The sequence below is a fragment of the Paenibacillus sp. GM2 genome (assembly GCF_900069005.2).
Taxonomy (GTDB): Bacteria; Bacillota; Bacilli; order Paenibacillales; family Paenibacillaceae; genus Fontibacillus.
Window position 1 is genome coordinate 957,463 of the sequence record NZ_LN831279.1, and the last position, 57,671, is coordinate 1,015,133.

At 48.9% G+C, this 57,671-nt stretch carries 48 protein-coding genes and 1 pseudogene (1 of these 49 running past the window's edge); 30 read left to right on the forward strand and 19 right to left on the reverse strand.

The window, feature by feature from the left end; all coding sequences use genetic code 11:
• The first annotated feature begins 14 nt into the window (after positions 1–14).
• Positions 15–6,938 carry an S-layer homology domain-containing protein gene (locus BN1360_RS14185; protein ID WP_229521008.1) on the forward strand — a complete coding sequence of 2,308 codons (6,924 nt, stop codon included), beginning with the start codon at positions 15–17 and terminating at the stop codon, positions 6,936–6,938.
• 158 nt (positions 6,939–7,096) lie between these two features.
• Here the strand turns inward: BN1360_RS14185 and BN1360_RS14190 are convergent, their stop codons facing one another.
• From BN1360_RS14190 to BN1360_RS14220, 7 genes are all read right to left on the reverse strand, one after another.
• Complete coding sequence (locus BN1360_RS14190; RefSeq protein WP_068780513.1) at positions 7,097–7,906, reverse strand: class B sortase; 810 nt, start codon at positions 7,904–7,906, stop codon at positions 7,097–7,099.
• A gap of 34 nt (positions 7,907–7,940) precedes the next feature.
• Complete coding sequence (locus BN1360_RS14195) at positions 7,941–9,770, reverse strand: LPXTG cell wall anchor domain-containing protein (protein WP_068780514.1); 1,830 nt, start codon at positions 9,768–9,770, stop codon at positions 7,941–7,943.
• A gap of 159 nt (positions 9,771–9,929) precedes the next feature.
• Positions 9,930–11,282 (reverse strand): sensor histidine kinase, encoded by a 1,353-nt coding sequence (locus tag BN1360_RS14200; protein WP_229521009.1) that lies wholly within the window; start codon positions 11,280–11,282, stop codon positions 9,930–9,932.
• Positions 11,272–12,009 carry a LytR/AlgR family response regulator transcription factor gene (locus BN1360_RS14205; RefSeq protein WP_068780687.1) on the reverse strand — a complete coding sequence of 246 codons (738 nt, stop codon included), beginning with the start codon at positions 12,007–12,009 and terminating at the stop codon, positions 11,272–11,274. The genes BN1360_RS14200 and BN1360_RS14205 overlap by 11 nt, the downstream gene beginning before the upstream one ends.
• A 331-nt stretch (positions 12,010–12,340) precedes the next feature.
• Positions 12,341–13,009: an IbrB-like domain-containing protein gene (locus tag BN1360_RS14210; protein WP_082790070.1), complete on the reverse strand. Its 669-nt coding sequence runs from the start codon at positions 13,007–13,009 to the stop codon at positions 12,341–12,343.
• Positions 12,978–13,436, reverse strand: coding sequence for a GNAT family N-acetyltransferase (locus BN1360_RS14215; protein WP_068780515.1), 459 nt, complete (start codon positions 13,434–13,436; stop codon positions 12,978–12,980). Before BN1360_RS14215 ends, BN1360_RS14210 begins: the two co-directional genes overlap by 32 nt.
• Positions 13,414–14,739, reverse strand: a complete 1,326-nt coding sequence (locus tag BN1360_RS14220) for a DUF3440 domain-containing protein (protein ID WP_229521010.1) — start codon at positions 14,737–14,739, stop codon at positions 13,414–13,416. Before BN1360_RS14220 ends, BN1360_RS14215 begins: the two co-directional genes overlap by 23 nt.
• A 326-nt stretch (positions 14,740–15,065) precedes the next feature.
• On the opposite strand from BN1360_RS14220, the gene BN1360_RS14225 reads away from it, so the two are divergent.
• Together BN1360_RS14225 and BN1360_RS14230 are read left to right on the forward strand one after the other, a co-directional pair.
• Positions 15,066–17,198, forward strand: coding sequence for an EAL domain-containing protein (locus BN1360_RS14225; RefSeq protein WP_068780516.1), 2,133 nt, complete (start codon positions 15,066–15,068; stop codon positions 17,196–17,198).
• Positions 17,199–17,390: 192 nt separating this feature from the next.
• The gene (locus BN1360_RS14230; RefSeq protein WP_068780517.1) at positions 17,391–17,720 is read left to right on the forward strand and encodes a hypothetical protein; all 330 of its coding nucleotides are present in this window, start codon (positions 17,391–17,393) and stop codon (positions 17,718–17,720) included.
• 37 nt (positions 17,721–17,757) lie between these two features.
• On the opposite strand, the gene BN1360_RS14235 is transcribed toward BN1360_RS14230, so the two are convergent.
• Complete coding sequence (locus BN1360_RS14235) at positions 17,758–18,186, reverse strand: hypothetical protein (protein WP_068780518.1); 429 nt, start codon at positions 18,184–18,186, stop codon at positions 17,758–17,760.
• 203 nt (positions 18,187–18,389) lie between these two features.
• On the opposite strand from BN1360_RS14235, the gene BN1360_RS14240 reads away from it, so the two are divergent.
• The 5 genes from BN1360_RS14240 (at position 18,390) to BN1360_RS14260 (ending at position 24,359) form a co-directional block, all read left to right on the forward strand.
• Positions 18,390–19,880, forward strand: a complete 1,491-nt coding sequence (locus BN1360_RS14240) for a spore germination protein (protein WP_324254269.1) — start codon at positions 18,390–18,392, stop codon at positions 19,878–19,880.
• 38 nt (positions 19,881–19,918) lie between these two features.
• Positions 19,919–21,103, forward strand: a complete 1,185-nt coding sequence (locus BN1360_RS14245; RefSeq protein ID WP_068780519.1) for a Ger(x)C family spore germination protein — start codon at positions 19,919–19,921, stop codon at positions 21,101–21,103.
• Positions 21,100–21,321: a hypothetical protein gene (locus tag BN1360_RS14250; protein ID WP_068780520.1), complete on the forward strand. Its 222-nt coding sequence runs from the start codon at positions 21,100–21,102 to the stop codon at positions 21,319–21,321. The genes BN1360_RS14245 and BN1360_RS14250 overlap by 4 nt, the downstream gene beginning before the upstream one ends.
• A gap of 43 nt (positions 21,322–21,364) precedes the next feature.
• Entirely contained in the window at positions 21,365–22,462 is a 1,098-nt protein-coding gene (locus BN1360_RS14255; protein ID WP_068780521.1) for a GerAB/ArcD/ProY family transporter, read from the forward strand.
• A gap of 166 nt (positions 22,463–22,628) precedes the next feature.
• A complete protein-coding gene (locus tag BN1360_RS14260; RefSeq protein ID WP_068780522.1) occupies positions 22,629–24,359 on the forward strand; it encodes an SGNH/GDSL hydrolase family protein in 1,731 nt (576 codons plus the stop codon).
• Positions 24,360–24,524: 165 nt separating this feature from the next.
• On the opposite strand, the gene BN1360_RS14265 is transcribed toward BN1360_RS14260, so the two are convergent.
• Positions 24,525–25,013 carry a DoxX family protein gene (locus tag BN1360_RS14265; protein ID WP_068780523.1) on the reverse strand — a complete coding sequence of 163 codons (489 nt, stop codon included), beginning with the start codon at positions 25,011–25,013 and terminating at the stop codon, positions 24,525–24,527.
• Between the two features lie 72 nt (positions 25,014–25,085).
• Entirely contained in the window at positions 25,086–25,544 is a 459-nt protein-coding gene (locus BN1360_RS14270) for a MarR family winged helix-turn-helix transcriptional regulator (protein ID WP_195714266.1), read from the reverse strand.
• A 192-nt stretch (positions 25,545–25,736) separates the two neighbouring features.
• On the opposite strand from BN1360_RS14270, the gene BN1360_RS14275 reads away from it, so the two are divergent.
• The 4 genes from BN1360_RS14275 to BN1360_RS14290 all read left to right on the forward strand — a co-directional run bounded on the left by BN1360_RS14275 (position 25,737) and on the right by BN1360_RS14290 (position 28,130).
• Positions 25,737–26,288, forward strand: coding sequence for a CDP-alcohol phosphatidyltransferase family protein (locus BN1360_RS14275; protein WP_068780525.1), 552 nt, complete (start codon positions 25,737–25,739; stop codon positions 26,286–26,288).
• Between the two features lie 371 nt (positions 26,289–26,659).
• Positions 26,660–27,235 carry a TetR/AcrR family transcriptional regulator gene (locus BN1360_RS14280; RefSeq protein WP_068780691.1) on the forward strand — a complete coding sequence of 192 codons (576 nt, stop codon included), beginning with the start codon at positions 26,660–26,662 and terminating at the stop codon, positions 27,233–27,235.
• 56 nt (positions 27,236–27,291) lie between these two features.
• A complete protein-coding gene (locus BN1360_RS14285; protein WP_068780526.1) occupies positions 27,292–27,732 on the forward strand; it encodes an SRPBCC family protein in 441 nt (146 codons plus the stop codon).
• Between the two features lie 17 nt (positions 27,733–27,749).
• Positions 27,750–28,130 (forward strand): VOC family protein, encoded by a 381-nt coding sequence (locus tag BN1360_RS14290; RefSeq protein WP_068780527.1) that lies wholly within the window; start codon positions 27,750–27,752, stop codon positions 28,128–28,130.
• A 189-nt stretch (positions 28,131–28,319) separates the two neighbouring features.
• Here BN1360_RS14290 and BN1360_RS25975 read toward each other — a convergent pair.
• The 3 genes and pseudogenes from BN1360_RS25975 to BN1360_RS14300 form a co-directional block, all read right to left on the reverse strand.
• A pseudogene (locus BN1360_RS25975) lies at positions 28,320–28,530 on the reverse strand (winged helix-turn-helix transcriptional regulator); the annotation flags it as partial.
• 477 nt (positions 28,531–29,007) lie between these two features.
• Positions 29,008–30,408 (reverse strand): MFS transporter, encoded by a 1,401-nt coding sequence (locus BN1360_RS14295; RefSeq protein ID WP_068780528.1) that lies wholly within the window; start codon positions 30,406–30,408, stop codon positions 29,008–29,010.
• A 79-nt stretch (positions 30,409–30,487) separates the two neighbouring features.
• The gene (locus tag BN1360_RS14300; RefSeq protein WP_068780529.1) at positions 30,488–30,949 is read right to left on the reverse strand and encodes a MarR family winged helix-turn-helix transcriptional regulator; all 462 of its coding nucleotides are present in this window, start codon (positions 30,947–30,949) and stop codon (positions 30,488–30,490) included.
• 529 nt (positions 30,950–31,478) lie between these two features.
• Here BN1360_RS14300 and nrdI point away from each other — a divergent pair.
• The 18 genes from nrdI to BN1360_RS14390 all read left to right on the forward strand — a co-directional run bounded on the left by nrdI (position 31,479) and on the right by BN1360_RS14390 (position 51,137).
• The gene (nrdI, locus tag BN1360_RS14305; RefSeq protein ID WP_068780530.1) at positions 31,479–31,838 is read left to right on the forward strand and encodes a class Ib ribonucleoside-diphosphate reductase assembly flavoprotein NrdI; all 360 of its coding nucleotides are present in this window, start codon (positions 31,479–31,481) and stop codon (positions 31,836–31,838) included.
• The gene (gene nrdE / locus BN1360_RS14310; RefSeq protein ID WP_068780531.1) at positions 31,825–33,909 is read left to right on the forward strand and encodes a class 1b ribonucleoside-diphosphate reductase subunit alpha; all 2,085 of its coding nucleotides are present in this window, start codon (positions 31,825–31,827) and stop codon (positions 33,907–33,909) included. Before nrdI ends, nrdE begins: the two co-directional genes overlap by 14 nt.
• 29 nt (positions 33,910–33,938) lie before the next feature.
• The gene (gene nrdF / locus BN1360_RS14315) at positions 33,939–34,898 is read left to right on the forward strand and encodes a class 1b ribonucleoside-diphosphate reductase subunit beta (protein ID WP_068780532.1); all 960 of its coding nucleotides are present in this window, start codon (positions 33,939–33,941) and stop codon (positions 34,896–34,898) included.
• Positions 34,899–35,054: 156 nt separating this feature from the next.
• Entirely contained in the window at positions 35,055–35,204 is a 150-nt protein-coding gene (rpmG, locus tag BN1360_RS14320; protein ID WP_082790071.1) for a 50S ribosomal protein L33, read from the forward strand.
• 20 nt (positions 35,205–35,224) lie between these two features.
• Positions 35,225–36,433 (forward strand): GTP-binding protein, encoded by a 1,209-nt coding sequence (locus tag BN1360_RS14325; protein WP_068780533.1) that lies wholly within the window; start codon positions 35,225–35,227, stop codon positions 36,431–36,433.
• A gap of 94 nt (positions 36,434–36,527) precedes the next feature.
• The gene (locus BN1360_RS14330) at positions 36,528–37,232 is read left to right on the forward strand and encodes a metal ABC transporter ATP-binding protein (protein ID WP_068780534.1); all 705 of its coding nucleotides are present in this window, start codon (positions 36,528–36,530) and stop codon (positions 37,230–37,232) included.
• Complete coding sequence (locus BN1360_RS14335; RefSeq protein ID WP_068780535.1) at positions 37,178–38,053, forward strand: metal ABC transporter permease; 876 nt, start codon at positions 37,178–37,180, stop codon at positions 38,051–38,053. Before BN1360_RS14330 ends, BN1360_RS14335 begins: the two co-directional genes overlap by 55 nt.
• Positions 38,034–39,158, forward strand: a complete 1,125-nt coding sequence (locus BN1360_RS14340; RefSeq protein WP_068780536.1) for a metal ABC transporter substrate-binding protein — start codon at positions 38,034–38,036, stop codon at positions 39,156–39,158. The genes BN1360_RS14335 and BN1360_RS14340 overlap by 20 nt, the downstream gene beginning before the upstream one ends.
• A 46-nt stretch (positions 39,159–39,204) precedes the next feature.
• Positions 39,205–39,648: a Fur family transcriptional regulator gene (locus BN1360_RS14345; protein ID WP_068780537.1), complete on the forward strand. Its 444-nt coding sequence runs from the start codon at positions 39,205–39,207 to the stop codon at positions 39,646–39,648.
• On the forward strand, positions 39,641–39,910 hold the full coding sequence (gene rpsN / locus BN1360_RS14350) for a 30S ribosomal protein S14 (protein WP_068780538.1): 270 nt from the start codon (positions 39,641–39,643) through the stop codon (positions 39,908–39,910). Before BN1360_RS14345 ends, rpsN begins: the two co-directional genes overlap by 8 nt.
• A gap of 227 nt (positions 39,911–40,137) precedes the next feature.
• On the forward strand, positions 40,138–40,731 hold the full coding sequence (locus tag BN1360_RS14355) for an MptD family putative ECF transporter S component (protein ID WP_068780540.1): 594 nt from the start codon (positions 40,138–40,140) through the stop codon (positions 40,729–40,731).
• Positions 40,732–40,756: 25 nt separating this feature from the next.
• Positions 40,757–42,598, forward strand: a complete 1,842-nt coding sequence (locus BN1360_RS14360; protein WP_068780541.1) for an ABC transporter ATP-binding protein — start codon at positions 40,757–40,759, stop codon at positions 42,596–42,598.
• Positions 42,591–44,330 (forward strand): ABC transporter ATP-binding protein, encoded by a 1,740-nt coding sequence (locus BN1360_RS14365; RefSeq protein ID WP_068780542.1) that lies wholly within the window; start codon positions 42,591–42,593, stop codon positions 44,328–44,330. The genes BN1360_RS14360 and BN1360_RS14365 overlap by 8 nt, the downstream gene beginning before the upstream one ends.
• Positions 44,327–45,010: an energy-coupling factor transporter transmembrane component T gene (locus BN1360_RS14370; RefSeq protein ID WP_229521011.1), complete on the forward strand. Its 684-nt coding sequence runs from the start codon at positions 44,327–44,329 to the stop codon at positions 45,008–45,010. The genes BN1360_RS14365 and BN1360_RS14370 overlap by 4 nt, the downstream gene beginning before the upstream one ends.
• Before the next feature lie 12 nt (positions 45,011–45,022).
• The gene (locus BN1360_RS14375; protein WP_068780544.1) at positions 45,023–46,519 is read left to right on the forward strand and encodes an ABC transporter ATP-binding protein; all 1,497 of its coding nucleotides are present in this window, start codon (positions 45,023–45,025) and stop codon (positions 46,517–46,519) included.
• A 2-nt stretch (positions 46,520–46,521) separates the two neighbouring features.
• Complete coding sequence (locus BN1360_RS14380) at positions 46,522–47,523, forward strand: AraC family transcriptional regulator (RefSeq protein ID WP_068780545.1); 1,002 nt, start codon at positions 46,522–46,524, stop codon at positions 47,521–47,523.
• A 139-nt stretch (positions 47,524–47,662) separates the two neighbouring features.
• Entirely contained in the window at positions 47,663–49,399 is a 1,737-nt protein-coding gene (locus BN1360_RS14385; protein ID WP_229521128.1) for an ABC transporter ATP-binding protein, read from the forward strand.
• Positions 49,392–51,137 carry an ABC transporter ATP-binding protein gene (locus BN1360_RS14390; protein WP_068780547.1) on the forward strand — a complete coding sequence of 582 codons (1,746 nt, stop codon included), beginning with the start codon at positions 49,392–49,394 and terminating at the stop codon, positions 51,135–51,137. Before BN1360_RS14385 ends, BN1360_RS14390 begins: the two co-directional genes overlap by 8 nt.
• A gap of 123 nt (positions 51,138–51,260) precedes the next feature.
• Here BN1360_RS14390 and BN1360_RS14395 read toward each other — a convergent pair whose 3' ends face one another.
• The 6 genes from BN1360_RS14395 to BN1360_RS14420 form a co-directional block, all read right to left on the reverse strand.
• Positions 51,261–52,268 carry a CobW family GTP-binding protein gene (locus BN1360_RS14395; RefSeq protein WP_068780548.1) on the reverse strand — a complete coding sequence of 336 codons (1,008 nt, stop codon included), beginning with the start codon at positions 52,266–52,268 and terminating at the stop codon, positions 51,261–51,263.
• Between the two features lie 31 nt (positions 52,269–52,299).
• The gene (locus BN1360_RS14400; protein WP_068780549.1) at positions 52,300–53,313 is read right to left on the reverse strand and encodes a TIGR03943 family putative permease subunit; all 1,014 of its coding nucleotides are present in this window, start codon (positions 53,311–53,313) and stop codon (positions 52,300–52,302) included.
• A gap of 19 nt (positions 53,314–53,332) precedes the next feature.
• Positions 53,333–54,256, reverse strand: coding sequence for a permease (locus BN1360_RS14405; RefSeq protein ID WP_068780550.1), 924 nt, complete (start codon positions 54,254–54,256; stop codon positions 53,333–53,335).
• 257 nt (positions 54,257–54,513) lie between these two features.
• The gene (locus BN1360_RS14410) at positions 54,514–55,626 is read right to left on the reverse strand and encodes a GerAB/ArcD/ProY family transporter (protein ID WP_068780551.1); all 1,113 of its coding nucleotides are present in this window, start codon (positions 55,624–55,626) and stop codon (positions 54,514–54,516) included.
• 18 nt (positions 55,627–55,644) lie between these two features.
• Positions 55,645–56,799, reverse strand: coding sequence for a Ger(x)C family spore germination protein (locus BN1360_RS14415; protein WP_068780552.1), 1,155 nt, complete (start codon positions 56,797–56,799; stop codon positions 55,645–55,647).
• Positions 56,796–57,671: the 3' portion of a spore germination protein gene (locus BN1360_RS14420; protein WP_068780553.1), read on the reverse strand. 570 nt of this gene lie beyond the right edge of the window; the window shows 876 of its 1,446 coding nt (coding positions 571–1,446); the start codon falls outside the window, past its right edge — the gene reads right to left on this strand; the stop codon is at positions 56,796–56,798. The genes BN1360_RS14415 and BN1360_RS14420 overlap by 4 nt, the downstream gene beginning before the upstream one ends.

The following is a 57,671-nucleotide window of genomic DNA, read 5'->3' on the forward strand; positions in this document are numbered from 1 at the left end:
GCAATAACAGCGCTGTGGGCAGCATTACCATTAACGGCGGGTCTGTCAAGGCGCTTGACAGCAAGTCGGCGACCAGTGTGTTCCCTAGCCCAAGCAACAGCGCGGGATATGGAGTCTATCTCAATACGCTGACGATTCCGAACCATATTAACGAATATGTGGCTGCAGGAAGCTTGAACGGTGTTGATTTCGCGGGTGAGCCTAATGCGCAGGCAGGTATCTATGGCATTCACGATGTGAAGACTCTGCCTAATGATATCAAGACGAACGGCGTATTGTATTTCTATCTGCCGACTTCCGGGGAAGTGGATGAAGAGATTCTCGTAACGCCAGCAAGCATTACTTATGGTACTTATGGAGCCAGTTATGTCCGGGGGAATCATGACAGTAACGCACAGACCTTGGCGGAGACGCTCAAACTCGAAATTCTATCTCCTGAAACTGGAGGCACACCGCAAAAAGAACTCTCAGGCGCGATGTACACGGGTGCAATTACCTGGCATGACGTGACGAATGGCGGAGTGCTTAAAGGTAAATTTGCAGGAGAAACTGTCTATAAAGCATCGGTCGAGTTGAGGGCTATCAATAGCTACAGCTGGCCACCTACTTATGTCATGGTAGATGGTGGATCTGTATCCAATACGAAGGTGAATGGCACTGGTGTTGGCAATACCTTGACTTTTGATGTAGAGTTTCCTGCTACAGCGGCTGGTGAAGTCGAAGACGATCCAGAATCTGTGCCGGATCCGGGCCCTGCACCGGGATCTAATATATCTATATCCGTGGTAGTAAGTATCTGGAACGAGTTGAATAGAGCTATTGAATCGGCTATTCAAGAGAGAATCAATCTCGGAGCTTCCTCGATTACTATCGATCTGAGTCAATTACGTCCTACAGACGAGGTAACCACAGTCTCGATACCTAAGGATGAGACGGTTACCATAAAAGGGGTAGCAGGCAAGACGTTTGATAAGGTAGCTTTCCGGTTTGAGGGAAATAACAAGATTACGATTGAAAATCTGCAGGTCAAATCGGATGACCAGCACAAAAGTACTTATGATGCCAGACAAGGCCCGGCACCTTTGTATTTTGTATCCGGTGATAATGCCCTTGTTTTCAAAGGGGAAAATATTATCACAAGTGGACATACGACACTAGGACAGCAAGGCTATGGTGCAGCGATAGGCATATCGTTTGGCAGCAATTTGACGATTTCAGGCGCGGCGGATGATGCCAACGCAAGCTTGACCGCGAATGGCGGTGTGAGCGGCGCCGGTATCGGCGGCGGGGAATCGAACACAGTCGGAAATATTGCTATCAATAGCGGTCGGATCATTGCCAATGGCGGTCGTTTTGCTCCAGGCATCGGCGCCGGAGGATCCAACGGGATCATGAGCGGTATTACGATTAATGGCGGGGTTATTACTGCCAATGGCGGCAGCAGTCTTCTTGGAAGCGGTGGTGGAGCGGGCATTGGCCTTAGCGCATCAGATGCTACTTCAGACTTACACGGCCAAATTGATCGTATTACGATCAACGGCGGTACTGTAGAAGCGGTCGGTGGTCCTGCAGCAGCAGGTATTGGCACTGGCCCGGGTTCTTCCGGGACAATTGGCAGTATCAAAATCAATGGCGGGACTATAACTGCAACTGGCGGTAATCGCGACGGTATTCTTTTATCCGGCGGTGGAGCTGGGATCGGTATCGGCAGAAACGACAGCGGAAGCATTGGCAATATCAGCATTGCTGGCGGCCAGATCGTTGCGACCGGCGGTCAAGGCTCCGCAGGCATTGGCGGAGGTCCTTGGGCGAAAAATGCAGTAGACAGCATTTTAATTTCCGGTGGTACTATCACCGCTAAAGGCGGTTCCGACGGTAATGGTATCGGCAAAGGCAGCGACGGTGTTGTCGGCGAGATTACTATAGATGGCGGTTCAGTTCAGGCTACCAACAGTAACTCGGTAACCAGCGTCTCTCCAAGGCCTGTCAACAGTGCGGGTCAAGCGGTTTACCTTAATACCCTTACTGTTCTTCGACACAGTGATCAATATGTGGCGGCAGCCAGTATTAATGGAGTGGATTGTGCAGATCTTCCGGACGCACAATCAGGTGTTTATGGTATTAAAGATGTGAGAATGCTGCCGAATGACAGCAAGGTGAACGGCAATCTGTTTTTCTACTTGCCACCTTCTGGCGAGATAGAAGAAGAGGTTCTCGTAACGCCATCCAGCAATAATTATGGGGCATATGGTGCCCGTTATATTCGCAGAAGTCATGACGAGAATGCGCAGACACTAGCGGAGACAATTAAGGTTAACATCGTCGCTCCGAAAACGGGAGAAGCTCCTCAAACGGCGGTTTCGGATGTTAAGTTTACAGGTACAATCACCTGGTACAACAAGACAAATGGCGGCGAGGATTTTGCTGGCAGCACGTTTGCTGGAAATACGAAGTATTCGGCAACAGTAAAACTGAAATCATTGAATACTTATAGTTGGCCAACAACGATGTATATTTCAGTGAATGGTACAGTATCCAATATGAAAGTAACGGGTACGGGTGCCGGCAATACCCTGACTTTTGACGTTGAGTTCCCTGCTACGGAATTTATCACTTTAGGGGATCAGAGCATCGTCATGAAGGCTCCAGTCATCGGAGAGACACCTCAAGCTGAGGTAGCTGACGGAGACGGATTTACAGGGACTAGTCTAACTTGGTATGACGAAACAAACGGAGGAGTTCACAACGGCGTGTTTGCTTCAGGAACGGTTTACCGAGCAGCTGTTGTATTGACCTCCGGGGGTAACTACAAATGGCCATTGATCGTACCTAGTATTACGGTAGATGGCGGAGTAGTAACCAACATCACAGTTGATGAGCTTGGTAGAGAATTAACTTTTGATGTTGTTTTCCCAATGACACCAACCGTGACCGCACCGGATGGTTCTACCATCACGGATAATGGAGATGGCACAGTAACTGTAGAACTGCCAAGTGGTTCGACAGTAACCGTACCGTCTGGTTCGAACGTAACGGATAACGAAGACGGCACAGTCACTGTGGAGGTCCCAAGCGGCCCAACAGTAACCGTCCCGGAAGGCTCAACCGTAACGGATAACGAGGATGGCACAGTCACTGTAGAGGTTCCGAGTGGCCCGACAGTAACGGTCCCAGGTGGCTCAACCGTAACGGATAATGAGGACGGAACAGTAACCATAGAACTGCCAAGCGGTTCGACGGTAACCGTCCCGGATGGTTCGGTCGTAACGGATAACGGGGATGGCACAGTAACCATAGAACTGCCAAGTGGTTCAACGGTAACTGTACCGAATGGCTCGGTTGTAACAGATAACGGAGATGGAACAGTAACTGTAGAACTGCCAAGCGGTTCGACAGTAACGATACCGTCTGGTTCAATCGTAACAGATGGCGAGGACGGCATGGTAATTGTAGAACTGCCAAGCGGGGAAACAGTGACCGTACCATCCGGCTCCATTGTAAATGAAGATGGAACTATCGTTGGTGAACAACCGGGTGAACAGCCAGGTGAGCAACCGGGCGAACAGCCAGGTGAACAACCAGGAGAGCAGCCGGGAGAGCAACCAGGAGAACAACCAAGTGGTCCGAGCGTAACTGTCCCGGACGGCTCAGTTGTAACAGATAACGAAGATGGGACAGTAACCGTAGAACTTCCAAGTGGTTCAACGGTGACGGTACCAAATGGCTCGATTGTTATAGATAACGGAGATGGAACAGTAACTGTAGAGCTGCCAAGCGGTTCAACAGTAACGGTACCATCAGGTTCGATCGTAACAGATGGCGAGGACGGCATGGTAATTGTAGAACTGCCAAACGGGGAAACAGTGACCGTACCATCCGGCTCCATTGTAAATGAAGATGGAACTATCGTTGGTGAGCAACCGGGCGAGCAGCCAGGTGAACAACCAGGAGAGCAGCCGGGAGAGCAACCAGGAGAACAACCAAGTGGTCCGAGCGTAACTGTCCCGGACGGCTCAGTTGTAACAGATAACGAAGATGGGACAGTAACCGTAGAACTTCCAAGTGGTTCAACGGTGACGGTACCAAATGGCTCGATTGTTATAGATAACGGAGATGGAACAGTAACTGTAGAACTGCCAAGCGGTTCAACAGTAACGGTACCATCAGGTTCGATCGTAACAGATGGCGAGGACGGCATGGTAATTGTAGAACTGCCAAGCGGGGAAACAGTGACCGTACCATCCGGCTCCATTGTAAATGAAGATGGAACTATCGTTGGTGAGCAACCAGGCGAACAGCCAGGTGAACAACCAGGTGAACAACCGGGTGAACAGCCAGGTGAGCAACCGGGCGAACAGCCAGGTGAACAACCAGGAGAGCAGCCGGGAGAGCAACCAGGAGAACAACCAAGTGGTCCGAGCGTAACTGTCCCGGACGGCTCAGTTGTAACAGATAACGAAGACGGCACAGTAACCGTAGAGGTCCCGAGTGGCCCAACAGTAACTGTCCCGGACGGCTCTACCGTAACGGACAATGAGGATGGAACAGTCACTGTAGAGGTTCCAAGTGGCCCGACAGTAACAGTTCCAGGTGGCTCAACTGTAACGGATAACGAAGATGGAACAGTCACTGTAGAGGTTCCAAGTGGCCCGACAGTAACGGTCCCAGGTGGTTCAACCGTAACGGATAATGAGGATGGCACAGTCACTGTAGAGGTTCCGAGTGGCCCGACAGTAACTGTCCCGGACGGCTCTACCGTAACGGACAATGAGGATGGCACAGTAACCGTAGAACTGCCAAGCGGTTCGACGGTAACCGTCCCGGATGGTTCGGTCGTAACGGATAACGGGGATGGAACAGTAACCGTAGAGATCCCGAGTGGCCCAACAGTAACAGTTCCAGGTGGCTCAACTGTAACGGATAACGGAGATGGAACAGTAACCGTAGAACTTCCAAGTGGTTCAACGGTAACCGTACCAAATGGCTCGGTTGTTGTAGATAACGGAGATGGAACAGTAACTGTAGAACTGCCAAGCGGTTCAACAGTAACGGTACCATCAGGTTCGATCGTAACAGATGGCGAGGACGGCATGGTAATTGTAGAACTGCCAAGCGGGGAAACAGTGACCGTACCATCCGGCTCCATTGTAAATGAAGATGGAACTATCGTTAGTGAGCAACCGGGCGAACAGCCAGGTGAACAACCGGGTGAACAGCCAGGTGAGCAACCGGGAGAACAACCGGGAGAACAGCCAGGTGAGCAACCGGGCGAACAACCGGGAGAACAACCAGGCGAACAACCGGGAGAACAGCCAGGTGAGCAACCAGGCGAACAACCGGGAGAGCAACCGGGCGAACAGCCAGGCGAACAACCAGGCGAACAGCCAGGTGAGCAACCGGGCGAACAGCCAGGTGAACAACCAGGAGAGCAGCCGGGCGAGCAACCAGGAGAACAACCAAGTGGTCCGAGCGTAACTGTCCCGGACGGCTCAGTTGTAACAGATAACGAAGATGGGACAGTAACCGTAGAACTTCCAAGTGGTTCAACGGTGACGGTACCAAATGGCTCGATTGTTATAGATAACGGAGATGGAACAGTAACTGTAGAGCTGCCAAGCGGTTCAACAGTAACGGTACCATCAGGTTCGATCGTAACAGATGGCGAGGACGGCATGGTAATTGTAGAACTGCCAAACGGGGAAACAGTGACCGTACCATCCGGCTCCATCGTAAATGAAGATGGAACTATCGTTAGTGAACAACCGGGAGAACAGCCAGGCGAACAACCGGGCGAACAGCCAGGTGAACAACCAGGAGAGCAGCCGGGAGAGCAACCAGGCGAACAACCAAGTGGTCCGAGCGTAACTGTCCCGGACGGCTCAGTTGTAACAGATAACGAAGATGGGACAGTAACCGTAGAACTGCCAAGTGGTTCAACGGTAACCGTACCAAATGGCTCGGTTGTTGTAGATAACGGAGATGGAACAGTAACTGTAGAACTGCCAAGCGGTTCAACAGTAACGGTACCATCAGGTTCGATCGTAACAGATGGCGAGGACGGCATGATAATTGTAGAACTGCCAAACGGGGAAACAGTGACCGTACCATCCGGCTCCATCGTAAATGAAGATGGAACTATCGTTGGTGAACAGCCAGGCGAGCAACCGGGAGAACAACCGGGAGAGCAACCAGGTGAACAACCAGGTTCAGGCCAAGAAACAGGTAACGCAGGCGGCAGCACAGGAGGTAATGTAGGAGGTATTACAGGTGGCAACGCAGGCGGCAATACAGATAGTAATACTGGAGACATTGCAGGTGGCAATATAGATGACAGTACTAGTGACACTACAGAGGATAACACAGGTGACAGCGTAGTTGTCTGGAAGAATCCTTTTATCGACGTGAAAGAGTCAGACTGGTTCTACAAGGCTGTAGAGTTCAGTGTAGTCAGAGGACTATTTAATGGGACAACTGCGACAACGTTTAGCCCGAATCTGCCAATGACGCGTGCGATGCTGGTGACAGTACTTTATCGTCTTGAGGGCTCACCTGTAGTGAAGGGGACCAATAGTTTCACGGATGTGAAAAACGGAGAATGGTACACAAATGCGATCATTTGGGCCAATGCGAATGGTTTTGCCACTGGATATGGCGGCGGTCGATTCGGGACAAATGATAACGTAACGCGTGAACAGATGGCATTAATTCTGTATAACTTTGCGGTGTACAAAGGATACGATGTAACGAAGAGATCGGAGCTGGCTGCTTATGATGATGCGTCAAGCATTAGCAGTTGGGCATATACAGCCATGAGCTGGGCGAATGCCGAAGGCATCGTTAAGGGGCGTTCCAATACGACGCTCGTGCCGAAAGGCTATTCGACTCGTGCGGAGGTTGCGACGATTCTGATGCGTTTCATCCAAGGTTATATGGAATAAGCAAACCTATAAGTAAAGAAGAGGGTGGCCACAATGGCCCCCTCTTCTTGGCTTATATAAGCAAACCCAAAACGCGGTAAGACAATCCAAGCATAAAGATAATTGAATTTACTGGCGGAGAAAATCTGGCACCAGTCCTGAATCAAAGGAAGGGAAAACTAATTGGTTCTCTTGGAGGAATTGCTCTGAGACCTTCGAGCTATGACTGCCAAACGTCCATTATCATTGGAATATTCGCATGTTGAGAGGGTTATAAGCTGATCCCCATACTCGGCCGATATCCCCGTATTATAAAGAGCGAGCTGTTTTATATTTTGAATGAAGGCATCAAATTCTGTTTTTGTCTCTGCGTTTATAAATTGATAGTACTTGAAGACCTGTTCATCCTTGCGGTATACCTTGGAAAGAATCACAGCGATAACTTCATATTCCCCATGCTCATAGAGAGTGTCAAACTGAATGATGGGGTGCTTTTCGTAATAGTCTTTATTCTTGTAATAGGTCAACGCGTGAAACATGCTTCCATTCTTCATATTGTGTCCATGGATGATCCAGTTTGTGGTTGGTTCTGCTATGCTGGAGCGGGAGTCCAAAAAAGGGAGGCCACTTTTGCTTTTACGTCGGTCGAAGCCATGATCCAGGTAAAATTCCGCATCTTGCGGGGTATGCATAACAGGGTAATGAATCGGGGTCCCCTCAATACTGAGCCAACCAGCGATATCCTGATTCTGCCGAGCTAAGGAACCAAGCTGAGGGAGTACTGCCTGTCGGGCTTTTTCTACGCCAACCTCAGAGGTTTCTGAATGAAGTACAAGGGCTGGAGCAGCAGAGGAGTTCATTTGCCGCTCCAACCCTTTAACTATATAAGCTGTATGGTAGTGATCATACGTATAAATTCCAAGGTGAATCAGGGAATACAGGAAGGTCATACTGAAAAAGGCGACAAGGATGGCTTTGCGTCTGTTCATAGGTTCTTACCGCCTTTCCGTACTTTGTATGATGTTATTTCCTGCGTCCAAGCTTGAAAAAAACAGCAATTGACAGCAGCATCAGGGATGCATAATAAGTCCATGATATATCCGAATCTCCCGTTTGCGGTATTTCGTCAAGTTCACTACTGCTTGTCGGTATTTCCACAGGTTCTATAATGACTGACGGTGGCGAGGAATCCTGCAATGGATGATTCGGATTATCAGCAGAAGGACTATTGGTACCATTGCTGTCAGGATCAGAGATATCAACCGTAGCCGGAATGCTGTCACCAGGATTAGAGGTGTTGTCTATAGTCGGTGAACTGGTGTTTGGATTGGAGACATCAATGGTGTCTGGAGTGTTATCGTTAGCAATAGTTGCATCGCCTGTATCAGGCGAGTTATGGCCCGGAGTGAAGATAGAAGTATTATTGTCAGCATTGTCATCCGGTTTTGAATTGCCGGCTTCACTTGCTGATTTGCTTACAATCATAAAATTGACATCCTGACTGATCCGCGCGGATTCATCAATATCGTTGTTTTTCCATACCGTATCAGTATTGACAGGGATATGTGAATACTGGTTATTGAGCCAGTTGGCAACCATTGAGAATAAGCCGTTAAGCTGCTGATTAGCCCTGTCCATATCCGTAACTCCGCCAACAGGCACTGTATTCTTTTGCTGATAGCTGCCTGGGTCCGTATTAGGATCTGCAAAAAAGACTAGTCCATCTTCATTATTGATTCTTACCTGAAGCCTTCTTGTGGTAGCAATATGTGAGAAGGCGTATTCGCCATTCTTATCGGTGACCGTTGTTGCAATGACATTATTGCTGCTCTCTTCAAGCAGTTCCACTGTCTGGCCGGACAAGCTGCTGCCCTGATTCCAATCCATGCCCGCCCCTTCGGGCAGTTCCACTTGACGAACAATGCCGTGGATTTGAGGGGAAGATAGGATTGTAGTTATTGGGACTTCAACCGTAGACATGGATTCGTAGATCGAAGTTACCAGCTTCCACTCTTCCATCAGAGCGACAGCGCCATTAAATTCCCCCGTTGTTATATTATTGTCTGCGAGCTTCATAGGAAAACTTATGTTTATGGTTAACGGTTGATAAGTGCTTGCCAATTTCAAGTCGAGAGGTTCGGTGCCAAGTGCTATGGAATTAGGAATCATGCTGTGATGCTCTACGCGAATCGCATTTGTACTGCTAATAGGATTTGGCGGGATTTCGGAAAAGGTAGCCCCGCCGTCGGTAGAGTAGGAGATGGCTAATATTATTGAAAGCTCTTCGCCAGATAAAAACTCCTCCTGTCTATCCAGGAATTCCGGCCAATTCGTACTTGCAGCTTGATAGACGATTGGCTCTGGAATGCCATCGAGAAGCAGCTTTTGCTGGTTCGGGAAATGTAGTATCGTCGTGCTCTGGCTGAGTAGGGCCGGTACGAGTGCTATACCGAAACTTCCTGTCAGTGAATCATCAATGGCATCCGGATAATGAACAACCGTCAGTGTTTTGAGGCTAGGAGTATTTAAGTCGTACATAGCCGTCTTGGATGACTCCAGGGTAAAGAAAACATTGCGCGAACTATTAGATATGGCAGTTGCTTCCGAAAAGTCAGGTTCTTCTTCCGCTTCAACTGGGGTTACTGACTGCTCATAACCTTCGGTTGGGAACTCAGAAATACTTGCTGATGCCGGAGAATCCTGTGCCTGGTCCGGAGGAGCGCTATCCATCCGATCCGATATTTCCGGAACCGCATCTTCCGCATTGACATATAGAGGAGAAGCGGAAAATAAAAGAGGAATTAACAAAAACCCGGAGATGATGGAACTGGCCCTAAATACTGGTGATCTCATTTCTTGGCCTCCTAAAGCTAATATTTTGCCAATCCAATCTAATGATAAATTCCTCTCGTTTTAGAGGTGAATGTTCCGAATTCATCGTTTTTTGTGCTGAATTTATAGGAGGGGAGATTTGAAAGCGTTGTCCTCTTGTTCAACCTGTCCATAAGAGGTTTAGGGGGATGTCGGTAGAATGAGCTTTATTTGAAAGATGCCTTGCTCAGAATCAGGATCCAGATGCACCAGTCCACCCAAACCCTCTATGGTTTCCTTTACAATTTTCAGACCGAGACCGTGAAATTCTTTGTTCTCTTTGGTAGACAGCAGTTCGCTACCCTTCATCAGCAAATGACCATCAAATGAATTAGAAACCTCAATGGTCGTCCAATCGTAAGTGTTTCCGCTGGTAATCTTAATGAATCGGTCAGGACCGGATACTTTATCGCAGGCGTCAATGGCATTATCTATTACATTCGTGAAAATACGGACGATTTCCAGTTCGGTTAATGAGATACTTTCGGGGAGGTGGGCCATAGCCGAAAAAAAGATCCCTTTGCCTTCACAAGTGTTGGCTGCATCCTGCAAAATAGCATCGAGGAGGACATTGTTGGAGTAGGTTCGATGAATTTGTACATTTTTATGCATCGTATCATGAATATTGCCCAGCATCCGGGCCGCCTGCTCATACTCCTGGTTCTGCAGCAAGTTTTTCATTGAGTTCATCATATTGTTATAGTCATGCTGAAATGCGCGAAAGCTCTCCGTAAACCGGCGATAGGATTGATAATGGTGCATTTGGCGGGATAGCTGCTCCTCCAGCTGGCGGGTATGAAGTTCATATTCGAACAGCTCTGATACTTTGGATGTATGATTAAAGATGAATATCAGCCACAATTTACCTACAACGCAGGAAATACAATATAAATCTGTGAACCAGGCTTGTTTCAAGCCAAGGAAACGTCCATCGTTTACAAGCGTAAGATAGACCAATTGAAGGAACAGGTAAATGATCACAAACTTGAGTTGTTCCCTGTTATATAGCAGCTGTCTGGCTCTTAAATCCGAGACGATTAGCCTGCGGGTAAGCAGATTGGACAGTATGGAAAGAAGAACAGCAAGTATGAATGTGGTGTAATAGTAAGTGTCTTGCTCAAGAACCTCCTTAATGCTCTTGTTAAATGCGATGGCATAAACCGAAATAACGATGCCTCTACTGCTGTATAAAGAAAACATGTAAAGGGTGCCTACATATAAAAATTGCAAGTGGCTGCCACGGAAAAGCCAATGATAGGAAAGCATGATAGATCCTATTATGATGTAGACCACAAATCGGTGATCGAGCAATAAATAGGAGATCGCTGTGATACCGGTGCTGATGGCGATAGCGGCTACATAGGAAAGCCAGTGGCTTCTTTTTGACGGAAAGTATCTTTTGAAATAGGACAGATAGTAGGCATTATAAACAATTAACAGGGCGAATGATAAAGGCATCATGAGTTTCACCATCTCTTTGCCATTAATAGCCATGAATGCTTGCAGCACTTACATAGTCGGCAAAAGTTTTTCTGACGTCTTTCATATAGGTCACCCCTATAGGAATATTCTCACCTGTCTTGAGAACCAGGCTATTTTGATGAAACCAGGTAATGTAGCGAAGATTCACCAAATAAGAACGATGGACGCGAACGAAATTCTTGCCGGCTAATTGCATGCCCAGCTGCTCCATGGTGGAGTAGAACTCCAGGCTTTTATTTTTGCTGTAATGTACGGTTACGATTCTTTTCCAGATTTCAAAATAAGCAATATCCTTGATGGGGATAATGGTTCGACTGCTGCCGGAACCGCATATGAAAAGATCACTTGTTTTCTGCTGAACCATGCTTACTGCCCGGAGAAATACTTGTTCGAACTTGTCCGAAGGGGTTGAAGATTTGAGCAAATACTGGACCGCGGCAATATCAAATGCTTCGTATACATAGTCCTCACTGGTGGTAAGGAATATAATCTCTGATTTACATCCAAGCTGGCGAAGTTTTTTGGCAGTATCCATCCCGTTCATTTGGCGCATCAGGATATCGAGGTAAATAATATCCGCCTGATTCGGAAAATCGGAAAGATGAAAAAGCAGTTCTTCTCCGCTATAGAATGACGAAATGGAAACGTCTATATTGTTTCTGCTGGAAATCTGCCCGATCATCATGGCATATTGGTCCAAGGTTTCCTTATTATCATCACATAAAAATATTGTTATCATCGTTTTCACCATCCATTTTTCCCATCCGACAGGAACCTAGCCCTGTTCTTCTGTCTATAGTCTGAATCAATGTAAATGATTTAACACTAAAAATTTTAGATGCAGCATATCGTATTATACAAATTTATTGAAATATGAACATATTAGTTATCTATTCGAAAAAAGGATATAAAAAAGAATACAGTAAACTTTTAAATTTCTGTGAACAATACTGTTTTGGGATTGAAAAATAGATTAAGGGTTATTATCGGCGGGGGAAAAGAGAAAAAGGTGCAGTAAAAATTCAACAAAAAAGACGGCGCGTGTCGCGGACACCGCCGTCTCTCTGTGCTTATTTATAATATTTGTTCTCAAATTCAGTCCAAGATTTGGAGAACTCGTGATTTTGGAAAGCTTGCTTTAATCCGGTGATTTGCTTGAGACGAATGATCTCATCTGGCTCCATGCCGAGATTCTCGGCAATCTTCTCGTCGCTCCATCCTTCCTGAGTCAGCGATAGGACAATTTGGGACATCGAACGAATCTGGTGCGTCCCTCTGGCACGATTATGCCTGATCGTTGATCCCATACGCTCGGCAAGAGGTTTATCGATAATGGTTAAGGGCAAATAACCATAGGTTCTTTTTAAAATATCCTGATGTTCTTTGCCAATACGTAAGCGATGAAACCCGTCGGTAATTTCGTAATGATGATCGGTGATTTTATAGGCTACGATCGGCTGTGTGAAGCCATCCAGAAGGATGGATGTGTAGAGCAGTTTCATTTCTGCAGGAGCTACTTTGTTAGGGTTATAAGCATTTGCATAGATTCGATCGGCTCGTATCCATTGCACCAGGTCGACCGGTTCGGAAAAGGGGGATACTGTCCGCAGCTGCATTCGAATCTTATTTAGCGTTTGTACTTGCTCCTCCAGGCTCATTCGCTTAATCATCTGCTTTAATCTATCCAGCAGTGCTTCCAGCTCCGAATTAGCTTCGGATAATTGTATACTTTCTTCCATAGGCCGGGGCCAACTCCTTGTCGCTTCTTCTCAATAAAAACCAGAAATTTCTGGTGGTTCGATAGATCTCGAAACCTTGCTCCAGATAATAATTCTTAATATATTCCAAAGCAGTAGAAGTTCGAATGGGCATGTTGAGCTCTTCACAGTAAGCGAATCGGGCCGCGGTCAAAGCCTTGAATAACCCTTGTTTGCGGTACCCGGGCTCTACATATTCCGTAGTAAACAAAATATACTCGTCCATGATCCTTAACGAGGAAAAAGCGACAACCATCCCGTTTCTCTCGATGAGAAACCATATTCTATCGGATTCGTTGCGCAAATAAGGCATTTGACGAATATATCGTTCCTCTGCAAAAAAACGGCCCATCTTGGAGTAAAATATGGCTTTATCATATTTTCCCTCAAAGCACTGAATTGTTTCCATAGTGATCCTCCGTGATTGCCCTGCGCATGTATTTGTCCTGAGCATCCTCCAAATAGATCAGATTCCGATACTTCTGCCGGAGCTGCTTCAAATGCTGCACATCCGACTTTGTGGGGGCAAAACTGAGCCGTCGCAGCCAAAAGTCGTTCTTCTCGATCGCTCTCGCTACCCTCCGCCAGGTCGGAAGCTTCTTGCGAGCCTCCAGCTTGCGGTCTGCTTCATCCGGGATGCTTGCCAGCTGAATGCCGTGAAAAGACCACCACCGCAAAAAGGACTTGATCTTGCGGTAATAATGATCCCGCAGTTCAGGCGCGTAAATGCCAAGGCTTTCCAGTAAAAAAACGCTATATTGCTGCCAGGTCATGGCGGCTGGTTTTTCCGATTTCATATTTCCGAGCAGAGAAGAACGGGCGTAAATATTGCCAAAGTTCACGCCATGAACCCGGCTTACAACCCTTTCCCAGGTTTCGGGCTCCAGGGCGCGGAACTGGTCCAGTCCGCTGCGCTGATCATCGCCGTACGGTTGGCATAATCTTTGCTGATGAATGCTCAAGCCATTTTTGTACATCAGCTCATAGATGTCGTTAGAAGCAAGGTTCAACTGGCTTACCGCTCCCCAGATATCCTCCGTTTTCCAATCATATATCGGATAAAAGTTATAAATCGGACTAGGTGAATCAGGAGCGCGCAACTTCGTTGTCCAGACATAACCCAGGTAGGTATCTTTGGTTTTGTTAATAATGGTATTAAATCGATGAAGGCTCTCATCGCTGCGGATGGCAATACCCGCTGCAGCAGGCCCACGATGTATCTTCTGAAACCAAACACTGAAACGAGACGTAAATTCCTCGAACTCCATCCCTTTATAGAACCATGTCCAGTCCTCCGGCAGGTTGTCCTCATTGATTACGCAATCATGTACAGGCATGTTCCTAACCCACTTGTTCCGTTCCAGACGATCCCAACAGATCCAAGTAGGCTGTATCACGGATACTGCGTTGCGCAAGGAAAATGGCAAGCAACACCAATAAAAGTTCTCAACTACATCAGCCGTAATCCGGCGCAATTCTTCAATATGCTGAATCGTTGCTTCATATTGCGCTTCCAAATCAATAAATAAAACGCTAAAGGTTCTATTTTGTTGTCTGGCAATGTCAGCGCAAAGCTGGAGCATGACAGAGCTGTCCTTTCCACCGGATACACACAGGTAAATCGAATCAAAATTGGAGAATACCAGGTTGAATCGTTCTCGCGCAGCAGTTAATACATTTTTGGCCGAATATACCTTGGGGATTTGGAACACCTCCAGACTTAAAAATCCGCAATTTTATACAATATCTGCCTTAAACCACTTCGGCTGATAAAAATCATACAAAATTCTCATAATTCGACAGGAAGTATGTTCCAAATTGATCTTTTGATGTTCCGAATAAGATTATTCCGATAAATTTTTTCAAAATTAGACAAAACCTTGGGCCTTTATTGTATTGAGAACAAAAAAATATTAATTGGGAACAAAGACGGCCCCTGAAAACCCTGAAAATATATCTTGAAAACATACAATTAATTAAGAAAACATCAATAGCTAAATGATTTATATTTACATCTATATAAAGGGGAAGTACAGGAATGATGGAGAAGCTTGATGCGCTTGCATCCAGACTCGCTAACCAACAGACTCTCCAGGGGCTCCGCAGGGGGCTGTTATATTTGATGCCGCTTATTTTGATCGGTTCCTTTATATTGGCGCTGACGAATCTGCCCATTCCGATCTACCAGAGTTTTCTGGAACATACGCTTGGAGACGGGTGGCGGGACATCAGTCTATCGATTTACCACGGAACGCTGCAGATCCTGTCCATGACAGCCCTGATTACAGTCAGTTATGCCTTGGCAGGCAAAGAAAATCTTGTGATTTCCGGAGAGGTAAACCCTATCGTTATTGTAATAACGACATTTGCTTCATATATTACCTTCAGCAATGATTCGAAGCTGATCCCTAACGCTGCGGAAGCAGGGACCGCCTGTATTTCCGGAGCACTGATCATATCTGTATTAGCTTGCAAGATGTTCTGTTTCTTTTACAATTGCCGCGATCGCATCCGTCCCTCGAATTTAATCGATTATCAGGGAAGCTCCCGAATCCGTTCTTCTTTTCGGGCTGTTATCCCCTCACTGCTTACCATTCTCTTCTTCAGCGTAGCAAGGCATTGGTTCGATGTTATCCAAATAATGCTTCAGCGAATCATTCACGAGGCCTGGTTCTCAGAATACAACTATTTCTCAGCGTTGATGATAATTCTTCTAACACATGTCTTATGGTTCCTAGGCATACATGGCGGTAATTTTATGAATAATACGATGTCAGGGGCAGGAACAGAAGTTTCTGAGAACGCTATCTCCGCCATATTTACAAAAGAATTTTTTGATATATATGTGTATCTCGGCGGGGCCGGCGTTACTTTGGGACTGCTCGTCGCTTTGCTATTGGCCGGAGAGAGGGGAGGAGAACGGCGGCTAGCGAGGATTTCTATTCTGCCGGGCATTTTTAACATCAACGAGATCATCATTTTCGGTCTGCCTATCCTATTCAATCCTTATTATTTGATTCCGTTTCTGATGTCGCCTGTCATTCTAGGGATTACCTCCTGGATAGCCGTATATATAGGCTGGATTCCTCCGGCAACCCATGCGGTTGAATGGACAACCCCTATTTTTCTATCCGGTTATCTTGGTTCAGGATCTATGGCTGGAGTCGTATTGCAGGCGGCAAATCTGATATTGGCCGTGTTGATTTATATGCCTTTTGTCCGACTGCAGGCCAGGCAGCATCACCGCTCGCGGATGACGGCCTTCAGGAATCTGGCCAGCGAAGTGCAATATATTCAAGCCGGTCAACAGAGAAGCTTTTTGAACCGACATGATGAAACAGGTTACCTGGCTCGCGCTTTGGCGGCCGAAATCAGGGACGGTTTGCTCCATCATGCCCCGTCCTTTCATTTGGAATATCAGCCAAAGGTAAATTATAAAGGCGAAGTGATGGGGGCGGAGGCTTTGCTGCGATGGATGCATCCGGTTTATGGCACCGTATCGCCTCTGGTTATTTTAAGCCTTTGTGATGAAGCTCATTTAACCCATCAATTGGGGCAATGGATCATCCATCAGGCCTGTTGCGATTGGAAATATTGGCATGACCAAGGATATGAGCAGGTTTCTTTGTCCATGAACTTAAGCCCGCAGCAGCTGAAGGAGGATGATTCACTGGTTGAAGTTGTGGAATCGTGTATTCGCCGATTTGAGGTTGACCCTCATTGTATTGAACTGGAACTTACAGAGAATGCCACCATTGATCTAAGTGAGGCTACTTTAAACAAACTTAAGCAAATCAAGGAAATGGGGCTGAGTATCTCGATTGATGATTTTGGAGCCGGTCACAGCTCATTGCTGTATTTGTGCGATTTATATGCCAATGTGGTTAAGCTGGATGCTTCGCTAATACGTACGATCACCAGTGATAGGTACCGCCGGCAGATTGTAAAATCCTTGATCTCCCTTTGTAGTCAATTAAAGGTCAAGCTTATTGTGGAAGGTGTAGAAACACAGGAACAAATGGAATTGCTTCATGAGTTCGGCTGTGAATATTATCAAGGGTATTATTTTAGCAGGTCGCTGGACAGCGATAGCTTTATGGAGTACTTGCAGCAGCATGGATGGGTCCGGGATCGAGAGGATACTCAAGCAGGGAGACTTACCTCTAGCTGAGACATAATTCATGAAGGATTTAAGCAATTACAATATTCGGGTCGATTTTTGTCGTATTAAGGACAATGAGTGCCCTATTGGGATCATTCCGCCCGATTCTCTAAAAAAAGCATACTAAAATAAATATAAATGAAAGTTTAAGCTTCCTCGGGAATAGTCTATTAAAAATGAAGTGAAAGGCGGTGAGTTTTATTGGATATTCTTAGGCCGATTGATGGCGTGTACCAATGTATCAACAATCCGAACAACCGACGAAAATATGTATTAAGGGAAGTCGAAGGCAGCTTACCGGTTCTTGTGCGAATTGAGGGAGATGACGACGATAAAGCGGTACATGAGAAAGAGCTGTCGCCCCAAAATGATCTGTTTGCAAAGCTTCAAATTAACGGAAGCATGGGAGAAACAGGGGATTTAACTCATTTAGGATTGGTTGAAAATGATGGCGAATCCGTAGATTTACAAAAATTGAGTCTGGCAAGTGAGGTATCGCGCATAAAAAAATATCTGAGTTCCCCGTATTAGAAAGATCCTGGAGTGATAGGCTCCAGGATTTTTTTGTCTAATCGGAGTAGGCCGCTGCACTGAAGCTTTCCGGTCCCCTTCTGGCGGGGAACTGTGTAGGCGCATCGCCTTTGCTCACAAACGCCTGGTAGATCAAAAATCCCGAGTTGGGTGGAGTGTAGTCTACTCCGTCAGCTATGACAGCTTTGAGGACTGTTCCCATCGGCAGAAGTTCCGTCAGGGAGTATATAAGTACGGCATCTGGTCCGGTACCCCGGAAGATATCTATGGTAATCGGTGTTTCTTCACTAATAATTCCACTTATGGTTACCAACGCAGTGAATTGAATGCGCAGATTTGGCCCCGCTTCGGAAACATCCAATCCCAGGGTACCAAACAGCATGGGTGACGAGTCAACCAGAATGATGCCGATAGACCCGGTTGTGCTGGAATTTTGCGATACTTGCTGGTCCAAAAAACGTCCCACCTTATTCACCTCCTCGCCTTATTCCTAATTACCCTATGATAATTTTTAGCGGAGGTATAGGCAGTAATAATACCGTGGCAAAAAATGGCTCTATCCTAGTCGGATCTTAGCAGGAGAAATTCATAATATCGCTTGAATAAAGCTAATTCATTCGGGTGATTTTATATAAAAGTATCCAGCTTCAGCGAAAGGAGCTATTTATAGTGCAGAAGCTCTATTCGGATTTGCAGCGGAATGAAGCCTATCTTCGCCAGCTGTATAACCATTGTTCAGATGTAATGTACCATTCTTTCCTGATCGAAGGCAGGACCAAAGCTTTGATAATGCATATCGAGGGATTAGCGGATACTGAAGGAATTGAACGGTTTGTTGTTACTCCACTAATGCTGGAGGGGAACGAAAACTGTGAGGATATAGGAGATTTGATCAGACGAAGAGTATCATCACTGCAAGTGAAAAAATTTACTTTATTTAGCGAGTGCGCGGAAGCTTTATCGGACGGCAATACGATATTGATCATTGAGGGGCAGACAGCCTGTTATAGCTTTGGCATGACAAAGTGGGAGAAACGGGCCGTAGAAGAGCCGTCTGCAGAAGTAGGAATCAGAGGGCCCAGGGAAGGATTTACCGAAGATTTGCGTACCAATACCTCACAAATCAGGCGCATTATTAAAACTCCGAAGCTTAAAATGGAATCCGTTAAAATCGGCGAATATACACGGACGAGTGTCGTTCTGGCTTATATTGAAGATCTTGTGGACGAAACACTGATTGAGGAGATCCGGAGCCGGCTTAACCATATCCGGATCGACGGCATATTGGAGAGCGGTTATATTGAGGAAATGATTGAGGATCATCCCTATTCCCCCTTTCCGCAATTGCTGAGTACCGAGCGGCCGGATGTCGTCTCCAGTTGTCTTCTGGAAGGAAGGGCGGCGATTCTGACGGAAGGTACACCTTTTGTTCTGGTCGCTCCGGTTACTTTCTTCTCGCTGCTCCAGTCGCAGGAGGATTATTATCAGCGTTCAATAATTACTACAACCATTCGCTGGTTGCGCTACAGCTTTGTTGCCGTTGCTCTTTTGCTTCCGTCCTTATATGTGGCCGTGATTACCTTTCATCAAGAGATGGTGCCCGGTTCACTGCTCATTAGTATGGCAAGCTCCCGGGAAGCTGTTCCTTTTCCGGCATTAATAGAAGCGTTAATTATGGAGATTACCTTTGAAGCGCTGCGCGAAGCGGGAGTGCGGCTGCCTAAGCAGGTCGGGGCTGCGGTCAGCATTGTAGGAGCGCTGGTTATCGGACAGGCGGCGGTTCAGGCCGGATTGGTGTCGGCGCCGATGATTATTGTGGTGGCAATTACCGGGATATCTTCGTTTATGATACCGCGCTACATTACAGGAATCGCCGTTCGATTGCTGCGTTTTCCCTTGATTTTTCTGGCGGGCAGCCTTGGGCTTGTCGGGGTCGTGATGGGGGTTATCGCGATTGTGCTGCATATGTGCAATCTACGCTCTTTCGGAGTGCCCTATCTGTCCGAGATTAGCACACCCAATTTCAATGAATGGAAGGATACTCTGGCCAGGGAACACTGGTGGAAGATGAACACGCGCCCGCGGTTTATAGGCAAATACAAGAAATACCGGCAGCCCCCTGGACAAAGACCGGATCCAACCCGCGGAAACGGCAAATAGATTGGGATTGGGCAGCTTCAGTGAGGAGTGTTGAAACTATGAAAAAAGCTTGGATCTTGAAAGCTGTGATTTCTTTTCCGCTGCTTCTATTGTTAGGCGGCTGCTGGGACCGTATTGAACTTGATGATATGGCCCTGATTTCTGCGCTCGCTTTTGATGAAGCCGAGAATAATGAGGTTCGGGCAACCGTACAGGTTATCCTTCCCCAGGCCCAGATCGGATCGGGAACATCCGGAGGAGGCACTTCCCCAGCAGTGGCAAAGACTACGGTTCAATCAGAAACGGGCATTGATATTGCAGATGCTCTCTCCAAGCTGCAGCGGGAATTATCCAGAGATATGTTCTGGGGGCAATGCAGAATCTTTATTTTTAGCGAGGCGGTTGCTAAATCCGGAATACGACAACATCTGGATTATTTAGTTCGATTTCCTGAGTCAAGAGAGCGTGCCTATATGTTTGTAAGCAAAGGAGAAGCGTCGAAAGCGCTTGAAGTGTTTCCTAAGCTGGAGAACTCCTCGGCCGAAGTGCTGCGAAGGCTGGCGGATCTGCATATCGGCATACGGGTCACGCTGCACCAATTGAGTCTCATGCTGAACGGGGAATCCCAGGCGGCCATTTTGCCGATGGTCCATATACTTCCGGAAAAAGAATCGGCGAAGCCGCTGGAGACCATTCCATATCTGATGGGGAGTGCCATCTTTAGAAAAGACAGAATGATCGGGGAATTGTCTGAAGGGGACACAAGGGGGGTAATGTGGCTGAGGGATGAAATTAAAGAGTACACGGTCGTGTTTAAAGCACCGGAACCGGAGCAGGGCATTATCGCTTTGAAACCCGTGTGGGCCAACATTAAGCTGATTCCCAAGATTGAGGATGATGTATGGAAGATAACGGTTAAGGTGGTGACAGAAGGGGATATTATAAAGAATAGTACCTCGCTGAATCCTATGGACCCGTCTTCCCTTCAAGCTATGAACAGGGGATTCAAAAATGATGTCTACGAGCGAATAAAGGTAGCTCTTGATAAGACTCAACGTGAGTACAAGATAGACATTTTGGATTTCGCCCGGGAGTTCCACCGGAAATATCCCAAACAATGGGAGAAAGTGAAGGATAACTGGGAAGAACGATTCCCCGAGGTGCAAATTATAACGGATATTGAAACAAAGATTCTTAGACCGGGATTAATCTCTTCATCGCAGGGAGACGTGAAAATGAAATGAAATGGCATTTTTTTCTGATGATTTTGATCATGACCTTGCTGGTCATTCTGCTGGAGTGGAAGGGACTGAAAACCAGACCAATAAGGGATAAAGTTGTATTTATCTCGCTGCTCCTTCTGGTGCTGGGCTTGTCCATGCTCGACCTCCCCAATACGCCGGGGCCAACTACCCTGATCCTGCTCATCTATAAACCGCTCGAGAGACTGCTGGAGCTGTAACGTAATTGCATGGGATTGACTAAACAAGGAGAGGTGAGAATTGATGCTGGAAAAAGGGGGAATTTCCTCTTTTCAAATGGGGCTTATGCTGTACCCGGCTGTACTGGCTTCCGGTTTTCTGGTATTGCCTACGTTAACAGCCCAATATGCACAAAATGATCTTTGGCTCACTGGCTTATTGGCGGCTGTAGCAGGGGTTATTGCAGTATATACGGCAACCCGTTTACATGAATTTTACCCCGGACAGACGATTATTCAATATAGCGTAGAAATTCTCGGCAAAGTTCCCGGGAAAATATTAGGGCTTTGGATTATTTTTTATAATTTACATACCGCGGGTGCAATCACCCGGCAATATGCGGATTTCGTAACCGGCAATTTCCTGTTCAAAACACCTGTCATGGTGATTATGGTAACGCTGATGTTTCTATGTACAATCGCCGTCCGCGGCGGTGTAGAAGTGTTGGCCAGAAGCAATGTTCTTTTCTTTCCCGTATTTATATTCCCAATCTTTTTTATGCTGCTGCTGATTCCAGATCTGGACCCGAAGGCGATTCTCCCGGTTTTAAGTCATGGGCTCACTCCAGTACTTAAAGGTTCGTTCTCTATGATGGGCTGGTTAAGCGAGTTTTTTCTGATGAGTTTTCTGCTGCCCAGTGTGACGGATCCGCAGAAGGGGAGAAAATGGGGGTACATTTCGCTGGTCATTATCGTGCTGCTCCTTACTTACTCCAATCTGATGGCATTGTTTTTGCTGGGACCGGACTTAGGCAATAAATTGTACCCGCTTCTTGTTGTCTTTCGTTATGTGAGCATCGGCACCTTTTTGGAAAATTTGGAGGCCTTTCTGCTTGGGATGTGGGTGGTCGGACATTTCTTGCAAATCAGTTTATATGTTTACGCGGCTACGCTCTCAATAACCCAATATTTTCGGGTTGCGGATTATCGTTCGGTTGTTTTTCCGATCGGGCTGTTTTGTCTAGTGCTTGGTATTTGGGATCTGCCCAATTTTTCAGTCTTTGCATATTGGATCAAGACGGCGGTCCCCTTCCATATCATGACTACCTACCTGCTTATGCCACTGTTTTTGCTATTTGTTGCCGTCCTGCGCAGACGGAAGAAAAAGCATGAACATAATTAGAAATAGGGGAAGCACTGCAGAAGGTATTTTAGCGTGCTCCCGATTTTATTAGGTGTATTTGGAGCAGGCGCTCCATAGAAGACTCAAATCGTTGCGAGCTAGCTTGCCGCACCATTATGTAAGCGCTATACTCTTCTTAATCTATTATTAGAGAGGATGATGATCCATGAGCAACCCTTCGTCTGATCTTGTAAATGGAACAGGAGGTCCGATAGCGCCGCGGGATCCGGTAGCCAAACGCAGTGAGTTATACATATTGCATGAAGCTATGATTGAAGCAACGCCTCGTCCGGATGGGACGTTCTCGCAAGAAATTTACCTGGACGGCAATCGGCTTGTGGATAAGGCGCGGATTGCGGGCAATGTATCAGATGAAGCTATTCTTGAGCTTCTGAAGAGCTCTAGCGGGTTTCGCCGACTGGTACACAGTATTGGAATCTCCGTTCAAGCGCATGAAGAGGAGATTGCTCAAGTTCATTTTACGCTTGAGCATCGAGGGAAGAACAAATCGGGATCCCGAATGAGCACCTCATGCCCTGCTGATGGCTCGGAAGCGCTTCTGATCCTGGACGATTTCGAAGCATCTCCGGATGATGATGTTCTTGCCAAATTCGCCTTTGAATTCGATCGAGCAGGCGCTCTGGCGACGACTAGCGTTGTTTTCTATCTGAATGATGGTTACCGGGTTCCGGAGCTTGTGAATGATTCACCGGTCGAGTTCGAGTCGCAGTCCTATCGGGAGATGATTAAGAAGTCTCTCATGTCTCCGGGCAATAACAAGAGATTGAAGGCGGCCATCGAGAAGGCGAAAAAAGGTGAATCTGTCACGATCGCTTACATTGGCGGCTCGATCACTCAGGGCGCAGGGGCAGTTCCGATTCATAGTCATTGTTACGCTTATCGTTCTTATGATCTCTTTAAACAAATGTTCGCTCCACAGGAGGGCAGTTCGATTCGACTGATCAAGGCCGGTCTGGGGGGCACGCCGTCGGAGCTGGGTATTGTCCGCTATGATCGGGATGTACTGAAGGAAGGAACCGCCCAGCCGGATATTGTCGTTGTGGAGTTTGCCGTGAATGATGCGAACGACGAGACGGAAGGAAATTGTTACGAGAGCCTGGTGCTCAAGGCGCTGAACGCAAATAGCCGGCCCGCGGTAATTTTACTGTTCAGCGTGTTTATGAATGACTGGAATCTTCAGGATCGTCTAGCTCCTGTCGGACGGCATTATGATCTTCCGATGGTTAGTGTGAAGGATGCCGTTGTAGAGCAGTTCCGCTGGACTGCAGATCAGGGCAAGGTCATCTCTAAAAAGCAGTTTTTCTACGATATTTATCATCCTACCAATGCGGGACATAGAGTTATGGCCGATTGCCTGGCCTGGCTATTCACAGTTACCGACCAGACCATCTCTGCGGAGGAGGATATCTCAACGGACAAGCCGCCGATTATCGGGAATAATTATATGGGGATTCAACTCTTGGATCGCCTGAATGGCGAAGGGATCGCTCGGATTGATGCGGGGGGATTCCGGGAGACAGATACCGATCTGCACACAGCAAATATGGACGATCATACTTACGGAACACCACAATTCCCTAATAACTGGATGCATACCGCTAAATCAGGGGTTGATCGCTTCAGGATGACACTTCGGAGTAAACGGCTTATTCTGGTGTTCAAAGACTCCGGAGATCCTGAATTCGGTACGGCAAATCTATGGGTAGACGGAAGGCTGGTGAGGCAGGGTGATCCACATATCGCGAATTGGACACATTGCAATGCGGTGATCCTCTATGACGAACAGGATTTGATGGAGCATACGGTGGAGATCGAAATGGCAGCCGGACAGGAGGACAAGCACTTCACGATTTTAGGGTTCGGTTATGTGCTGTAAATTAGACAACAACATAGAAACAAAGCAAGTTCTTCTGATGAACAAAAGCCACGACCAAACGACCAAGCAAAAAGCAACCATTTATTATAATGGTTGCTTTTATGATTTCCAGCAGTTTAATCCTGAGAAAAAGGGAAAATAGCAGAAGCGGGAGTTGTTTTTATTTTACCTTGTTGCTTCGAACTTTCCACCCGGCTTCCGGATGGATCGATGACGGAAATAATACGTCCAAATTGATACACCAACGGACAAAAACAGGATCTGCATGAGCGTACGGGGGATCAAGGCGTCTTCAGGACTGGTATAGAGGCCGTTAATCGCTATGTATAGATTGGCAGGAAACATGGCGATCAGCAGTAGCGACAGCCCGCCAGATGCCCAAAGGACAGTAGGACGCCACAATAAACCTATCGCTCCGATCCATTCCAGCACACCGGTGATCGTTACGATGAGGCCGGGATATGGCAGAACAGGCGGGACCATATCGATGAGCTCCGTGCGAAGATAGACGAAGTGAACCGTCCCGGTCAGCATGAACATCGCCGCGAGACCGCCCCGAAGCGCAACCGGCCATGGGCGCAATCGCTGTACACCGACAGCACCTGCAATGAGAAGAATAACCGTGACGACAATCAGCACAATAACGGGTTCCATAATATAACCTCCTAAATAGTAAATCATTAATGAGTATAGGTACTAAACACTTTGTCTAAAAAAAATTAGCGCCTAATTATGGGATAAACGTTCTTCCAATTTCGTTAAGAAATCTTTGATCCCTCGCGCCTGTTCGTTAGGAGCATCCCCCAATACCTCTACAACCATATGTTTAAATTGGTTCAGATATTCCAAGTGACGGGCATAGGCGATTTCACCTTTAGGGGTGACCTTAAGCATCAATCTGGACTGATTGCGGGCATCTTTTTCTTTGCTCACCAGCCCTTTCTGCTCGAGCTTTTTCAATACCTGGGATATAGCTCCTTTCGTTACGCCGCAGCGTTCAGCCAGCGCTGTAATGTGAATGCCTTCATGCTCCTTGATTTCAGCGAGCGTATAGATCTCGGAATGAAATAACGGTTCCTCTACACCATAATCCCTAATCTTTCGATCTTGTTTCCCAAACGCCTGGAACACGTCCAGAAGGAGACTTCCAATGCTCTCATTTGTAAGTTTCTCACTGTTCATCATGAAAGTAGTGTATAGCAACTAAACCCTTTTGTCAAATCCTTCCCTTACTTGTAAAACAAGAGGCAACAACCGGGGATAACCTTTCGAACTGATCAATCGATAAAACCAGTCCTCCATGCCGTTGAAACCTCCTCTTCGACAGTGATACAATTTGAACAGTTCCTCAAAATAAAATGTCCTCGATGGAGTCCTATGAAAAAATCTTTACCCAATATTTTGACTTTTCTAAGAATCCCTCTGTCCCTTTTGATGCTGGTATGTATAGAAAGAACAAGCATTTTATTAGTGTTGTATATAATTTGCGGAATAAGCGATGTGCTGGATGGATTTCTTGCCCGTCGCCTCAACGTAGGTTCTTCTTTTGGTGCAAAAATTGACAGTCTTGCGGATGTTGTTTTTTATAGCGTAATAATTATAATCACGCCGCTTTTAATACCCACTGACAGGTTGTTTATTGTTATATTTGCTTTGGTGGCTACCGTCAGGTTATTCAATGTCGCGCTTGTAAAGCGAAAATTTCGGCAATGGGGTGGACTGCACACAATCGCCAACAAAGCAGCGGGCCTTACATTGATCGCCTTGTGGCCGGTTTGCATTTACCTTGGCTTTATACCGGTATGGGCCGTCGTCACGATCGGAAGCATAACCTTTCTATCTGCACTGGAGGAAAGCGCTTTGTTGCTGTCACGTAAATCGTACAATCCAAACGAAAAAAGCATCTTTTTGCGAAAACATAAAAATTAAATGCCCTCCAGGATCACTTCGCCAATGAACAGTTTCCCATCTCGGCTTGGTATAGCCGTATAATAGCTTATGCATTTACACTGGTCGAGCAACAGCCCGCTCAGAATTATCAAGGAGAATACTTATCCAGATATTTCGATGCGGCGTTGCGGATACCTCAGAACAAGTGCAAGCAGTATTTATAGGAAGTAGATATTGGGCAAGGAGGGCCAAAATGTGGCAGAACAAGCAAAAGTTGAACATAGAATAAAACGATAAGACGATAGTTCAGATTGACTTTCGTAAAGAATGATTGTAATATATAGCCAAATGTTAGTGATCACTAACTATCGGCAACAAACCATACTGAGAAAGGTATATGTTTGATGAATATGCAGACCTTGGACAATAAAAGTAAATTGATGCTGACCGCTATCGATTTAATGGCTGAAAAAGGATACAAAGGTGTCTCGACCAAAGAAATCGCCGCAGTAGCAGGTGTCAGCGAGATGACTTTGTTTCGCAATTTCGGAAGTAAACAGAATTTGCTTGAGCAAGCCGTTGATCGTTATCATTACTCCGTTGAAATGGAAAAGCTTTTTAAAGAGGATATCAAATGGGATTTGAAAGAGGATTTATTTACGATTTGCCAAATGTACCATGACATCATGCAGCGTAACCGCAAATTGTTTATTATCGTCTTGAGTGATAACGAATTAACAAGTATCCGCGAGAAGGCAGACAGGCATCCGCGCAAATTTCTGGAATTGTTAACGAAATATTTTGACGAGATGCAAAGTAAGCACAAAATGATATCCACGGACGCGCAAACTCAGGCTATGACGTTGATGTGGCTAAATTACGGAGCTTTTATGTCGCAGTTGTTCGGTGCGTCGTTTACTGAAGTTACGATGCAAGATTTTATGCATTCGAGTATCGATCTATTTGTTAAGGCATTGACCCCATGATTTTTTTACTCATAGTGTTAGTTAGTACTAACAAACATAATAAGCGAGGTGTAGTGATGAATCAAAGCGAAAGCATCAGAATGGTCGGGCAAACCGCATCTGTTGGTTTTCAGGTAGGAGTTCGGAGGACGCTGCCGATTTCGCCGGCTCAGGCATGGATGTTTCTAACCTCCCCTGAAGGTTTAAAATTATGGCTTGGAACGGTTTCGCTCCGTACATTCCAAGAGGGGGACACCTTTCAATCCAGCGAGGGAATTAGCGGACAATTCAAGGTGGTTAAACCGTTGAAACAAATTCGTTTAAGGTGGAAGATGAAGGGCTGGGACAAACCGTCTACGCTGCAAATTCGATTGATAGCCGATAAATCTGACAGAACCACGATCAGTTTTCATCAAGAATGCCTGAATCAGTCGGATACACGGGAACAAATGAAGCTTTATTGGGAAGACGTACTGAACAAAATGAGGGAAATAACGGGTTCTTCCCGTGAATCATAATAAGGAGATGAATATAAATGAATAAGTTCAGCCATATCGATCTGCGAGTGACCAATCTGGAAGTTGTGCTGCCTTTTTACGAAAAGCTTCTTCCTGAGCTGGGATTTACGCGCACCTTTCATAGTGCAAATTGGCGGGTGTTTGCCGCTGAAGGAGAACTTCCTATGGCCCCGTACTTTGCCATTACAGAGGATGCCGGACATACACCGAATGAGAATTTAATCGGGTTTTGGGCCAATGACCGGGAAGAAGTGGATCACATCGCCAAGCTGGTTGCAGAAAATGGGGGGGAAATAAACGGCGGCCCCCAGCTATTCCCGATTAGCCCGACCTATTACGCTGTCTATTTTGAGGATCCTTGCGGAAACAAATATGAGATGGTGCATCGCTTAAATTAGTGGGGGAGGGTTCCAAGCCTTCGACTTAATCTTCCCATGCTCAACAAGCGATCATGGACGCCTGCTAGCCCATTAATATAGGCAGAGCAGAGCTGAAGGGAACCGGAATCGACCTGCGGCTGGTAGTAGCCCGCAATAAATAAGCTCCTGAAGCTGTCTCTTAAGACGGTTCAGGAGCTTTTTAAAGTTCTAGGATAAGAATGCTTCTTCTCCTTTTGAGGGTTGGTCCGCTTCGGTCGCAAGGCCGATATCCTTGTTGTTGAGAATGTGGTCTTCCAATACAGCAGATTTGTGCCGTACTCTCTAATAATATGAGTCTCTCCCCACATGCAGAGCGAGTCGAAAATCGGTTTCAAGCTCCAGCCTTACTCGTCAGCTCATTTCCCACTTTGGGCGGGACCACCGGAATTCTAACGAAACTGGAGATCGCTATTTGCGCCGAAAAGGGCAAACTAAAATTCTAACGAAACTGGGTGTCGCTATTTTGACAAATAAGGGGCTAAGTAGCGGTTTTTTGCCCAAATAGCGTTATGGAGTTTCGTTACATTTCCATACCCCTCATTTTTGCTTAAATAGCGACATGGTGTTTCGTTAGAGTTTTGCTGGGGTTCTCCTGGGGTTCTCCTGGAGTTCTGCTGAAGTTCTCTTGGGGTTCTCCTGGAGTTCTGCAGGAGTTTTGCGTAAATTCTGTTGAAGTGCTTGTGAGAGTTTCGTTAGAGTTTTGCCGGATTTGCTGGAGTAAGACAGGATTTCCATGAGAATTCAGCAGAAGTTCCACCAGCGTCTCGTAAGACTTATTTTCAGCAAGGCCATTTATGAAGAAAACTCCAGCGTAAAGGAGCGGGAAATCACAGGCTAATCAGCTCTAAGCTCACGCTCAGAGCTGACGATCAACGGCCTGTTGGCGGCGTGCCGCTTGAAGAAGATTCCATCCGAGGAGGACCAGTATGCATCCGGTTACCAGGATATAACCTCCGAGCACGGGCCGCAGCGCTGCAAGCAGGGAGGCATGCTCCTGACCCACAGAGCCGGCCGCTGCATTTTTTATCGCTCCAAGCCCCAGCGCGGCCCCCATAACCATCCCTAAATTGCGTGTCAAAGCGATCATGCCTCCGATAGAACCGGTATGTTCTTTAGGGGCATATTGCATGATGAAGCTGTTATTCGGCGCGGACAATAACCCCATCCCGATGCCGAGCAGGCTCAGCGAACCAAGCAGCATAAGGACGTTGGCCTCCGTCTGGTCCGGGACCAGGGCCAGCACGATAAGAGCAAGGCCCATGCCAAGCATGCCGAGCAGCATAAGCCGCCTGGACCCATAACGATCGGACCAACCCCCGGCAACGGGGCCAGCAACCCCGAGCAGGATCGGATAGATGGCCATGATATAACCGGAAATCGAAGGTGAAAATCCGGCCTTGCCTGTTAAGTAAAAGGGCAGGGCAACGAGAACGGTGTTTGCCATCATGAACGACATCGTGCTGATCATCAATCCCCCGGAGAGCGGGAAAGTGCGGAACAGCCGGATCGGCAGAAACGGTGACGAATGGCGCAGCTCCCACAGCAGAAAAGCTGTAAATCCTGTGATGGCTATGATGAACGCCACCGGCTGAGCGGCTGAGATGGCGTAAATCATAGAGGCGATTGAAATGATGAACAGGATTGCGCCAAGGCGGTCAAGCGGGACTTTTCCGGTGGCTGATTCCCGTCCTGCCATACTATTCTTCTTGCCGGCGGGAATATAGCGAATAGCGAGCAGAGTAGCCATCAAGGATACGGGAACATGGACCAGGAAAAGCCATTGCCAATTCAGCCATTCAGCAATAAATCCGCCGGCGATGGGGCCGCTCATGGCGCCCAAAGCAACGGCCGTGCTGACGATACCGAGGGCGCGTCCCCGTTGTTCTTTGGGCAAATAGAGAGCAATGATCGCGATATTGGTCGCCTGGAACATCGATGCTCCGACTGCCTGTACTGCCCGCAGAATCAGCATAATTGCGATATTGGGGGAGAAAGCGATCAAAATAGAGCTGAGTGCGAAAATAACATACCCGGTATTATGAATTGTTCGATGGCTGTAGCGGTCCCCCAGCTTGCCCATCAATGGAAGGAGGGAGGCGATTACGAGCAAATAACCGGTGGTGATCCATTGAACAACGCCAAGCTCGCTATGAAACAGGTCGGCGAATTGCGGTAGCGATACATTCATGACACCGGCTGTAAAATGGGAAACAAAAGCACCTAGACATAAAGCTGTCATCATAAGAAAACGATTCATGAGTTCCTCCTGCTTGTATAGAATTTCGTTTGTATCGTTGTTATTTAGTTTAGAAACTAAACCAAATAAGCAAAAAAAATTAATGATTTTGCTGCAAAAAATCGTTGAGTTTGTCGATGCATTTTTCAAATATCTCTATTTCCTGGGCGCTTACTTGGGTGCGTAGCTGGTTGTAAAAACCCAGATGCACCCTATCGTGGGCCGCATTGGCTTCTTGTCCCAAAGCTGTAAGGGAAAGGACGATCCCCCTGGCATCATGCGGATGCGGCGAACGGACAACCAGCTCTTTGGCCTCCAGCCGGGCAATAAGCTGGGTGACCGCACCCTTGGTGATGCCCAGACGACTGGCAAGTTCACTCATCAGCACATTGCCCTCGGGGCCGATTGCCGTTATAGTATGGATTTCACTTGGCGTCAGCGGCCCGGCTGAGCCAAACGTGTGAGGCTGACGCTCCAGGCGGCGCAGCTGCATAATGAGTCTGCCAAGATTACGGCTACCTTGTTGTTCCTGCTCGGTTATTGGGGTTGGATTTTTTTTCATGGGTATAGTTTAGTTTCTAAACATAATGTTTGTCAAGCCATTTCATCCGGCAAAAGCTTACGAGCTTAATCGGATATAAGCAGGGCAGTTCTACAAGCTGACAAAAAGGATATAAAAAGCACTCTAACAGGGCGAACGGGATTTCTAGACTTCAATCACGCCGATTGGACGGCTCAATCACGCCGACTGGATGCGCTTCGTGCTTTTCTCGTCACGTTGACATAGCAGTCCTTGCCATCCAAGTCCGGATGAAGATCAGATCGGTTTTACAAGTTCAAAAATTCTTAAAAATTATTTATTTAAAAAGGGATCTGACGAGGGGCTGTCTACAGGCCGGATTAAAGCGTTTTTTCTGAGAATCTATTACATTATCCAAGCGATTTGGGACGTTTGTACGGATTGACAATACTATATATAGGTGGTAAATTGATTTAGCACAACAAGATGTTGTTTGTTTATAGGTTTTTAACCTTTATATTAGAAATACAGGTAAGAGATAGATTGTAAGGGGAAAAGTGAGGGAGTATCGATGTTAATTGCGTATGATTCCAAGACAGGGAATGTAAAACGGTTCATTCAGAAGCTCGACTTGCCTGCCGTGCAAATTGACGAGGGCATGACGCTGGAGGAGCCGTTTGTGCTGATTACATATACGACCGGGTTCGGTCAGATACCATCAAGAGTCTCGGCGTTTTTGGAACATAATCATGGCCGGATGCTCGGTGTGGCGGCCAGTGGTAACCGCAATTGGGGCGAGAGATTTGCAAAAAGTGCGGACTTGATCTCCGAGCGCTACCAGGTGCCGGTTGTGGCTAAGTTTGAGCTATCCGGGACGAAAAAGGATGCGGAGATTTTTAAGCAGGAGGTGAGCCGGGTTGCGGCATATTGAACTGAACAATCAATTGATGCAGCGTGATGAGAACGGGTTCTTCCAGCTGGAGAAGGACCGGGAAGCTGTCGCTGAGTTTATGAAGGAAGTAGCGGGTAGAACGATGATCTTCCCGACTACGGCCGATAAAGTACGGTATATGATCGATCATGACTACTATGAAAATGTGTACGACCGGTATACGGCTGATGAAATAGATCAAGTATTTGCGATTACCCATAGCTATCAATTTGAATTCCCGTCCTACATGGCGGCATCGAAATTTTATACGGACTATGCGTTAAAGACGAATGACAAGTCCAAGTATTTGGAGCATTATCCCGATCGGGTGGCTATCGTAGCGCTATATCTTGGCCGAGGAAATGTAGATACGGCCGGCACGCTGGCACGATCGATGATGGAGCAGCGGCTGCAGCCAGCTACCCCGACCTTTCTGAACGCGGGCAAGAGCCGGCGCGGCGAGATGGTCTCCTGCTTCCTGCTGGAAATGGATGATTCTCTGAACTCTATCAACTACGTATTAAATACGTGTATGCAGCTGTCCAAGATCGGCGGGGGAGTTGCGGTCAACTTGTCGAAGCTGCGCGGACGCGGCGAAGCGATCAAAGGCGTGGAAGGCGCGGCCAAAGGCATAATGCCGGTGCTGAAGCTGATGGAGGACGCCTTCTCCTATGCGGACCAGATGGGACAGCGCAAAGGCTCGGGCGCAGGGTATTACAATATTTTCGGCTGGGATATCGCTGAGTTTCTGGATAGCAAGAAGATTAACGCCGATGAGCGGATTCGCCTGAAAACCCTGTCGATCGGTTTGATTGTGCCGAACCGCTTCTATGAACTGGCCAAAGCTAACGAACCGCTTCATGTGTTTGGCCCATATAGTGTATACCAAGCTTACGGAATACATCTGGATGATATGGATCTGGACGTGATGTATGACAAGCTGCTGGCGGACGACCGGGTGAAGAAGAAGAAATTAATGAGCGCACGGGACATGCTGACGAAGATCGCTATGGTTCAGCTGGAATCCGGCTATCCATATATCATGAACAAGAGCAACGCGAACAACCAGCATGCCTTGAAAAATATCGGACAGGTCAAAATGTCCAACCTGTGTACGGAAATTTTCCAGCTGCAGGAGACATCGGAGATTAAGGATTACGGTCACGAGGATATGATTCGCCGCGATATCAGCTGTAATCTGGCCTCGCTGAACATCGTGAACGTGATGGAGCGGAAGAAGGTCCGTGAATCCGTACATGAAGGCATGGTCGCATTGACAGCTGTAAGTGACATGACGAGCATTGCGAACGCTCCAGGCGTTGCCAAGGCGAACCGGGAGATGCATTCCGTCGGCCTTGGGGTCATGAATCTGCACGGCTTCCTGGCCAAGAACAAGATCGCATATGAGAGCGAAGAGGCGAGGGACTTTGCCCGTACGTTCTTCGCGATGATGAATTATTATTCTCTGGAAAAAAGTATGGAAATTGCTGTTCAGACGGGCGAGGTTTTCGCCGGCTTCGAGCAGTCCGAATATGCGACAGGCGAATATTTCAGCCGTTATGTGGATACGGATTACCGTCCACGCACGGATAAGGTGGCTGGACTGTTCGAAGGCATGTATATTCCTTCTCCGGAGGATTGGGCTGAGCTGCAGCAATCAGTGATGATGAACGGGTTGTATCACGCCTACAGGTTAGCCATCGCGCCAACCGCAAGTATTTCCTATATTCAGAATGCGACATCCAGTGTGATGCCTGTCGTGGAGCAAATCGAGACCCGTACTTATGCCAATTCAACGACTTATTACCCGATGCCGTACCTGAGCGCGGAAAATATGTTCTTCTATAAATCGGCTTATCAAATGGATCAGTTCAAGGTGATCGATCTGATCGCAGAAATTGCACCGCATATTGACCAAGGTATCTCGACGGTTCTGCATGTGAACAGCAATGTGACGACCCGGCAGCTGGCGCGCTATTATTTGTACGCCGCACATAAAGGGCTGAAATCGTTGTATTATACGCGGACGAAGAAGCTGTCTGTGGAAGAATGCCTTACCTGCTCAGTGTAACAGAGAAGAAGAAAGGATGAGAAACAGCGATGTGCGCATTACAAGCAGTTAACTGGAACCGTCCGGATGATGACTTTACGATGATGTTCTGGAATCAGAATATTATGCAATTCTGGACCGATGATGAAATCCCGTTGTCCGATGACAAAATGTCGTGGATGACGTTGAACGAAGATGAGAAAGATGCCTATATGAAGGTGCTTGGCGGGCTGACGCTGCTCGACACAGTGCAGGGCGGCGTTGGCATGCCGCAGATTATGGAGCATGTAGAGGGGCTGCAGCGCAAAGCGGTGCTTGGCTTTATGGGCATGATGGAGCAGATCCACGCCAAGTCCTACAGCAGCATTTTCACTACGCTGGCTTCGAATGAAGAGATCGATGAAATTTTTCGCTGGGTAGAGCAGAACCCGATGCTGCAAAAGAAGGCGGCGACCATCCGCGAATACTATACGAGCATCCATTCTCCGCGCGAGCTGTACTTGGCTATGGCGTCCTCTGTTCTTCTGGAGAGCTATTTGTTCTATAGCGGGTTTTTCTATCCGCTCTATCTGGCGGGCCAGGGCAAGATGACTTGCAGCGGCGAGATCATCGACTTGATTTTGCGCGACGAGAGCATCCATGGCGTCTATGTTGGCGTACTGGCGCAGGAAGTTTTTGCGGGGCTCGATGAACAAGAACAGAGGGATGTATCTGATACGCTGCAGGGGCTGCTGAAGGATCTGCATGCGAATGAAGAACAGTATACGGAACTGATATATACGAAGATCGGCCTAGTGGACGAGGTGAAGACGTTCTTGCGCTACAATGCCAACAAGGCGTTCATGAATCTGGGTCTCGAGCCGCCGTTCGAGGACGAGGAGATCAATCCGATTGTACTGAACGGGATCCGGACCGATACGAAGCAGCATGACTTTTTCTCCAAAAAAGGCAACGGCTACGTGCGTGCGCTGAATGTTGAGCCGCTCACGGACGAAGATTTCAATTTCTAAGTTGATTTGTATATAAACAGGGTGTTTCTCACTGATTATAGTGAGGAATCCCCTGTTTTTTGTTTGCGCCGATGAAATAAATAGACCGATTGACAAGTGAAGAAAGAGCCTGTAAAATAACTAATCGTAAATATTACGATTAAGGAGTTGTTGGGAATGAGAGTGGTTGTTACTTTGGCATGTACCGAGACGGGAGACCGCAATTACACGACTACGAAGAATAAGAAGACACATCCTGAGCGCATGGAACTGCGCAAGTACTGTCCTCGCCTGAGAAAATACACGCTGCATAGAGAGACACGTTAATCTGCTGAAGGAGGTTATATATGTATACGGAACAAGAAGCAAGGAAGAAGATCCCGGTAACAGTGCTCAGCGGTTATCTGGGAGCCGGGAAGACAACGCTGCTGAACCATGTTCTGCACAATAGGGACGGATTAAAGGTCGCAGTAATTGTCAATGACATGAGCGAAGTCAACGTGGATGCCAATCTGGTGAAATCAGGGAACGTATTGTCGAGAACAGAGGAGAAGCTTGTAGAGATGTCCAACGGCTGCATTTGCTGTACATTGCGCGACGATCTGCTGCGTGAAGTGCAGAAGCTGGCTGCTGAAGGGCGCTTCGATTATATTCTGATCGAATCCTCCGGAATCAGTGAACCCATCCCGGTAGCACAGACCTTTACTTATGCTAATTCGGATCTGGATATCGATTTAACCTCCCTGTCCCGCCTGGATACGATGGTAACTGTGGTGGATGCCAACCGTTTCTGGCATGACTTTGCGTCAGGAGAGAGCCTGCTCGATCGGGACCAGGCTGCTACAGAGGCTGACTATAGGGATATTGTGGATCTTCTGATCGATCAGATCGAGACCTGTGATGTGCTGCTGTTGAACAAATGTGATTTGGTAGAAGAGAAGGATCTGGTCAAGCTGGAGGCGGTGCTACGAAAGCTTCAGCCATCGGCCAAAATCATTCGTACTGTAAATGGAGTTGTCAACCCCAAGGAGATTTTAAATACCGGTTTGTTTGATTTTGAAAAGACAAGCATGTCCTCGGGCTGGATTTCGGAGCTTACTAAGAAGGAGCATACCCCGGAAACCGAGGAATACGGGATCGGATCGTTTGTGTACCGCAGCAGGATTCCATTCCATCCGCAGCGCCTCAGCTATTTCTTCAGCAATTGGCCTGAGGAGGTGGTGCGGGCCAAGGGGTTGGTATGGATCGCGGCGCGCGGCGATCTGGCTGCCTCGTTAAGTCAGGCGGGACCTTCCATACAGTTTGGCCCTGCCGGATACTGGCTTGCTTCATTGCCGGAGGAGCAGCAGCGTGAAGTTCTGGAGAGCGAGCCTGAGGCACGGAAGCGCTGGGATCCTACATGGGGCGACCGCATGACCGAATTAGTCTTCATCGGTATCGACATGGATCAGAGGGACATCGAGAAAAGGCTGGCCCGCTGTCTGCTGAGCAACGAAGAAATGCAGCAAGACTGGAATAAATTTAATAATCCCCTGCCGTGGCTGAGTGAAGCATGAGATTTACTCAATAAATAGGGTTTACAAATCGTAATTATTACGATATTATGCTCTTTATAAAACGTAAAAATTACGATTAAAGGAAGAGATGAATGTGATTTTATCATCCATGCGCGAGGTGGTGTTTGGATACGGGAATGAACCGGTCATCGAAAACTTGTCATTGGACATCCATGCCGGGCAATTTGTCGGTGTTGCGGGGACTAACGGCGCAGCGAAGTCTACTTTGCTGAAGCTGATGCTGGGCCTGATCAAGCCATGGAGCGGTTCGGTCCGAATTAATCGCTTCATGGAGGACGGCTCGAAGATGGCCGTGGCGTATGTACCGCAGCATGTGTCTTCCTTCAACGCCGGCTTTCCCAGCAAGGTTAGCGAGCTGGTCCGTTCCGGTTGTTACTCTCGCTTGGGATTATTCGGTCGTTTCAAGAACGAGCAGCGGCAGATTGTTGAACGAAGTCTGAAACAGGTTGGCATGTGGGAATTCCGCGATCGGAAAGTCGGAGAATTGTCGGGGGGGCAGAAGCAGCGCGTCTGCATCGCCCGGGCGCTGGCCCAGGAGCCGCAAGTGCTCGTCTTGGATGAGCCTACGACGGGAATGGATGCGGCAAGCCGGATAGAGCTTTACGAGTTTTTAAGAGCTGGCGTAACGCAGCAAGGCCATACGGTTATTATGGTTACCCATGGGCTTGAGGAAGCGGCGCCGTATCTCGATATGTTGATTCAATTGGAGCGGAAGGAGGAGGGATGGAGATGCTCGGCTACGAATTTATGCAGCGCGCCTTTTGGGCAGGGGGGTTAATCGGCGTTATCGCTCCGCTGCTCGGCGTCTACTTAATGCTTCGCCGCCAGGCATTAATGGCGGACACCCTTTCGCATGTATCTCTAGCCGGGGTAGCTCTCGGCTCGGTCATGCAGCTGAATCCTTCCCTCAGCGGCTTCGCCCTGGCTGTAGCCGCAGGCATCGTGATCGAGCAGCTTCGTCGTTCTTATCGTACATACAGCGAGCTGCCGGTGGCAATCATCATGACTTCGGGGCTGGCGCTGGCTGTGGTGCTGATGAGTCTGAAGCAGAATTGGAGCAAGAGCTTCAGCTCTTATCTGTTTGGTTCCATTGTCGCAGTAAGCAACACCCAGCTGCTGTTGATTGCTGCCGTGGCGTTAATCGGTTTTCTCTACTTTATAATCCTGCGGCGTCCTCTCTACAATCTGACCTTTGACGAGGATACCGCGGCGGCAATCTCCGGAGTTCGGGTCAGGCTGCTGTCATTGTCCTTTGCGGTATTGACCGGGATGATCGTTGCTGCTGCCATGCCGGTTGTAGGCGTGCTTCTGGTCTCCGCGCTGATCGTTTTGCCTGCCTCGCTGGCCTTGCGCGTTGCTTCCGGTTTCACGGCAGCGATTCTGATCGCGATTGGCACCGGTCTGGCGGGCGTATTTTCCGGCCTTAGTATGTCTTATTATATCGATACGCCACCGGGCGGGACGATTGCATTAATCCTGCTCACGTTTCTGCTGATCACACTGCTGCTGCAAAAGCTGCTGCGAGTCTATGGTCGGCGCAGTACCAAAAAACAATATCCAAAGAAGGAGTTACTGAAACATGAAATTTTGGAATCGTAGTCTAACTGTTTTATCTTTGTCAATGATGCTGGTTGCAGCCGGTTGCGGCTCAAACGCAGGTACTGCGGGCAACGCAGCGAGCAACAACGGCTCGTCCGCTGCTCCCGAAGCGGCCGCGGATAAACCTGCAGCGGAAACGTTGGAAATCAAGACGAGCTTTTATCCGATGTATGAATTTACGCGTCATGTAGCGGGGGAACTGGCCCATGTGGAGAATCTGGTTCCCGCCGGGATGGAACCGCATGATTGGGAACCTACCGCGCAGGATATGGCCGCTATCTCTAAGGCCGACGTGCTTGTGTATAACGGCGCGGGTATGGAAGGTTGGGTAGAGCAGGTGCTGGACAGCGCGACGGGCAGCGGGCTCAAAGCGATTGAGGCCAGCCAGGGGATTGAATTGATGGAAGGCTCGGAAGAGCATGAACATGAACATGGCGAAGAGGCGCATGAACATGGTGAAGAGGCGCATGAAGAGGGCGAACATGCTCATGAAGATGGTGAGCACGCCGATGAGAACGGCGAACACGAGAGTGAGCATGGACATGAAGAAGATGGGCATGGGCATGCCCATGATCACGGGGGGTTAGACCCGCATGTATGGCTGTCGCCGGCACTGGCGATTCAAGAGGTTCGCAACATTGAAAAAGGCCTGTCCGAAGCAGCGCCGCAATATGCTGAACAGTTTAAAGCGAATGCCGATGCTTATGTAGCCAAGCTGGAGGCGCTCGACAAGGAATTTACCGAGGCGTTGAAGGACAGCAAGCGCAAGGATTTCATTACCCAGCATGCCGCTTTCGGTTACCTGGCCCGACAATATGAGTTGACTCAAGTGCCGATCGCCGGGCTCTCGCCTGAGCAGGAGCCGTCAGCTTCCCAGATGGCCAAAATCGTTGAGTTTGCCAAGGAGCATCATGTGAAGACCATTTTCTTTGAAACCCTGGTTTCCTCCAAGGTAGCCGACACGATCGCATCGGAAATCGGAGCCAAATCGGCGGTGCTCAATCCAATTGAAGGGTTAACGCAGGAAGAGATAGACGGCGGTCTCGACTATATTGCAGTCATGCGTCAGAATCTCGATTCGCTAAAGACAGCGTTGAACGAATAGTCTATAAGAATCTGGTGAAGGGGATATGAAAACGGGAGATGGAAGAATGGAGAACAAGTCGAATCCTATGATTCAAGCTATGGAGTCCAACGGTTTGCGTATTACCTCGCAGCGCAGATGGATCGCGGAGCTGTTCTCCGTCTCCACCGGATTCGTGTTGCCGCGTCAGGTTCACGCTTATATATCGGAGCGGCTTCCGGGAGTTAGTTACGACACGGTGTACCGTAATCTCCGATTGCTGACGGAAATCAATCTGCTGGAGCAATTCGATTTTCCGGAGGGGGTCCGTTTCAAGTTGAGATGCGGCCCGGACCATCATCACCACCATTTTATCTGCATGAAATGCCAGCGAACCTTTCCGATCGATTTTTGTCCGCTGGACAGCGGCATCGTTCTACCGGAATCATTCCGCGTTATCTCGCATAAATTTGAAATTTTTGGTCTGTGCAACTCGTGTACAGCAAGTAAAGGAGGGAGTAAAAATGGCTAAGAAATCAAAGGTCGTTAAAGAGCAGAAGCGGCAAGCATTGGTTCAAAAGTATGCGGAAAAGCGCAGAGAGTTAAAAGAAAAAGGCGATTATGCGGCTTTGCAAAAGCTGCCCCGCGATTCATCGCCCACACGTCTGCATAACCGCTGTGCTGTGACAGGACGGCCAAGAGGATATATTAGCAAATTCAAGGTGTCCCGGATCGTATTTCGTGAAATGGCCCATAAGGGACAAATTCCCGGCGTGAAAAAGTCCAGCTGGTAACCGAACATTTTACCATACGGGCGACAGAAGCACAGGAGCGGATGCGCCTTCCCGAAATGAGGAGGACGATATCTTTTCCCGCTTCTGCCGCCCTTTTGATATCTTTGATTCTCGTAAGCCCAAAACTTAGGAGATTAAATGACAAACCTATAAAAAAGCTTGAAAAAACAGAAAATCTAATTGATAATGATTATTATTATCAATTAGATAAAGAGAGGAGAATTTGAATGAGACAAAAGCTTCGAACTAAAGATTACATACTCATCGGTATATTCAGCATCCTGATTTATATTGTTAATGCTATTGTGGGGATTGCATTGACGCCCGTCATGGCCTTTGCCATGCCGTTGATATCCGGCGTCTGTCTGTTTTTCTCGGCTACGGTATATCTGGTTATGGCGATGAAGATCGGCAAAAGAGGGACTCTGCTGCTCATGGCGGTTGTCACAGGACTAATATATACGATCATGGGAGTTCCGTTGATGCTTGCTTTCTTTATATTGGCGGGCCTGATTGGCGAAGCGGTGCTGTTCAAGGGAGGCGGAGGACAATATCGCCGAATTTCACGCCAGGCTTTGGCCTATGCCGCATATGGCGCTTTGTTTGGCCTGGGCGCCTATGTGACGATATACGTGTATGGCAGCGATTATCTTGAGGCGATGTATGACCCGGAAATGCGGGAACGCATGGCCTATTTTGCGTATTCTCCGGTCTGGATCATCGGGAGCTCGGCTTTTTCGTTCATCCTGACCTTGCTTGGCAGCCTGCTTGCTGCCAAGTTGCTGCGCAAACACTTTATGAAGTCCGGATTGATTAAATAGACCGATACGAAGGTGAGGGATGAATATGGAAGCGAAATCCGAGATGTCCGGGCTAATCAAGATCGTTGGCGAGAAAAAAGCGCTGCTTATCACAGCCAGCCTGTTCTCCATTCTGTCCAGCTTGCTTCAAATCGCCCCGTTTGCAGCGGTTTACAAAATTATTGAAGAATTGCTGCGGCATGCGCAAACACCTGCGGATATCAACAAAGATTTGATTTTACGCTGGGGGATTATCGCATTTATAGCTTTGGTTGCCGCACTGATCGCATTATACATTGGCGGAATGTGCTCTCATATTGCGGCCTTCAACATTCTTTATCAACTAAGGCTTCGGTTGACCGAACATGTCGCCAAAGTGCCGATGGGCTATCATACGAAAACAGCGATCGGTGAATTGAAAAAAATCATTGAAGTCAGCGTTGAAAAAATCGAGAAGTTTATTGCCCATCAACTTCCCGATCTGGTTAGTGCAATTGTAATACCGATTTTGCTAATCGGTTATTTATTTTGGCTCGACTGGCGGTTAGCGCTCATATTGCTGCTGCCGATTGGCATCGGCTTCTGGCTGCAGGCACGCATGTTTGCCAGTGAAGGCGGGCAAAAGGCTTATCGCCAATTTCAGTTTGCGGTTGAAGAAATGAACGCCACCGGTGTGGAATACGTTAGGGGCATGCCCGCCGTGAAGGTATTCGGCATTACCGCCGATTCTTTCCTGACTTTTAAGCAAGCCGTGGATCGTTACCGGGATATTTCCTTAAAAATCACGGATCTATGCAAAACATCCTATAGTCTCTTCTTTGTTATCATAAGCTCTTTATTTACTTTTGTTGTTCCGATGGGCATTTTGCTCTTTAACGGTAATTCGGGGAACCAGGCGTTTGCTATTACCTTTATTTTGTTCCTGATCGTTTCGCCAAGTTTGTCGGCGCCTTTGTTGAAGCTTCTATATTTGGGGGGCGGATTGCGAGAAATCGTGGAAGGGAACAAGCGGATCGAAAGTGTGCTGGCCGAGCCTGTGACCCAGGAGCCGGTGGTGCCACGGACGCCGGAATCTTATGACATCGCTTTTCAATCGGTGTCTTTTGCTTATGAGTCTAAAGAAAGCAAGGACTATAAGCCGGTTTTGAAAAATATCAATTTTACGGCAAAAGCGGGCGAGATGACAGCGCTCGTCGGCCCTTCCGGCGGGGGAAAGTCGACCATCGCTAACCTGCTGCTGCGCTTCTGGGACATACAGGAGGGCGTAATTACGATCGGCGGTGTGCCGATTCGCGAAATAGGGACGGAAAAGCTGATGGACACCGTTTCATTTGTATTTCAAGACGTCCATCTCTTCTATGACACGATTGAAGAAAATATTCGGATGGGTAATGCCAAGGCTACCCGAGACGAGGTGATCCGAGCGGCGAGGACCGCTTGTTGCCATGATTTTATCGAACAGCTGCCGGAAGGCTACGATACGAAAATCGGAGAAGGCGGAACTTATTTGTCCGGCGGCGAAGCGCAGCGGATCGCCATCGCCCGGGCGCTGCTTAAAAACGCGCCGATTCTGGTTTTGGACGAAGCTACGGCATATGCGGACGCCGAGAATGAACATAAAATTCAGCAAGGTTTGATTGAACTGGTGAAAGGAAAAACAGTTTTGATTATCGCCCACAGATTGTCCACCATTCGCGGGGCCGAGCAAATTCTGGTCGTGAATCGCGGAGAAATTGTAGAACGCGGCACTCATGAGGAGCTGCGGAGAGAAGGCGGTCTGTACGAACAGATGTGGCAGGCCCATATCCATGCCGCATCCTGGAGACTGGGAGCCGGGTCCCGGGAAGCCGCCTGGATTGGGGCCGAAGGAGGGAGCGGCCATGTATAAATATTTTTATAACATTTCCGGCGGAAGCATCCGAAGCCTGGGGCCTTCCACGATCGCGGCCTTGCTGGACGGGATCGCCAAGATCATTCCGGCAGCACTGCTGGTCGATATTTTTAATACGATCTATCGCTCCTTTGCCGAACCGGAGGCGGGTTTAAATATCGGGCGGCTGTGGACGGTTTGCGCCGTTTTGCTTATCTGGCTGGTTGTGGAGTACGCGGCGTATGCCTCGTTATACGACAAAACCTACAAAGTGGCTTACAGTCTGGCGGCATCCGGGCGATTGAAACTGGCTGAGCATATTCGTCATTTATCGCTTGGCTTTTTTGGAAAAAGGGACCCGGGCGATATTACGAACCTGCTGCTTGGCGACTATGGTCAGGTCGAACATACGATATCGCACAATGTTCCGCAGTTGATCAGTGGGATCATGCTGCCGGTGCTTGCGTTATTCGGGCTGGTGTTTCTCGATTGGCGCATGGCATTGGCCATGTTTATCGCCATTCCCTTTGGAGTCCTGTTGCTCTGGCTTACCGATTCCGTGCAGGCCCGCTTGAGCGAAAGCCATGTCAAGGCCAAAAATGAAGCGGCGAGCCGGTTGCAGGAATATCTGGCCGGCATCCGCGAGATCAAGGCCCATAACATCGGAGGAAAGCGGTTCGAGCGCTTGCGCCTTTCTTTTGATCAATTAAAGCGGGCTTCGATTTCATTGGAAGGGGTTATGGGACCCATGATAATGGGGGCGATGGTGCTGACGCGGTCCGGCATGACTTTGATGATATTCGTCGGCAGCTATTTGCTGATCGGCGGTACCATGTCGCTTCCCGTATTTCTGCTGTTCCTTTTAGTGGGAACCAAAGTATTCGAGCCGTTAACCGTCGTGCTGATGAATTATGGAGAAATGCGTTATTCGGCTTACAGCGCGCAGCGCATCATGGATGTTCGCATGGAGAAGCCGCTGCCGGGAACGGAAAACGTCAGAGCGCATGCGCCGATTGAATTTGACCGGGTCTCCTTCGGGTACGATTCCGACCAGCCGGTCTTGAAAGACTTGTCCTTCCACATCGAGCCGAATACGATCACCGCACTGGTGGGACCGTCAGGAAGCGGCAAGAGTACGGTGACGCGTCTGCTGGCCCGCTTCTGGGACATTGATTCCGGCTCGATCCGTATCGGTGGCCGGGAAATCAAAGAAATAAATCCGGAGAGCCTGCTGGGGGATATATCCATGGTGTTCCAGGACGTGTATTTGTTCCAGGATACGATCGGCAACAACATTCGAATCGGCAACAGGGACGCTACGCAGGCCGAGATCGAAGAAGCGGCCAAACGCGCCTGCTGCCATGAATTTATATCCAGGCTGCCGCAGGGCTACGACACACCGGTAGGGGAAGGGGGATCGACGCTGTCGGGGGGCGAAAAACAGCGGATCTCCATCGCTCGAGCACTTCTGAAGGACGCTTCGATCGTGCTGTTGGATGAAGCGACGGCGTCGCTGGATCCGGAAAATGAATCGGCGGTGCAGCAGGCAATTAACGAGCTGGTCGCCAACAAAACGGTCATTCTGATCGCCCATCGCTTGAAGACGATCCAGCATGCCGACAAAATTCTGGTGCTTGATCAGGGACAGCTCGCCGAAGAAGGAACCCATGCGGAATTGCTGGAGAAACAGGGCCTATACGCCAATTTGTGGCATTTGCATCAAAATACCGACGGATGGCGGGTTAAATGATGAAAGCGATGATGGAAGTGGATCCCCGTACGCAAATGCTGGTGACCCTGATCACCAGCGTGGCGGTATTCCTGGCGGATTTAAGCGCACTGCCCTGGATTATGCTGTTTATGGCGTTGTATTTGTTCGCCCAAGGGATATACAAAACCACGGTGCAATATCTGGTTCTCGCCTTGCTTCTGTATCTTCTGCAGGGCTGGATTGCCGGCTCGTCTCTGGAAGTATTGAATTATTTAAACATTCTGACTTTTTTGGGACTGCGGTTTATGCCTGTGCTCATGTCCGCTCTGTCTTTAAGCAAAGTTCCTTCCGGCAAGCTGATCGCCGCGCTGCGCACACTTCGGCTGCCGATGGGCGTTCTGGTCACGCTGGCTGTCAGCTTTCGCTTTCCGCCGGTGATGAGGCTGGAATATGAGGCGATCCAGGTGGCGGCGAAGCTGAGAGGGGTTTCCATCGCTTCTCCGAAAAATTGGCTGCGGCCCTTTAGTACCTTTGAATATACGATCGTGCCGCTTTTAATGAGAAGCTTGAAAATTTCCGATGAATTGGCCGCATCGGCAACCACTAAGGGCATCGATGATCCGGGACGAAAAACGAGTATTTACCCGATTGCTTTCCGCCTGCAGGATGCTGTTTTGCCGATTATATATATCGCCTGGCTGTTTGCTATATGCCGTTAAGGAGGGAGCTATATGGCGCAGAAGAATGCAATTGTTGAAATCGAAAACGTGTCTTTTCAATATAATGAGTCCTCGGAACAGCTCAAACAGATTTGCTTGACACTTTACGAGGGGGAATGCGTGGTTATAACAGGGCCTTCCGGCAGCGGTAAAACAACCCTAACCCGGCTGGTGAATGGCTTGATTCCTTACTTTCATGAAGGACAGCTGACCGGGAAGGTCCGGCTCGGGCAAAAAGACATCGGGCAGATGGAGCCGTGGGAGTTCGGGAGAATGGTCGGGAGTGTGTTTCAGGATTCCCGCAGCCAGTTCTTCACATCGATCGTCCGGGACGAAATTGCCTTTTGCGGGGAAAATTACGGGATGGACCCGGAGGTTCTGCGCCGGTGTGTGGAACAATTGGCGGAAGAAAGCGGCCTGACGCATTTGCTTCAAAACGAGGTGCACAAGCTCTCCAGCGGCGAAAAGCAAAAGGTTGCCGTGGCCTCCGCGCGGTTGTCCGATCCGCCCGTCCTGGTTATGGACGAGCCTTCGGCCAACCTGGATATGGCGGCGACGCAGCAATTGGCCGAGATTATCGCCGGTTTAAAGGCGGACGGGAAATCGCTGCTCATTGCCGAACATCGACTGTATTATTTGCTGCCGGTTGCGGATCGGATCGTCTATATGCAAAACGGAGAAATTGCCGCCGAATGGACGCCGGATGAACTGCTCGCCTTGTCCGATGAACAGCTGGTGGAGTATGGGCTAAGATCGCCGGTTGTCAACCGTCCCTTTTCCGAGATTGAATGGAAGGGGGGGCCGGGGCAGGAACGGATGGCGTTGCAGGACGTGTCCATTTCGCCGGGAAGATTCAAGCAGGCTGTTCTGGGGGACGTCAGCTTTTCCTTAAGCGAGGGCGAGGTGATCGCCGTTACCGGCCCCAATGGGGCAGGCAAGACCACTTTGGCCAAAACCCTGTGCGGCTTGCTGCGGGAACGATCCGGGGAGATCCGGCTCGGGGGAAGCAGAGCCACGGCCAGACAACGGCTTGGCAGACTGTGGTTCGTGATGCAGGATAGCGACTACCAGTTGTTCTCGGATAGCGTCTGGAACGAGCTGATGCTTGGACACGAGAAGGAGGCTCAAGCGGAGGAACGGGCCGAGCGCCTGCTCAAGCAACTTGATTTGTGGGCCTATCGCGACCGCCATCCAGCTGCCTTGTCAGGCGGGCAGAAGCAGCGCGTCACTTTTGCCGTCGGCTTAATGCATCAACCGGACATCCTGATCCTGGATGAACCAACCTCCGGACTGGATGGGGAGAATATGCGCCGTGTGGTGAAGCTGATTCGCGAGATCGCCGCCTCCGGAGTGGCGGTATTGATCATTACCCATGATTATGAATTGGTGTATAGCGCCTGCCAGCGTCTGTTGTTCTTCAGCGAGGGACGGCTGGGAACCGAACATCCGGTCTCGAAAAGTCATTATTCCGAAGTGATCTCACTTATGCAAACACTGCGGGTGGGTTAGAGATGCTTAGCGGAAAAATAGATCACGGGAGCAATGTGGCGGCGATTTCAGGCGACGGGAGCTGCACCGTATACATGATGGAGAATGAGACGGGCCGGGGGACGATGACCTGTTACCAAGTGCTCCCCGGAATCGATTTGGTATTTAACGATTTTCGCATGCAAAGCTGTGTTTCCGAATTTCGCACAGAAATGGACATGCTGGGAATCGATTATTGCCGGCAAGGAAGGATCGAATGGAATTTCCGGCACGGCGCTTGCCTGTACTTAGGGGAGAGGGATTTGCAGGTTGGTACGAGGGAGAAGCACACCGGTACGTTTGGCTTTCCGCTCGGTTACTATCAGGGCATAACCTTGGCTGTATATATGGAAGAAGCGTGCCGGACGCTCTCTTCTTCACTTGGGGGATTATCCATCGATTTACCGGGACTGCGCGAAAGCTTTTGCCATGGCGGGAGAACCTTCATCAGGCGTGCGGATGAGGCTATTCAGCCTATTTTCTCTCAGCTTTATAACGTGCCAGGAAGACTCAAACAAGATTATTTCAAGGTCAAGGCGCTGGAGCTGCTGCTGTTCCTGAGCACGGTTGATGTTCCGGCCGATGGGAACGAGCGTCCTTATTTTCCCGGAAAACGGGTGGAGACGGTAAAAGCGATCATGAAATTTTTAGCGGAAAATCTCGAGCGGCGTTTTACAGTGGACGAATTGTCCTTGCGATTCATGATCTCACCGACGGCTCTGAAAGAATGCTTTAAAGGGGTTTACGGTTCTCCTCTACATGCCTACATGCGCGCTTATCGCATGCAAGCGGCGGCAGAGCTGCTGCGCCAAAGCGGTGACAGTGTAGCCACGATCGCGGCCAAGGTGGGCTACGACAATGCCAGCAAATTTGCAGCCGCCTTTAAGGCGGTAATCGGCGCGCCGCCGCAAGCATATCGGAATTTTATGTCCGAATGGAGTGAAGCGCTGCCGGATGGAGTGGATGAGGCACGGACAAATTTATAAGATGGGGATGGTTGGCGACTGCCAATCATCCCTTTTTTTCGGGAGGAGACAAAAATAGGTTGAGGGAGGAACAGGCATCGTGAGAGAGAAACATTGGCTGGGAACTGTCATTTCATTTACCGCCAGTTGCCGGTGGCAAATGGCGATGTCCATCATATGCGCGATCCTCAGTGTCGCCGGAGGTATTGTCCCTTATGTGGGCGTATATCGAATTATTGTGTTATTTTTTCAAGGTGAAGAGACGGTATCCGAGATCGGGCTTTGGGTCGCTGTCTGTCTGGCGGGATATGCGGCCCAGTTGGTCTTTTACGCGATATCCACCATTCTGGCCCATTATTCGGCATACAGCATCATCGAGCAGATCCGGCTCAAAATCGCTGATAAGCTGGTGAGCGCGCCGCTAGGTGCTGTGCTGAATCAGAGTGTAGGCAAACTGAAGAGCGTCATCGTTGACCGTGTGGAAACCATTGAACTTCCGCTGGCCCATGTAATCCCGGAGGGGATTTCCAACCTGCTGCTGCCTGCGGGCGTGTTCGTCTATTTGCTGCTGATTGATTGGCGGATGGCGCTTGCAGCCCTGTTGACTGTACCAATCGCCGCTGTAGCTTATGCTTTTGTCATGCGGACGTTTAACAAACAGTACGCCGATTATATGGAATCCAGCAACCGGGTGAACGGTGTCATCGTGGAATATATCGAAGGCATTGAAGTCATTAAGGCGTTTAACCGCTCGGCTGCGTCTTATGAAAAATATGAAAGAGCGGTCACGTCGTTCAAGGATTATACGTTAAATTGGTTTAAAAGCACCTGGAAGCTTATGAATTTCGGAGGTTCTGTCTTGCCGTCGACGCTGCTCGGCACGATGCCGGTCGGCATGTATCTATATATGAACGGGTCATTAAGCCCGGCGGAGCTGACCATGTGTCTGATTTTGTCCTTGGGCATCGTGGGCCCCCTAACCAGCTTCACGGTATTCGTCAATGATGCCAAGTCGATCGAATACGCGGTCAAAGCCGCCGACGAGTATTTGAATCTGGAGATCCTGGACAACGCGGGGGAGCATACCAAGCTGAAGCATTACGATATCGAGCTGGATCACGTCTCCTTCTCCTACGAAACCGGGGATGGACAAGCGAATCAGCAAACTGCCAAAGCGCTCGCGGATATCAGCCTTAAACTGGAAGAGGGCAGCTTCACCGCGTTGGTTGGTCCTTCGGGCAGCGGCAAATCGACGATTGCCCGTTTGATCGCGCGTTTTTGGGAGCCGGGCAGCGGGGAGATCAGGCTGGGAGGAGTTAATATCAAGCAGCTCCCGCTGGCCCAGCTGGCCGATGTTGTAAGCTTCGTTGCCCAGGATAATTTTCTCTTCAACTGTTCTCTGAAGGAAAACATCAGGCTAGGCAATCCCGAAGCCTCGGATGAAGAGGTGGTCAAGGCGGCACAAGCAGCCTGCTGCGACGAATTTATTCACAAGCTCGAGCGCGGTTACGATACCAACGCCGGGGAGGCGGGAGGAAAGCTGTCGGGGGGAGAAAAGCAGAGAATCGCTATCGCCAGAGCGATCCTGAAAAATGCGCCGGTGGTTATTTTGGATGAGGCCACCGCGTTTACAGACCCGGAAAACGAAGATAAGCTGCAGCGCTCGATCGCCGCCTTGACCCGGGGCAAGACGCTGCTTGTGATCGCACACCGGCTGTCTACCATCAGGCATGCCGATCAAATTATCGTAATGGAAAAGGGCCAGATGGTGCAGACCGGGACACATGATGAGCTGCTTCGGAGCTGCCGGCTATACAGGAATATGTGGGAGGCACATACGGGAGCCAGACGCTGGGCGGCAAATCGTGCAACGGGGAGTGTGGGGACTCATGTTTAAATCCATCGGACGTATAATGCAGTGGATCGGCCCAAGAAGAAAACGGCTTTACCGCGGCTTTGTGTATTCGTTCTTTCATACCTTGTTCACAGCGATGCCTATTATGCTTGCCGCCTACGGGCTAAACCTGATTATCGAGGATAAGAACGGGGTTCGCGGATTAACGTTAGATTGGGTATTTTACATGGCGGGATTGATGGCCTTGGCGGTGGCGGGCCGCTTCTGGTTTGCTTATTTGCGGGCTTCCACCCAGGAAAGCATCGGATGTGAGGCGGCGGCGGACGAAAGAACCCGGATCGGCGGCATTTTGAAGCAGGTTCCGCTGGGCTTCTTCAGCCGCAAAAATACGGGGGAAATCGCTGCAGCAGCGACTACGGATCTGTCGTTTATCGAGCTGCTGGGGATGAAGATGATCGATGTGGTGGTGAACGGTTATATCAGCGCACTGACGATGGTGGCCTGCCTGGCGGTTTACAGCCCTCCAGTCGCGGGAGTCGCACTGACAGGAATACTGCTGTCTGCCCTGTTCCTGAGGCTGCTGGGGAGACAAAGCCGTAAAAACGCCCCGGTTCACCAAAAAGCCCAGGACAACATGATCGCTGCCGCCATCGAGTATATAAGGGGGATGCCGGCAGTCAAGGCATTTAAGCAGGACGGGGTGTCCCGGGAAGGGATTCGCCGGGCTTTTCAAATGAGCAAGGACATTAACATCCGGATTGAGAGGAATTACGTGCCTTACAATTGCCTCCATTTGTTTGCGCTGAAAGGGGCATCCGCAGGCATTGTGGCAGTTTCAGCCATCCTTGCCGCAAACGGGGCGATGGAGTTGCCAACGATGCTGATGATGGCGATTTTCTCGTTTGTCATTTTCGGCCATGTTGAAACGGTAAACAACGCCGCTCACGTCCTTGAAGTAATCGATGCAACGCTCGATAAGCTGGAGGAGATTCATCATGCGGAATCGATTGATCAGGACAGCCAGGATATGCGATTGACGCAATATGATATTTGCTTCCGGGAGGTCGGCTTTGCCTATGATCAACGGGAGGTGCTGCGCGATGTTTCGTTCATCATGCCGGAGAACACGACGACGGCGATCGTTGGCCCTTCGGGCAGCGGCAAAACGACGATCTGCAACCTGATCGCCAAGTTTTATCTGGCGAACCGGGGCAGTGTCTCGATCGGGGGTGTGGATATCAGGGACATCACAAGCGGCAGCCTTATGGAAAATATCAGCATGGTATTCCAAAAGGTATATTTGTTCCAGGACACGATTGCGAACAATATTCGCTTCGCCAAGCCTGAAGCCGGAATGGACGAGGTGGTGAAGGCGGCAAAACAGGCCTGCTGCCACGATTTTATCATGGCGCTTCCGCAAGGTTATGATACCGTCATTGGCGATGGCGGGGCCACGCTATCCGGGGGTGAGAAGCAGCGGATTTCGATCGCCAGGGCGATGCTGAAAAACGCGCCGATTGTCATTTTGGATGAAGCCACCGCCAGCGTGGACCCGGAAAATGAGCAAGCGATCCAGCAGGCCATCAGCGCTTTGGTTCGCGGTAAAACGATCATCATTATCGCTCACCGGCTGGCGACGATCGAAAGCGCGGACCAGATCCTTGTTATGGAGGATGGACAAATCGTGCAACGCGGCAATCATGAGGAATTAAGCAAGCAGGAGGGGATCTATCAGCGATTTCTGACTATCCGCCAGACCGCGGAGGGATGGAGCATTTGAAAGAGAAAATGCAAATAGCGCACCCGCAAGTTTATGGGATGCGCTATTTGGCGTATGCGGCCGTTCAAGCGCCGTAATGAGGGGCAGCAAGCCATGAGGGCCAGCATGCAGCAAATGCATGGATCAGCCGACCACACCGGTCTGCCAGTCTGCCAGTAAGGCGGGTTCATCCAATTCGTAACCGATGATGACTATATAATAAGGACCTGGGTATTCCGTTCGTTCATGCTGGATCTGCTTGCCGGAGAACTGGATCAGCGAGGCGCTGCGGGAACCGTCCAGAAGGACGTAGCCTTTGGCGCGCAGCACATGTTTTCCCTTCGCTTTCAGCCATTTTTCCAGCTTCCTCAAAGGAACCGGAGTTTGCCCGCTCACGGGAATCAAGACGCTTTGAATGCGGGAAAAAGAAGCGTTCCCCTGCCCGCCGGGCGAGCTGGAATGTTGATGGGAACTAGGGTGCTGCGGGTGAGAGACAACATTGAACCGGGCGGAGGTTGCAGCTTGACGGTTTAAAGGCTTAAGCTCGGCAATTACAGCATCGGAATTAAATTTCCCGTACATGGTGTTGTAGACAACGGCTTGCTCGTTATGTTTTTGAATCAAGCGGGCCACTTTGGACAGATGCAAGTCGGTGACAAGATCCCGCTTATTGACGAGGATCAAGTCCGCAACCTCCAGCTGTCTGCGGAGCGTATGGACAAGTTCTTTATCGGAGGAGAAAATACTGCTGTACTCCAGCACATTTTCAGCGTCGATCACGGTGATGATCTTGTGCAGGGTGACCTCGTTCAGCAGCTCAGGCTCAGCCATGGCATCGACGACTTCCTCCGGATTGGCGACGCCTGTCAGCTCGACGAGAATCACGTCGGGGGCCAAAGCGAGCAAGCCTCTGAGAGAACCGGAAATTTCGCTTTTTTTGCTGCAGCAGATACAGCCGTCAAACAGCTTCTCCAGTGGAAGCCCCTGTACAGCTTCGGACAGGATCTGGCCGTCAACATCGGCTTTGCCCAGCTCGTTCATCAAGATTGCCGGCTTGAGACTCCGGCTGTGCAGCGTTTTAATCAGCTCAAGCAGCAGTGTCGTTTTACCACTGCCCAGAAATCCGCTGAGGATGATCACGGGTGTTTGCATGAAAAATTCCTCCTGACTCGCATATCCTTATTTATTCAACACTAGTCTCCAAAAAATCAAAGTTGGGATAAATGTACGGATTGTCCGGTCTTTCGATCGGTTCAGCTTCCGTGACATCGATTTTGACAATGGTGTTTCCGTTATAGTCCGTTTGGCCGATGGTGCCTTTCAGCTTGACCCAGGTGTCATCTTTAAGCTCCGAGGCGCCGGCGTATTCGGCCATTACCCCGTAAGGAGTCGCGTCCGCCGTACAGCACTGGACGGCAATTCTGCCGACCACCAGTTGGTTGTCTGTGAGATCCGGCTCGCGGTAGACAAAACCGGCGATTTCAATCTCTTTGCCGATAAATGGCTGCCTGAATACTACAACCGAAGACAGGATCTCCATATAAATTTCCGGTTTGACACGGATAACCGGCAGCACGTAGATGCGTTTAGCCAGTTCGGCAAGCTCCTGCTCGAACTCATTCTCCGCTTGGAACAAGCCATCCAGGGATTCCGTCGCTCCACCTGATTTGCCAACCGTTGCGGCCTCAGTATTCCCGGTAGCTGCGGAAGCAGAGGGATCTTCTGGTGAAGTGGCGGAGGGATCGGCCTGAAGGTTGCCCGAATCGACCGCGGCTGCGGTTGGCGGCAAATAACCCGACGTAGCGTGGGGAGAAGCTCCAACCCCGAAGATCATGCCCTTCTTGTTGGCGAAGGAACCGCCAAGCACGGTATCGGGCAGCAGGAATCCGAGCAGTAGCGGGAGGGCAAGCACAAGGTAAAGGAGGCTTGCCTTGGGCCATGGCTGTTCCGGCGGATTGCCGCAGCAATCGCATTCGATGACGGAGCCCTTGTAGGTTCTATAGGCAACAAACCCCTGAATGACGGCGAGCGCGTAAACGGCCAGGGCCGATATTTTCACCAAAGGCATGATGCGTATGCCAATATACAATTGCAGGCTGTCCGATTCGACCAAATAGGCGATATAAGCGGAGAGGCCGAGTAATAAAACGGTTCTGACGATATGATGAAATAGAGTGATCGATTTCCGGTTTTTCATAATACGCTCCTTTCGTGCCCTACTGAAGCAGCCATTGATCCAGCCCGATGCTGAAAAGGAGCACCGTGGCCAGAATAGCCACCGCCAATGTCAATACGAATTTCGCTTTAAACGCTGATAGCAGCATCAGTGTTCCTTTTAAGTCAAGCATCGGCCCCAGCACCAGAAAGGTAATCAGAGAGCCTGCGGAAAAGGTGTTGACGAAAGAAGAGGCTACAAAGGCGTCCGAGGTGGAGCATATCGACAGAAGGTAAGCAAAGCCGGACATCAAAAGGTGGGATGACACCGGGCCTTGACCGTAGGCTGCCAATTGGCCTGTATTGATAAATGTATGTATCATTGCGGTTATCAAGGCGCCGATGGCAAGAAACTTGCTCATTTCAAAAAATTCATTCAGCGTGTGCGTAAAAAATGCAGCGAATTTGTCCGTCAAGGTATCATGGCTGCGGCTTGCGGGACCTTCATCGTAGAAGGCTTCAAGATTCAAGCGCAGCGGATTGTAGCGGACAAAGCGGTATACGATAAGTCCGACAGCGAAAGAGACAACCACGGCTAACCCCATTCTGGAGTAAATCACCTCCGGGCGATTGCGAAAGGCGGTATAGGTGGCAAAAAGTACGACCGGATTCACAATCGGTCCGCTTAAAATAAAGACCGTGGCGATATAAACCGGCATTCCTTTGGCGATAAGCCGGCGTATTACCGGAACCATGCCGCATTCGCAAATCGGAAAGAGCATGCCGGCGAGACTTGCGAACAGCATGCCGAGCAAGGGATTTCGCGGGATGATTCGCGCCAGCCGCTGCTCCGAGACGAACCATTGCAGCAAGGAGGAGAAAATTACACCGAGCAGAATAAACGGAAGAGCTTCCAGAAAAATGCTGATAAACATCGTTTTAAAAGTAAGCAGTTCTGGCGGAAAGGTTGTCTGAAGCCGTGCCATAAAATAAAAGCTCCTTTAGTAACTAATTAATATGCATCGCTCCCATTATATTAATAGTAATTTTTACAATTAACAATCGTTTGGGCTAAATTTTTTGTTATTTAGGTGTTAAAAGAAATTTATAAGTGGATAGAGCAGGCAGACTTCACCTGAAGAAGTACTGCCTTAAAGAGCCTGGGTGAGTGGGGGGAAGTGAGTGTAAATATACAATTCAACATCGTCACGTCGCGGGGCTAAGCTGGTGGTAAGCGCCGCCATTAAGCGGTTTCCGCTTCAGGCGGCGCTTTTTTGCGTCTGCGGTAAGGTCCGATCAGATAGGCGGCCGTGTAATAAACCGGGATGCATTCGACGATCGCCCAAATGATCACAACTTCAAAAGAATAATAGTGCTGTTGGTAGAGAGACAAATGGTTGGCGTAATAGAATGCCGTCACCATGGCGATCAGGGTACAAAATACGATGAAAAAGCTATTCCCCTTGCCTTTTGTGAAGTGCATTGCACAGCGAGACGCCGTATAGATCAAAAAAGAGCTGTGCAGGAACATCGACGTGGTCCATAATCCAATCAGCAACGGAGCGACTTTGGATAAAATCCGGTCCGGCTCCATACTGCGGATAATTTCCAGATACGGATACTGAAACTGACGGCCCAGATCAGGAGTGAAATTTAATATTACAAGCAGCCAGCCGAGGATAACGAGAACGCAGATGGTGGTAGCTACGGCCAGTAAATTTTTGAAAACTTTGGTATCCAGCTTCATTTCCGGAACGATAAAGAAGAAGACGACCCAGTCGGCAAACCAGGAGAGCGTGGTTAAACTGTTTGTGAATTGACCGGACATATCCCAGTAGTGAGTCAGTGCGGAAAGCATTCGAAAATCCGCCTGTTGGCTGAATAAACAAAACATCAAAAACGTTGCCGAGATAATGAGCAGGAACAAGCCGTCCGACATATAGGCCATAATCCGAAAGCCGCGTAGAGCAGTATAGATGATGACGGGAACGATAACAGCTTGAATAAACCAGGGAGGTGTATCCCTCAAGTAATTGGAGCCGAAGAAGAGCGCGAAGCTCTCAATGTCATAGGAGGTGTAGTAGATGCACCAGAGCAGCAAGAGGAGCACAAATAATCCGTGCAGCCATTTGCCCATTAAGGATTTTCCGAATTGCACCCAGGGTTGATCCGGATACCTGCTGCCGATATAAATCATGCTTAACAAAATCATCAGGCTGAGTAAATATCCTCCGATGATTCCAATCCAAGCCTGGTAGGTGCTATTCGACAGCAAAGCCGGCACCAGGAAGACGGCGGACTGGGAATTAAAATAAACAAAGGCAAAACGGAACAATTGCCATGGCGTCGTACGCATTTTTATGCCTTCTTTCCATCAGGAATCAGGAACTTGTTTTCCAAAATCGTTAATCTTAAAATCGGTTGCTACATTGATAATGGCATCCCTATGGTATATTTGCTCCCATTTTTTGCTGTTTTCTTTCCAGTAAGCGGGATATTTCCACTCCAACAGCTGGCCCAGCTTCAACACGTCAGCTGAAGCCTGTCGCGTAGCCTCCATTGCACGTTCCAGATCGCTGCCGATCCGTTCGTTAAGGTTGTCGATGATCAGCTCGGAGAGCTGCGTTGAATCCTGTATTTTATTTTGCTGCAGCCTGCTGACACTGGCTCGGCCTTTGAGATAAATGGTAAAGACAGGACGGCCTTTTTGCAGTTCAACCTTGTATTTGGAGGAGGTTTTCGTAAAAAAAACGCTGGCCTGGCTTTTTCCCTGATCCCAAGCGATAGAATATACCGGATTCTTCAAACGCCCGTATGCCCAGGCAAGAGCCCTGCCTTCTTCAACGCCCAGAATTCCTTTCATTTTCTCCCGATTAAATAGCATGACACCGTTAATCCCCGTCCAATTCATGTTTTGATTTGGCTGCTCTTCGGAGGGAATGTGGCTGGTAGTCAAAAAAGTAAGCGGAAAGCCAAACCCTGAAGCGTTGGAAATCAGACATTCCTTGGCGTTGGTGTCCACCATATGTCGTTTGGAAGCAAAGCTGACCAAAATTTGCGTAGGAATTTGCTCGTAAACCGGCGTTAACCTGGATACTTCTTTCACACTATCGGTAGCCAGAATAAAAGCACCCATAGATACCGAGGACTCCCGTTTGATCCATTCCAGCAAATCCCCGATCCCCTGCATGGCGTATTTTTTGCCGATCAGGATAACGCGGATTTCGGACAGGTTGAGTCTTCGAGTCATATCCGCCTGGATTTTTTGTAGCGCTTCAGGGATATTTTTCGCCGTTTTGGTAATGGTGGAATACGACTTTTCATCTGGACTATTGCCGCCTGCGATCTGCCCGTTGTTCAAATGGTTGGGCAGCGGCGTGCTGATGGTGACTTTGAGGGTTCCGGGTACATCGCCGGCATCGACGAAAAGGCCATAAACAAACACCCATTCATCCAGCTCTATTTTAGACCAGCAACCCGTACATCCGACCAACAGCAGCAAAAGGGCGCAGCATTTCAGTATTCTCATGGATGTTTTTTCCCCTTTCGCCCACGTCTGTTGACAAATGAGCCAGTTCGCATATTTCCCAAAGGGAACGGAAAGCGAAAAAAGGTATCCTTCCACTCCGACAGAACCAGCGGGGCCAGCGGTTCCAGGTAAGGCTTATTGTATGATTTTAAAGAGGCCATGTGGGCGTAAATAAGAAAGGATCCTATGATTACCCCGATTAATCCCATAGTCCCTCCCAAAATCATTAGCGGGAAGCGCAGCAGTCTGAAAGCAAGCCCCAACTCCAGATGCGGAATAATATAGGAAGCAATTCCCGTGATGGAGACAACGATAACCATGGGGGCGGACACGATGCCGGCCTGTACCGCTGCTTGCCCAATGACGATACCGCCAATGATCGATACCGTCTGTCCTATAGGCTTGGGAATGCGGGTACCCGCTTCCCGCAAAGCTTCGAAAGTGAGCTCCATCACGAATCCTTCGATTAATGCGGAGAACGGAATGTTCTCGCGGGCTGAAGCGATGGTAATCAACAGGTTCGACGGAATGATCTGGGGGTGAAATGTCGTAATAGCTATATATAGTGAAGGCATCAGCAGGGCGATCATGGCAAAAAGAAACCGGACGATACGGATCCAACTGGCTGAGTAATAGTTCTGATAATAGTCCTCGGAGGATTGCAGCAAGGAGAACATTGTCATCGGAACCACCAGTACGCTAGGATTGCCCTCAAGCATGATGCCAACCCGTCCTTCCAGCAACGAGGCTGCCACAGCATCCGGACGCTCTGTGTAATGAAAGAGCGGGAACATGGAGAGATTGTCCTGAAGATATTCGGCCAAATAGCTGGCGCCGAACACACCATCTACAGAAATGGCCTTCAGTTTCCG

Excerpts from the sequence above, each read along its gene's own strand:
- BN1360_RS14190 (WP_068780513.1), bottom strand. The coding sequence starts at position 7,906 with ATGAACAGACGCAAAGCCATCCTTGTCGCCTTTTTCAGTATGACCTTC.
- BN1360_RS14195 (WP_068780514.1), bottom strand. The coding sequence starts at position 9,770 with ATGAGATCACCAGTATTTAGGGCCAGTTCCATCATCTCCGGGTTTTTG.
- BN1360_RS14200 (WP_229521009.1), bottom strand. The coding sequence starts at position 11,282 with ATGGCTATTAATGGCAAAGAGATGGTGAAACTCATGATGCCTTTATCA.
- BN1360_RS14205 (WP_068780687.1), bottom strand. The coding sequence starts at position 12,009 with ATGATAACAATATTTTTATGTGATGATAATAAGGAAACCTTGGACCAA.
- BN1360_RS14210 (WP_082790070.1), bottom strand. The coding sequence starts at position 13,009 with ATGGAAGAAAGTATACAATTATCCGAAGCTAATTCGGAGCTGGAAGCA.
- BN1360_RS14215 (WP_068780515.1), bottom strand. The coding sequence starts at position 13,436 with ATGGAAACAATTCAGTGCTTTGAGGGAAAATATGATAAAGCCATATTT.
- BN1360_RS14225 (WP_068780516.1), top strand. The coding sequence starts at position 15,066 with ATGATGGAGAAGCTTGATGCGCTTGCATCCAGACTCGCTAACCAACAG.
- BN1360_RS14245 (WP_068780519.1), top strand. The coding sequence starts at position 19,919 with ATGAAAAAAGCTTGGATCTTGAAAGCTGTGATTTCTTTTCCGCTGCTT.
- BN1360_RS14250 (WP_068780520.1), top strand. The coding sequence starts at position 21,100 with ATGAAATGGCATTTTTTTCTGATGATTTTGATCATGACCTTGCTGGTC.
- BN1360_RS14255 (WP_068780521.1), top strand. The coding sequence starts at position 21,365 with ATGCTGGAAAAAGGGGGAATTTCCTCTTTTCAAATGGGGCTTATGCTG.
- BN1360_RS14260 (WP_068780522.1), top strand. The coding sequence starts at position 22,629 with ATGAGCAACCCTTCGTCTGATCTTGTAAATGGAACAGGAGGTCCGATA.
- BN1360_RS14265 (WP_068780523.1), bottom strand. The coding sequence starts at position 25,013 with ATGGAACCCGTTATTGTGCTGATTGTCGTCACGGTTATTCTTCTCATT.
- BN1360_RS14270 (WP_195714266.1), bottom strand. The coding sequence starts at position 25,544 with ATGATGAACAGTGAGAAACTTACAAATGAGAGCATTGGAAGTCTCCTT.
- BN1360_RS14275 (WP_068780525.1), top strand. The coding sequence starts at position 25,737 with ATGAAAAAATCTTTACCCAATATTTTGACTTTTCTAAGAATCCCTCTG.
- BN1360_RS14280 (WP_068780691.1), top strand. The coding sequence starts at position 26,660 with ATGCAGACCTTGGACAATAAAAGTAAATTGATGCTGACCGCTATCGAT.
- BN1360_RS14285 (WP_068780526.1), top strand. The coding sequence starts at position 27,292 with ATGAATCAAAGCGAAAGCATCAGAATGGTCGGGCAAACCGCATCTGTT.
- BN1360_RS14290 (WP_068780527.1), top strand. The coding sequence starts at position 27,750 with ATGAATAAGTTCAGCCATATCGATCTGCGAGTGACCAATCTGGAAGTT.
- BN1360_RS14295 (WP_068780528.1), bottom strand. The coding sequence starts at position 30,408 with ATGAATCGTTTTCTTATGATGACAGCTTTATGTCTAGGTGCTTTTGTT.
- BN1360_RS14300 (WP_068780529.1), bottom strand. The coding sequence starts at position 30,949 with ATGAAAAAAAATCCAACCCCAATAACCGAGCAGGAACAACAAGGTAGC.
- nrdI (WP_068780530.1), top strand. The coding sequence starts at position 31,479 with ATGTTAATTGCGTATGATTCCAAGACAGGGAATGTAAAACGGTTCATT.
- nrdF (WP_068780532.1), top strand. The coding sequence starts at position 33,939 with ATGTGCGCATTACAAGCAGTTAACTGGAACCGTCCGGATGATGACTTT.
- rpmG (WP_082790071.1), top strand. The coding sequence starts at position 35,055 with ATGAGAGTGGTTGTTACTTTGGCATGTACCGAGACGGGAGACCGCAAT.
- BN1360_RS14325 (WP_068780533.1), top strand. The coding sequence starts at position 35,225 with ATGTATACGGAACAAGAAGCAAGGAAGAAGATCCCGGTAACAGTGCTC.
- BN1360_RS14335 (WP_068780535.1), top strand. The coding sequence starts at position 37,178 with ATGGAGATGCTCGGCTACGAATTTATGCAGCGCGCCTTTTGGGCAGGG.
- BN1360_RS14340 (WP_068780536.1), top strand. The coding sequence starts at position 38,034 with ATGAAATTTTGGAATCGTAGTCTAACTGTTTTATCTTTGTCAATGATG.
- BN1360_RS14345 (WP_068780537.1), top strand. The coding sequence starts at position 39,205 with ATGGAGAACAAGTCGAATCCTATGATTCAAGCTATGGAGTCCAACGGT.
- rpsN (WP_068780538.1), top strand. The coding sequence starts at position 39,641 with ATGGCTAAGAAATCAAAGGTCGTTAAAGAGCAGAAGCGGCAAGCATTG.
- BN1360_RS14355 (WP_068780540.1), top strand. The coding sequence starts at position 40,138 with ATGAGACAAAAGCTTCGAACTAAAGATTACATACTCATCGGTATATTC.
- BN1360_RS14360 (WP_068780541.1), top strand. The coding sequence starts at position 40,757 with ATGGAAGCGAAATCCGAGATGTCCGGGCTAATCAAGATCGTTGGCGAG.
- BN1360_RS14365 (WP_068780542.1), top strand. The coding sequence starts at position 42,591 with ATGTATAAATATTTTTATAACATTTCCGGCGGAAGCATCCGAAGCCTG.
- BN1360_RS14370 (WP_229521011.1), top strand. The coding sequence starts at position 44,327 with ATGATGAAAGCGATGATGGAAGTGGATCCCCGTACGCAAATGCTGGTG.
- BN1360_RS14375 (WP_068780544.1), top strand. The coding sequence starts at position 45,023 with ATGGCGCAGAAGAATGCAATTGTTGAAATCGAAAACGTGTCTTTTCAA.
- BN1360_RS14380 (WP_068780545.1), top strand. The coding sequence starts at position 46,522 with ATGCTTAGCGGAAAAATAGATCACGGGAGCAATGTGGCGGCGATTTCA.
- BN1360_RS14385 (WP_229521128.1), top strand. The coding sequence starts at position 47,663 with ATGGCGATGTCCATCATATGCGCGATCCTCAGTGTCGCCGGAGGTATT.
- BN1360_RS14390 (WP_068780547.1), top strand. The coding sequence starts at position 49,392 with ATGTTTAAATCCATCGGACGTATAATGCAGTGGATCGGCCCAAGAAGA.
- BN1360_RS14395 (WP_068780548.1), bottom strand. The coding sequence starts at position 52,268 with ATGCAAACACCCGTGATCATCCTCAGCGGATTTCTGGGCAGTGGTAAA.
- BN1360_RS14400 (WP_068780549.1), bottom strand. The coding sequence starts at position 53,313 with ATGAAAAACCGGAAATCGATCACTCTATTTCATCATATCGTCAGAACC.
- BN1360_RS14405 (WP_068780550.1), bottom strand. The coding sequence starts at position 54,256 with ATGGCACGGCTTCAGACAACCTTTCCGCCAGAACTGCTTACTTTTAAA.
- BN1360_RS14410 (WP_068780551.1), bottom strand. The coding sequence starts at position 55,626 with ATGCGTACGACGCCATGGCAATTGTTCCGTTTTGCCTTTGTTTATTTT.
- BN1360_RS14415 (WP_068780552.1), bottom strand. The coding sequence starts at position 56,799 with ATGAGAATACTGAAATGCTGCGCCCTTTTGCTGCTGTTGGTCGGATGT.